Here is a 57671-nt window from a genome sequence, read left to right on the forward strand (position 1 = left end):
AGATCGGATCGGCGGCTGGAATAGGCCGGTTTGCACCCCTGGTATTCGAAGCGGCTGACGCAGGCTCGATTTACGCCGACAGGGTCATCGCCGCGGCCGGCGCCTCGCTTGCCGTGCTCGCCGCGCAATTGATCCAGCGCGGAGCACCGCGGGGCGATGTCGTAACCGGAGGCGGGGTCATTGTCCGGCAGCCGCGGCTGTTTGCAGCGTTCAAATCCGCCCTGAACGACCGCCTGCCGGATCTGACGCTTACACTTCTCAACGAGCCACCCGTAACGGGCGCGATGGCGTTGGCCCGCAAACTCAGGCTTGGCGACCTGCCGGCGACGTTGCCCCTGCCGCACATCGACGGCGAATTGAGAACTGCCGGTGATTGGAGAGCCGCATGACGTCCCAGAAGATCATTCCCGCGCAAAACTGGGGGCAGCGTGTGGTCGCGGTCCTGCTGATCGCGGTCGTCGTGCTGCTTGCATTCATGGTCGGCACAAGCCGTCATATCGCCTGGTCGGCCGTGCCGCAGTATATTCTCGACGACACGATCTTGGACGGGATCAGGCTGACGATTCTGTTCACCGTTCTGTCGATGATTATCAGCGTCGTCGCCGGTGCGATCCTTGCCACGATGCGGCTCGCGTCCAATCCGGTACTGTCAGGCTTTGCAAGTCTCTATATCTGGTTCTTTCGCGGCACGCCGCTGCTGGTCCAGATCATCTTCTGGTTCAATATCCAGCTCTTCATTCCGAGCATCGATATCGGATCCATCCATATCGATACCAATTCGATCGTTACGGCGTTCGTCGCGGCTCTCCTCGCCCTCAGCCTCAATGAAGCGGCCTACATGGCGGAGATCATCCGCGGCGGACTGCTCGCCGTCGATAGCGGCCAGCACGAGGCTGCCAAGGCGCTCGGTTACACGCCAGCCCAGTCGATGCTGCGCATTGTCTTTCCCCAGGCGCTTCGCGTCATCATCCCGCCGATCGGCAATCAGACGATCTCGATGCTGAAGACCACGTCGCTCGTCTCCGTCGTGGCGGCGCAGGATCTTCTGACGCGAGCGCAGAACATCTACGCCCGGAACTTCCTGATCATCGAGCTGCTGATCGTCGCCAGCATCTGGTATCTCGTCATGACCACGGTCGCCTCCGCCATCCAGCTCGTCATCGAACGCCGGCTTGGAAAGTCAACAAACCAGGCGCCCGGCCTTCTGCAAAGCGCATTGCGCCTCATGCGCGCCGAAGGGAGAAACGGATGAGCGCCCCTATGACATCCTCCGCGGCAAAGCCCATCGTCGAGGCGGTCGACGTCCAGAAATCGTTTGGTCCGCTCGAAGTGCTGAAGGGTATCAATCTCTCCGTCGGCAAGGGCGAGGTCGTATGCCTGCTCGGCCCGTCGGGGAGCGGAAAATCCACCTTCCTTCGATGTATCAACCATCTGGAGCGTATGACGAGAGGCCGAATTCTCGTCGATGGCCAGTTGATCGGCTATCACGAGCGCGGCGACGCGTTGCATGAGATGAGCGGCAAGGAACTTGCCGTCCAACGTCGCGACATCGGAATGGTGTTCCAGCGCTTCAACCTTTTTGCCCATCAGGACGTGCTGACGAATATTTCGCAGCCTCCGATTCTCAATCGCGGAAAATCGCGCGAGGAGGCCGTCGCCCGGGCGAGGGAACTGCTGAAGATGGTGGATCTCGAGGGCCGGGGCAGCGCCTATCCCTATCAGCTTTCCGGCGGCCAGCAGCAGCGCGTGGCGATCGCCCGAGCGCTGGCGATGAACCCGAAACTGATGCTCTTCGACGAGCCGACGTCCGCACTCGATCCCGAGCTTGTCGGTGAGGTCCTGAGCGTGATGCGCAAGCTCGCCGCGGACGGGATGACGATGATCGTGGTGACCCATGAGCTCTCCTTCGCCCGCGATGTTGCCGACCGGATCGTGTTCATGGATCAGGGCGTCGTCGTGGAGGAGGGGCCGGCGCGCGATGTGCTCGACAATCCAAGGCAGGAAAGAACCCAGGCGTTTTTGAGACGGATGCACTGACCGGCAGGCTCCGCAATGAGGCCGCACGTCCTTTACGTGCACCAGGAAAAAAGGGGAATACCAATGACAGGGAAGACCAGACTGACAATCATGTTCGCCGCGGTGACGATGCTGGCAAGTTCCACGGCATGGGCCGCCGGCGTCGACCAGAAACTGCACGATCTGCTGCCCGAAAAGATCATATCGGCCGGCGAGATCAAGGTCGGCACGGAGCCGCAGACCCCGCCCTATGATTTTTATGGGGAAGACAACAAGACGATCATAGGCCTAGAGCGCGAGCTTCGCGATGAGATGGGTGTTCGTCTCGGGGTGAAGTTTACCGATGTGCCGGCGCAATTTGCCAGCATCATTCCGGGCATTCAGGCCGGTCGCTTCGATATGGGCATGTCCGCCTTCGGCGATTTTGCCGAGCGCGAAAAGATCGTCGATGTCGTCAACTACATGCTTGAGGGCACCAGCATCATCGTGCTGGATGGCAATCCGAAGGGTGTTCACAAGCTGAAGGATGCGTGCGGGCTCAATGCGGGCGCGGTCCAGGGCTCGATCCCGCTGCAGCTTCTCGACAAGCAGAAGACGCTGTGCCCGGCCGACAAGCCGCTCAACGTCATGCAGTTTCCGTCGAACGATCAGATCAAGATCGCGTTGCAGAGCGGTCGCGTCGATCTTTCCATGGATACGACGGGTGTCGCCGCCTATAGCCTCCAGCATCAGCCAGAAGGCAACAAGAAGCTCGAGCTTGTCACCGGGACACAGTATGCGGTCGGCTACCAGGCGATGCTCGTCAGCAAGGAAGATCCGAAACTGCGCGATGCGCTTGCGGCGACCATGCAGTCGATGATTGCCGATGGCTCCTACGCCAAGATTTTCGAAAAATGGGGCCTTGGCGAAAACAAGCTCGACAAGGTCACCATCAACGATGCCGCGCGCTTTGCCGACTACATGAAGCTGGACTGAGATCCGGCAAATCCCTCGGCGGCCGCGATCCAGGCGGCCGCCGATTTCTTTCAAACATATGGGAATGAACATGACAGACAGAGTGCCCTACCGCGAAGCGATCGCATTGCAGCCCGCTGCCCTCAACACATGCTTCCATTCCGTCTCCAAGCGGCTGGAATCGCTCGACCTCGAACCCGTGACGCGTGGACCCACGGTTCTTGTCGGTATCGGCGCCAGCCTCTATGCGGCGGTGGTCGCTGCGGCGCAGATGCGCGCCCAGGGCCTGCGGGCCTTCGCCTTGCCGGGCACCGATCTCTACGATCCGTCGATCGATCTGGGAGAGGCCTATATTGCCTTCTCCGCCTCCGGACGCAGCGAGGAGCCCGCGCGCGCCATGGAGCTTCGTCCCAATGCTCATTCCTACGGCATCGCCAAGGCAGACGGCACGCCGATTTCCCGCGTGGTCAAGCATATGATCGCGACCGAGAGCGGCGCGGACAGCGGCCCGAATACGACAAGCTACCTTGGATCGCTGCTGAGCGCAGCCCTGCTTGCCGATAAGGCCGGTCGCTCGTCTGGAGCGAACTGGAGTGAAATTTCGGGTCGCGCGGAGGCTGTCCTGAAGCAGACGCGCGCTCAGGCCGACAAGGCCGCCAGGCTGCTGGCCGGCAAGAAGTCCATCGATTGCGTTGGTGCGGGCACGGCTCTGGGCACCGCCGGTTACGCGGCGCTCCTCGTGCGCGAGGCGGCGCGCGTCGCGGCCCAGGACTGGGATACGCTGAACTTTCTCCACGGACCGATGGAGCCGAACGATAAGGACAGCGGCGTGCTGCTGTTCGGCAATGGCCGTGAAACCAAGCTTGCGAAGGATCTCGCCGGCTTCGGCATTCCTTCGGTTCTCGTGACCGCACGGACCGATGTCGCCGATGCAGACAATCTCGTCGTCATCCATGTGCCCGCCTTCTCCGAGGGGATTGGCGATGCCATCCTGCAGGCTATCCCTGCACAGTTGCTGATTGCGACCCTCTCCGAGGACGCAGGCCTGCCGGTGTGCGAATTCCGCTACCGCCAGACGGACACCAAGCGCGATCTCTGAGTTCCGCTCAGATGCTGATCTGGTCCGCCGTCAGCGCACTGGGATAGAGGAAGGCCGTCTTTCCTTCCTCTCCCAGCAGCCTTGCCATTGCGAAGTCGATGGCGAGGCGTACCGCGCCGAGAACCGTTGCCTGATTTGACAACTGGCCATTGACCACTTCGACCGGCCAGCACAGTTCCTTCACGACATCCCTGACCCCAGCCAGCAGCTGCGGATTTTGCCCGACGCCGCCGCCAAGCACGATCAGTTGCGGATCGAGCACGCTGACGCAGGCAGCAGCCAGGTTTCCGACATCACGGGCATGTTGCTCGACGATGGCGCGCGCAGTGGGAGACTGCTCCACGCGGGCAAAGAGTTCGCTGGTGCTTTTGGGCGGCGTGCCTTCATCGTCCGGCCATCTTGCGGCGGCACGTTCGAGAAGTGCCGCGGACCCCATGTAGGTTTCCACCTGTTGCCATCTCGGCTGCTCACGCTCGGACCAGGGGAAGGGCAGGTGGCCAATCTCGCCCGCGCCCCCCTTGAAGCCGCGAAAGAGGCGCCCCTCCAGCACGATGCCCATGCCGGTTTTCACGCCGATCTGCATATAGATCGCAAAGGAATAGTGCTTTGCCGATCCCTCGTGATACTCTGCAAGTGCCGCGCAGTTGACGTTGTTCTCAAGCAGCACCGGCGCACCATAGGCGGATTGCAGCCGCTCGAGAACGGGGATCAGGGTCTCGCGCCCGAACATTCTTTCCAGCGACGCCGAGATGATATTCGGCAGGGCAATTGCGATTGCGCGCAACGGCGTCGATCGCGCTTCGAACTGCGAAAACAACCGCGCGACAACCTCCTCGATCAAGAGGAAACGTTCATCGGCGGACTTGTCGGTGAACGGCATTTCCACGGCGCCGAGCGTTGCTCCGTCGAGGCCGCGCGCGATGGCATTGATATGGGTCGTCCCGCAATCGATGCCCATGACAAAGCCCGCCTTCGGGCCGAGGCCGTAGGTGACTGACGTTCGCCCGACCGAGCCGCGATTGATGCCGGCCGGCGCAAGCAGATCGTAGCGTTCAAGCTCGCTGACGGCCGCTGACATGGTCGGCTTGGAAAACATGAGCGCCGCGCTCAATTGCGGTCTTGTGGCGGGACCGCTGCTCGCAATCGTCCGCAGCACCGCCCGCGCGCTTTCCGTCAGCGGCGGCGCGTCAATTTCGGTCTGTTGCCAAGCTGTACTCAAAGGACACCCGGGGCGGTGAAGTCATTCGTAAAGCTCCCTTACCATCGGCTTGGCGGAATTGACAGCCGGATCCCATTGAAAAATATCGATCCGATCGGAAGAGCCCGCGCCTCATCCGATCAGATGGCGGTAAAGCCGTTATCGACGAAGAGATGGACGCCGTTGACGAAGTTGGACTCGTCCGAGGCAAGATAGAGGGCGGCCCGCGCCACGTCCTCGGGCTCGCCGATTCGCCCTTGCTGCGCGGCGATGGCGGCATCCGAGACGTCGACGCCGAGGGCCTGCAACTCCGCCACCTCGCGCAGTCCGTGCGGCGTGCGGATGAAGCCGGGGCAGACGGCGTTGCAACGAATATTGCGGTCGCGGAATTCGACGGCGATGGCGCGGGCGAACATATGCACCGCCCCCTTCGTCGTATCGTAGAGCACCTCCATCGGCGTTGCCGCAACCGCGGAGATCGACGAGGTGCAGACGATGGAGCCGCCGCCGGCGGCGATCATCCCCGGCAGCACGGCCCTGGTCATCAGGAACATCGAGCGCACGTTGACGCCGTGCAGCCATTCCCATTCCTCGAGAGTCGTTTCGAGAAACGGTTTGATGACGATGGTGCCGGCGTGATTGAAGAGGACGGTCACGGCGCCAAAACGGTCTTCGATGCCTTTGACCGCCGAATTGACGGCCGCTTCGTCCGAAACATCGGCAACCCAGTGGTCGGCGATGCCATCGGCATCGCGGATCGCGCGTACGGTCGCCGCCGCCGCATCGCCGTTGCGATCGATGATCGCGACCTTCGCGCCTTCCGCCGCGAACAGGCGCGACGCTGCACCACCCATTCCAGTGGCGCCGCCTGAGATGATGGCAATCTTGCCCTTGAGCCTATCCGTCACGCATTCCCCCCATCTGCCATTGTCCATCGGCGAAACTATCGCGAAAAATGCGCTTGGTTTTTCCGCGAAGCAAGAACAATCAATGGCATGACGTCAACTTCAAGCCGGCCCGGATTTTCGTGCGTCTGCCGGAATATTCGCCCGGCCGACGGCCGATCAGTTCGGATCGATCCGTTTGCCGTCTGGCGCAAACAGATGCAGTTTGTCGGGATCGGCCTGAACATGGCACTCACGGTCGAGAGCGAAATTCGAGCGGCCGGCAACACGGAAGATGATGGTCTGGCCGTCAGTCAGCGCCCCATAGACATAGCTCTCGGCCCCCACCAGCTCGACAGCCTGCACCCGGACCTTCGCGCCAAAGGAGCCGGCTTGCTCCGCATCGGCGAGATGAAGGTCCTCCGGCCGGATTCCGATCGTCATCGAGCCGGCGGCGGCGCTGATATTCGACGGCATCGTAATGCCGGATTCCGCATTGACCTTGATCAGGTTCATCGAGGGCGAGCCGATGAACGAGGCCACGAAGGTCGTTGCCGGCTTTTCATAGAGGTCGATCGGGCTGCCCATCTGTTCGATCCGGCCGCCGTTGAGAACAACCAGCTTGTCGGCAAGCGTCATGGCTTCCATCTGATCATGCGTGACATAGACGCTGGTCGTTGCCAGCGAGCGCTGCAGGCGCTTGATTTCCACCCGCATCTGCACCCGCAACTTCGCATCGAGGTTGGAAAGAGGTTCGTCGAACAGGAAGGCAGCCGGCTCGCGAACGATGGCGCGGCCCATGGCGACGCGCTGGCGCTGCCCGCCGGAGAGCTGGCGCGGCTTGCGATCGAGAAAGGGTTCGATCTCGAGCGATCGCGCCGCGGATTGGATGCGCTGGTCTATCTCGGCCTTGGGAACATTCCGGTTCTTCAGGCCGTAGGCGAGATTCTGCCGCACAGACATATGCGGATAAAGCGCGTAGTTCTGGAAGACCATGGCGATGTCGCGGTCGGAGGGCTCCAGGCGATTGACGACGCGGTCGCCGATGGCGATTTCGCCGGACGTGATGGCTTCGAGGCCGGCGATCATGCGCAGGAGCGTGGACTTGCCGCAGCCGGATGGGCCGACGAGCACCACGAGTTCGCCGTCATCGATGTCCAGCGAGACGCCCTTGATGACCTCGATGTCGCCGCCATAGGTCTTGCGCACGTCTTTCAAGCTGATCTTGCTCATTACTTCTCCGTCTCCACAAGGCCTTTGACGAACCAGCGCTGCATCAGCACCACGACGACAATGGGGGGAATGATTGCGAGGATTGCCGTCACCATGACGAAGTTCCACGGGGTTGCCGCATCCGCGAAATCCACCATCTTCCTCAATCCGATGATGATGGTCGTCATGCGGGCATCGTTGGTGACGAGCAGGGGCCACAGATATTGCGTCCAGCCATAGATGAAGAGAATGACGAAGAGGGCGGCTATGTTGGTGCGCGACAATGGCAGCAGGATATCCCGCATGAAGCGGAACGGACCGGCATTGTCGATGCGTGCCGCCTCCACCAGCTCCCCCGGGATCGTCAGGAAGAATTGCCGGAAGAGGAAGGTTGCCGTTGCCGACGCCATCAGCGGAAGCGTCAGCCCGGCATAGGTATCGATCATGCCGAGATCGACGACCACCTTGTAGGTCGGAAGAATGCGCACTTCGACCGGCAGCATCAAGGTGACGAAGATCATCCAGAAGAAGACCATGCGCAGCGGAAAGCGAAAGAAGACGATGGCAAATGCGGAGAGGAAGGAAATGGCGATCTTGCCGACGGCGATGACGACGGCGACAACGAATGTATTCCAGAGCATCCGCTCGAGGCTGACGCCGACGACACGCTCGACTCCGCCGAAAAGAGCATCCCCATAGTTTGAGAGGAATTGGTTGCCCGGCAGAAGCGAGATCGGCGGTCGCAGGATATCGGCTGTCGTCAAGGTGGAGGCGACGAAGGTGTAGTAGATCGGAAACGCGACGACGATGATGCCGACAATAAGCATCAGGTGGCCAAGGAGGTTGGCGATGGGACGCTGTTCTATCATTGACCGGCCTCACGCATAATGGACTCGCCGCTCGATGAAGCGGAACTGGAAGGCAGTCAGCGCGATGACGATGACCATCAGGATGACGGATTGGGCCGCCGAGGAGCCGAGGTTGAGATTGACGAAGCCGTCATTGTAGACCTTGTAGACGAGGGTCTCGGTCGCCTTGGCGGGGCCGCCGCCGGTCACGGCATGAATGATGCCGAACGTATCGAAGAAGGCGTAGACGGTGTTGACGACGAGCAGGAAGAAGGTCGTCGGCGCAAGCAGCGGAAAGACGATCGTCCAGAAGCGCCGGTTGCCGCGGGCGCCATCGATCGCGGCGGCTTCGATCAGCGACTTCGGGATGGCCTGCAGGCCTGCGACGAAGAAGAGGAAATTGTAGCTGATCTGCTTCCAGGCCGCCGCCACCACGACCAATGCCATAGCCTGGTTGCCGTTCAGGAGCGGATCCCAGGGGATGCCGTTGCGTCGCAGCAGGTAGGCAAAGGTTCCCATCGCGGGATTGAACATGAACAGGAACAGCATGCCTGCGACGGCCGGCGCGATGGCATAGGGCCAGATGAGAAGCGTCCGATAGAAGCCCTGGCCGCGCACGACCTTGTCGGATGCCGTGGCGAGCCCAAGCGCGACGATCATCGACAATGCCGCCGTCAAAAGGCTGAAAATTACCGTCACTTGCAAGGAGTGGAGATAGGTCTCCTCCGACAGGATGGCCTTGAAGTTCGAAAGGCCGACGAAGCCGCTCTTCAGGCCGAACGGGTCCTCGCGCTGGGTCGATTGATAGAGCGCCTGGCTTGCCGGCCAGAAGAAGAACACGATCGTCAGAGCGATCTGCGGGGCAAGCAGGATGTAGGGAAGGATCTTGTTGGGAAAGACGACACGTTGCAAGACGGCCTCCATTGACCATGCAGGAGGCGCCCGCAGCCGTGCCGCGGGCGCTCCGCCGGTTCAGTTGCCGATGGCCTGCTGGATCGCGGCGTTGCCGCGTTCGACGGCCTTGTCGAGTGCCGTCTTGGCGTCCTGCTTGCCGGCGAGCATCGCCTCGAACTCCTCGTTCATGATGTCGCGCACCTGCGGCAGGTTGACGAGCCGGACACCTTTGGAGTTTTCCGTCGGCGCCTTGCCCATCATCTGCAGGATCGGCGTTTCCCGGCCGGGGTTCTTGTCGTAGAAGCCGGATTTCTTGGTGTCCTCATAGGCGGCCATCGTCACCGGCATGTAGCCGGAAACCTGATGCAGGCGAGCCTGGATCTTGGTCTGCGAGAGGAAGTGGAAGAATTGGGCCACGCCCTTGTATTCCGCATCGGTCTTGCCGGCGAAAACCCAGAGGCTTGCGCCACCGGGTATCGTGTTCTGCGGCCCGTGTCCCTCATAATAAGGAAGCTGGCCGATGCCGTAGTTGATGCCGGCCTTGACGATGTCGCCGAGACCGCCGGACGATTCCGTCAGGATCGCGCATTCGCCCGACGTGAAAAGCTGCTTGGCTTCCGACGTGCGGCCGCCGTAGCGGAAGGTGCCGTCCTTGGCGAGATCGGCAATTGCCTGGAAGTGCTGGACGAAGAGGGGGGAGTTGAATTCGAGCTTGACGTCCGTGCCGCCAAGGCCGTTTTCGTTCGTGCCGTAGGCGACGTTGTTCCAGGCCGCAAGGTTTTCGGTCTGGATCCACGTCAGCCAGGTCGAGGTGAAGCCGCAGGGCGCAGCACCGCTCGCCTTGATCTTCTTGGCGGCGTCGAAGACTTCGGGCCAGGTCTTCGGCGGGTTTTCCGGATCGAGGCCGGCCCTCTTGAAGCTGTCCTTGTTGTAGAAGAGAATCGGGGAGGACGAGTTGTAGGGAAAGGACAGCATCGTGCCGTCCGGCTTGGAATAGTAGGAAACGATACCGGGCAGATATTCCGATTTGTCGAAGGTGTAGCCACCCTTCTGCAGCACGTCCGCCGCCGGCATGATCGCACCTTCCGCTCCCATCATCACGCCGCTGCCGGCATCGAACACCTGCAGGATCGCCGGTGCCTGTTTCGCACGGAAGGCGGCGATGCCGGCGTTCAGGGCTTCCGGATAGGAACCCTTGAAGACGGGCACGATCTTGTAGTCGTTTTGGCTCTCGTTGAATTCCTTCGCAAGCTGCTCGACGACCTCGTTATTGGCGCCGGCCATGGCATGCCACCATTGCAGCTCGGTTGCTGCAAGCGCGTGCGTCGCGCCTGCGATCGACATGGTCGCCGCCGCCAGGTGGATTGCAAAAGCTCGAATGGACATATATCCTCCCTCATTGAATTTATTGGCGTAAATGCAGTCTCGCTTCGTTTCCGCCGATCCCGAACCCTCCTCCGGTCCGCAATTGGCATTGTCTGGAATGTCACACCGTCATGGCGCCCGCTTTGCAAGCGCGTTCAATGTACTCTAGCGCCTGCTGCCCATCTGTCCAGACGTTGACAAGGATTTTATAAGCCAGCTACTCTTCCGGCCTGTCGATCGTGCCGGATGCGCAAGCCGCAGAAAGCGGCGAAGCCTTGGGGATCGCGGCCATCCGAGGTCGCTCGATGCGATGGAGATCTTCCGGCATATAAATGCATGAAGCGACCGGAGTTCGGTCGCTTCAATCGGGTCGGGCGTATGGGCAAGGCTTTGGCTAGGTCGTTCGGCGCGAACGAAGCCGGCATTTTGCACGCTGGCGCCTCGAACGGGAGTTATCGGGAACCGCAGCGGTGTCTATCCATCGGAAGCGGAATGGACGCCGCGCATTCAGGATGCGCGTGCTGACGGCATCGCCCCGATCGGAAATGCCCGGTCGTATGCGATGTTGAAGAAGAACGCGTAGACCAGGTAAAAGGCGACGATCGCGATGTCCATCGCCAGCGCGGTCACCAGGCTGATCCCGAGATACCAGGCGATAAACGGAATGAGCATGACGATCAGGCCGGCTTCGAACAGGGCGGTGTGGGCGAGACGGATGGGTATGGTCTTCCGCACGCTACCCTTGAGGCGCAGCATGGCCTTGTCGAATCCGACATTGAAAATGAAATTCCACACCGTCGCCGTCGTGGCGGAGATGATGCCGACAATACCCATGTGTTCAACGGGCTGATCGAACAGCAACGCAGCGCCCGGCGTGAAGACCGCCAAACCGATGAGTTCGAACATGACCGCATGTCGGATGCGGTCTTTGAAGGTACGCATTTCGATGTCCTCTGTTGTTGTTGTCGATCGCGGTTCTATCTGATATTCACCATAGGTAAAGTTAGATAGTATCTGGAATTCGGATAGATGACGGTTTCGCTCGAACAATTGGAGGCTTTCACCACCGCCGCCGAAGCAGGCTCCTTTTCGGCGGCTGCACGGCATTTGCGCAAAGCGCAGTCGGCGGTCAGCCTGCTTGTCTCGACGCTGGAGGACGATCTCGGCGTCAAGCTTTTCAGCAGGGCGACCAGGAATCCGATATTGACCGACGCTGGCAGGCGGCTGTTGCCGGAGGCCAGGTTGCTTCTCGACCGCCGTGAACATCTGATCGGTGTTGCGAGAAGCTTCGAGGAGCATGTCGAGACCCGGCTTGCCGTCGCCATCGATGAGCTTTACCCCGAACCATCGACCGGGGCGCTGTTTGCAGCCTTTGCCGAACGCTTCCCGCATGTCGAGCTTGAATTGCTGTTTCCGCCGACCAGGGATGTTGTCGGGCTGGTTCTCGGCGGCAAGGCCGATCTCGGCGTGATGTGGCGGCAGGAAGACCTGCCGCCGACGCTGGGTTTCCATACAATCGGCTGGGTGCCTCTCATTCTGGTGTGTGGTCGCGACCATCCCCTGGCGCAGTCTCCCGTGACATGGGAGGAGCTTAAGCGCCATCGTCAGATCATGGTGACAAAGCGCAGCGACGGCATGGAGACGCATCGCCTGCGTGTGGCCGCCGAGGTGTGGTGGGTCGAAAGCCATTGGGTCATCCTGCAGATCCTGCAGCAAGGCATAGGCTGGGCGCTGATCCCCGCGCATATTCTGGAAAACTCGCCGCTGGCTCCGAACCTGGCAACGCCGCAGCTTCAATTCGACGAGGGTGCCCATCCCGTCGCGCTGGAACTCGTGTGGCACAAACAACGCCCGGCAGGCCCCGCGGGCAAATGGCTTCGCGAGCAGTTCGCGGCAAGCGGAATAGACTATCGAAAGCCCGACGAAGGCTAGGGTCGCAATGGTGGCAACGGCTGGCTCCGACGCTACATGCTCACTGTCTTCGCTGTCGAATTCACATGATCGCCGGCGCCCATCATTTCCATCTATTTGCTATTGCAGATAGGACGCGTCGAAGTCGGCCAGATGCTCCAGCTTGTCGAAATCGAGAAGCTCTACCCAGCCATCGTGAAATGTCATGGCATTCAGCTCGCGCAGATGCCTGAGAACACGATTGAAATGAACGGCTGTCAAACCCAGGGCGTCGGCAATCAGCGACTGGGTTAAAGGGCATTCATATGCCGTCTTCATGTCGGGATGTGCAATGCTCAATCTCGAGCCGAGTTCGAGAAAGAAGTGAGCCGCCCTGTTGACAGGTCGCCGCCGACCGACGTCAACCAGATGCTGGCTGACGATAGCCTCATCTCGAAACGCCAGCCAAAGAATCGCCATGGCGAGGCAGTTATTGGAGCGAAGAGCGGCAAGCAGGCTTTCGATATCTATCTCACCGACTTCGATGCGTGTTACAGCGCAAAGATTGCCATCGACATCGGGGATCAAAAGCCGTCGAATACCTATGAGATCGCCTGGCACATGAAAATTGATGATCTGCCGTGTCCCATTGCGCAACAGTGCATAGGAACATGACCATCCCGATTGGAGCAGATACGCATTCTGGCCCTGTTGATCTTCATGGATAAGATCGCTCCCTTTCGTGAAGACGCGCTTTCGCATCACAAGCGCATCGAGAACTCCCATGGTCTTGGTCAGACAATCCATATGCAGAGCAGGACGGCCCATGCTCTTGTTCGTAGACAGCGAACAATGGTTGAATTGATGTGCAGGTGAAAATGGATCATGTGGCATGAGAGGTGCCTTCAAGGTTCGATGCCGAGACACTACCCCCTTGCAGGAAATATTATACCTGGCCGCATTATTCTAAAACTAAACTCGGGTTAATGATTGCAAGCAGGTAAGATGGGTGCTCAATCATCATCTCATGTCTTCTTTAATATTTACAAGGTGTTAGGATGAAGATCATCGATATCCGGCAGTTGGCATCACGAGCGCGCACTTCTTGATGAAGCAATTGTGATAATATTTTTCAAAGTATTGATACTCTCTATTGCAGCACAATACACAGAAAGTCGATGGCACATAAGAACGGCCATCAGCCCATGCCGACCCGGCGATATCCGTGGGCGAAATTCCCTATCGAGAACAAAAGCTAAGCGGCAATAGTCGTTGCCGCCGATGACGACATGAGACGGCGATATCATGACCTCTACGACCGGCGATGATGTGCCCCATGGTCGGCAGGTACATCAACGATGAGCATCTTCCTGGCGCCCGGTACGGCCCGAAGGCGCGGATGCATTGATTAGGATTATATCGACGCATCACGAAGCGGCTCAGATTGAGGCATGCGGGTGCTTGTACAAGCAGCCGCACTTCGGAAACTCAAGATCATGCCTGTTCGGAAGAACCGGCAATCGCTCCTGATGGAGATTGAAATGTTCAAGACACCCAAGTCAACGATCGTGTTCGCCGTTCTGGGAACGACCTTTGCCGCTCTCGCGGCCTCGTCCGTTCCGAGCTTTGCCGCATCGACCTGCGCGGGAGATCTGCGGCTCACCAGAACGGAGTTGCGCGATACGCCGAACGGTCAGCAAAAAAGCGAAGCCATGGGACTTTATTCTGCTGCGATGAACGCGCACGACAATGGCCAGGAAGGCCGATGCCTGGGAGATATCAATCGCGCCGACGCGGTACTGACCGCTGCCTCCGACCCTTCCCCGTCCATGTATCCCTTCGACCCCGGCAATGTTGGCGTGGACCCTCCCTCCACTCCCGCACATCATCATGGTGACCATGGAGACCATGGCCACGGGCACGATCACGGGCGGCACTAGACTTTCGTCCTGCCGGATAGATGCAAGTGAATTGCGCTCCACCCGCGATGGGAGTCGCGGGTGGTGGTTTCGCATGGCCCAGCTCTGTTCATGGGCTCGATAGGTCTGGGCTCCCATACCAAAAGACGAATGCGGATATCGCGTCATCCAGCCATGCTCGGTCGACCGCGGACGGGCGGCCATTCGCCCCGGACATGTCAAATCAATGGCTGCCGGCGGCGCGAATTGTTGCCAATCGGCAACATAATGTAACAAAACATGATTTTTATTTTCATGTTTTATCCGGCCGCAAACCAAGTCGCTAAGAGCAAAAACAATAGGTTACGCTGCCATTTCCGCGCGGCGAGATCACGCTTCGCCCGTTCCATAGAATGAATCCAATCTATAGCGATTGCGGAGGCAACCCGGTCTTTGTAATGGCTGATCGGACGCATGGCGGAAGATCGCGGGGTATGTCGGGTTTGCGATGACGAGTTGGGGCAGCAAGATCGGGCGGCTTTTTGTCGAGCATCACCGGCGGTTGGAAGCCCTGGTGCGTAGAAGCGTTCGCAATCGCGAGACGGCGGCCGATATCGTACAGGATGTTTTCGTCCGCGCTCTCGCGGCGGGGCCAAGGGCAACTGCCGAGGACGATCGCAATGTGCTCTATGCGGCAGCCAGGAATGCGGCCATCGAACATCACCGGCGCGAACATAGAAGGGCCGAGATAATCTCCGGCGTCCTGCCGGAGCAGATGCACGCCTCCACCTCATCGACGGAAGCAGGCCTCGAGGCGCGGCAAGCGCTTTCCGCGCTCGACGAGGCGCTGGCCGCGCTGTCGCCGAAGTGCAGGGATATTTTTCTGATGCGCCGCGTGGACGGGCTATCGAACAAGGAAATCGCTCGCCTGCAGGGAATTTCCATCAACAGCGTCGAAAAGCATATCGCGCGAGCCCTGCGCCATTGCCAGGCGAGCCTTGCCGATCACATCCGGGAAGAGAACTGAAATCCTGTCATTGTGAGACACGGCATTTCACCCGTCGCCCGTTCTCCTTTATAGAGATGGCGCGTGCTTTTCGGTGCGCCATGACTGCGCGTTGTACGAGGAGAGATGACGAGCGACGAACCGACGGAAGAGCAGCGCGACCAGGCGGCTCTATGGCTGGCAAAGCGGACGGGGGGCTCCTTCGGAGCAAGCGACGCCCGAAAGCTGGATGACTGGCTCAATGCCGATCGCCGTCACCGGCGAGCGTTCGATGATTTGCGCGTTCTCTATGCCCAGTTGGAACTGCCGGCCCAGCGTCTTGCGGCAAGGACCATGTTTCGTCGCAAACTCGCCCTGGGTTTGCGTCCCCGTCTGGGCTGGCTCATTCCGCCGGCCGCTGCGATCGCCGTATTCCTCGGTTTCTGTTGGCTCAATCCATCCCTGGTCGAGAACTGGCAGGCCGATATCGTCACGCATCAGGAAATTGTCTCGGATATTACGCTGCCCGACGGCTCGCTTGCCCGCCTTGGTGCGGATACGGCTGTCGGATTGGATTTCAGGGACGGCCGGCGGCGTGTCCGGTTGTTGCGCGGCGAAGCCTATTTCGAGGTGCGGCATGGGGTGCCGGGAACCTTCACAGTCATCACCAGAGGCGATGAGGTGCGCGATATCGGCACCAAATTCAACGTCGACATGGGCATTGCGGAAACCGACGTGGTCGTCTCGGAGGGCGCCGTTGCCGTCATCGGCAGCAATGACAGCGTGCCGGTCATCTTGCGCGAGGGCAATGAGACCACGCTTGCCGGCGGTCGCGTGGGTAAGATCGCACCCACCGATACCAGCCTCGCCCTTTCCTGGATGAGCGGGCGTCTGGTCGTTCAAGGGGCGCGCGTGGCCGATGTCGTGCGCGCGCTGGAGCGGCATTCGCCCAGGCCGATCGTGGTTCGCGGCCGGCTGGCCGATCGCAGGATATCCGGCACCTTCCCGCTGACCGATGTCGATGCATCGCTGGAGACCATCGCGCAGGCGGTCAACGCCACTCTTACGCGCGTACCTTCGCTGCTGACTGTTCTCTACTGAGACAAAAATAGCCGGCGCCGGCATTTTTCTTGGTTGGACAGACACGGCAGGTGCTCCGTCACCCGTTTCACCAATGAGGGGCCGCTCGATGGCCGCGTTGGCAAGGGTTGATCAAGGAGTAGATAATGGCAGGGCGCGCAGGCGGAGCTAAGGGACGCAATCTTGGCAGGCTGATGGCCACAACGGCGTTGCTGATGGCAGGAGTGATTCCGGTTGCCGCACAGCAGGATGCAAAAGCCAGCCGCCCCGGCGTTTCGGCATCGGCCTATCGCTTCGATATTCCCGCAAAGCCGCTCGCGGCTGCCATCGCAGATGTCGGGGCCGTCAGCGGCTGGCGCATCGCCTATGGCTTCAGCCTGCCGGCGGGCAGCCGTTCCGCTCCCCTGAGCGGCACGATGTCCGCGCCGGAGGCGATCGGCAGATTGCTTGCCGGAACGGGTATCAGCTACCGGGTCGCCGGCAACCAGTCCATCGTGCTCAGCGATCCGAAGCAACCGGCTACCGCTGCGGGCGCCGATGGCGCAACCGCATTGGCGCCGATCGTGGTGCAGGGCCAGCAAACTGGCGCGACGACCGAGGGAAGCGGTTCCTATCGCGCCGAATCCGTAACCATCGCCGGCAAGATACCGGTTCCGATTCGGGAGATTCCGAATTCCGTCTCCGTCATTACCCGCCAGCGGATTGCCGATCAGAATCTGAACACCGTCGAGGATACGCTGCGGCAGACCACCGGCGTCACGGCCACGCCCTACGGCGACGGCACGTCCTATTTCAACGCCCGTGGCTACAATCTCGATGCGCAATATGATGGCATGCCCGTGCCGGGAGGCGTCCAGTATCTGGCGCAGTTCGACATGTCGATCTACGATCGCGTCGAGATTCTTCGCGGCCCCGCCGGATTGCTGCAGGGATCGGGAAGCCCGGCGGGTGCGGCAAACTTCGTGCGCCGCATGCCGCTCGATCATTTTGCGGTCTCCACCGACACGCAGATCGGGTCCTGGAATTTCAAGCGCCAGACGGTCGACGTGACCGGGCCATTCAACAGCGACGGCACTGCCCGCGGCCGCTTGATCGTCACCGGCCAGGATCGCGATTTCTTCTATGACGACGCAGGCGAATGGCACGGCACGGCCTATGGCGCGCTGCAATTCGATCTTACGGACAAGACGACCTTGAGCCTGTCCGGCGCCTATCAAAAGCAGAGATTTTCACCATTCGACTACGGTCAATCACGCTACACCGACGGTTCGTACCTGAATGCGCCCAGATCGGCGTTCTTTGGCGCCGACTGGAGCTATAACAATTTCGAGACCAGCGAACTCTATGCGAACCTCAAGCATGAGTTCGACAATGGCTGGACGTCCAACACGACGCTGATGTATCGCGACATGCGCAACGACAGCACCTATGCCTACATGTACGACGGCGTCGATCCTGCCACCAACGAGGCCGCATATGCCGTGCAGGGAGGGCCGATCCATAAACAGTGGTTCGGCATCGACACCAATGTCTCCGGATCTTTCGACTTCCTGGGGCATGAGAGCCAGCTGCTGCTCGGCGCGAACTATGCCTATCGCACCTCGCGTTCGGAGGGCGGCTTTGTCGACGCCGGCGTCTTCAACATCTACTCCGCGCCCTCGACCGTGCCGGAGCTGGACGTTCCCTATGCCTTCGGAGATCAGTCCCGATCCAACGAATCCGGCGTTTATGGCCAGACGAGGCTGAAGTTGCTCGATCCGCTGACCGTCGTGCTCGGCGGCCGGTTCAGCTTCTACAGCAACGAAAATCGCTCGCTGGTGCCGACAACGACCGACTGGGCATCGGATCCCAGCGTCAACGGCAAATTCACCCCCTATGCCGGCGTCGTCTACGACCTGACCGACAACTATTCCGTCTATGCCAGCTACTCCGATATTTTCCAGCCGCAAACGGAGACGACGGTAGCCGGAGGCGGGCTCCAGCCGCGCGTCGGCGAGCAGTATGAAGTCGGCGTCAAGGGCGTCTTCCTCGATGGCGGTCTGACGGCGACATTGGCCGCCTTCAACATCAACGACAACCACCGCGCCGTCGCCGATCCTTCGAACCCGCTCTATTCCGTCTCTGCCGGAAAGGCGCGCAGCCGCGGCATCGAGGCGGAAGTAACTGGCGAAGTTTTCACCGGCCTCAACCTGACCGCCGGCTACACCTACCTGCAGACAAAGTTTCTTTCGGATCCGGATTATCAGGGCCTGGTGCTGGATCCCGAAGAGCCGCGGCACACATTCAAGCTCTGGAGCAAATATACTTTCCAGGATGACAGCTCGCTCGACGGCGTGAGCCTTGGGGCAGGCATGCGCGCCTACAGCAGTTCGGACCGTGGCGCCGGCACCGGCATCGATGTCGGGCATCAAGGCGGCTATGCCGTCTTCGACGCGCAGGTCGGCTACAAGATCAACGACCATGCCGAGGCCAGCCTCATGGTCAAGAATATCTTCGACCGGACCTACTTCGACCGCATACCGACCCGGTATTTCGGCATATATGGCGAGCCGCGCAGCTTCATGGTCAGCCTGAAAACCCATTGGTAGGCAGATGCGGGCCGATTGCGATCCGCTTGGCCAGAAACTGACCCGGCGGCGCCTGCTGGCGCTGCTGGGCGGATCGCTTATTGTCTCCGGATCGGCGGGGAGAGGACTGGCCGGGGCGGGAGGTGCGTCTTCCAGAATGGCAGTTCTGGATTGGGCGCTGGCGGCAACGGCGTTGGCATTGGGTGGCAACGTCATCGGCGTGCCTGCCATCGATTACTATAGCCGGTCCGTCGTCGAGCCGCCGATGCCGGATGATGTCGTCGATGTCGGTCTGCTGTTCACGCCGAATTTCGAGCTGCTCGATCAGCTTTCTCCCGATCTCATCGTCATTCCGCCGGCGCTACGCATCGGCGAGCCGTTCCTGCAAAGGATCGCCGCGACGCGAGTGGTCGACCTTGCTCGCGACGGCGACGCAACCATCGCGGCCGCGATAGAGGGAACGGGGCATCTGGCGGAAGTCATCGACCGCCAATCGGAATGGGTTAAACAGCGGTCCGACATGGAGCGTCAATTGCAGGATGCGGCAGCGCAGCTGGCGCGATGGCGCGACCGTCCGCTCTGGATTGCAACATCGGCGGACGACAGACACCTGACGGTCTTCGGGCCGGGCAGTCTCTTTGCCGATATCCTGAACAGGCTTGGTCTCGTCAACGCCCAGAAGGAGAGCGGCTTCTGGCGCGGGCAGGCGACCGTCGGCCTCGAGCGCATCGCCGCCGTTCCCGAGGCGGCTCTTGTCCTGATCGATGCCGATGGCAGCAATTCTGTATCGCTGCCGGGAAGCGACAGCGTGTTCTGGCAAGCGCTCCCGGTTGTGCGCGAAGGCCGCGTTTTTCGCCTGCCGCCCGTCATGGAGAATGGCGGCGTCCCGGCGGTGATGCGCTTTTCCCGGCTGCTTGCCGCCGGCTTGAATGGCGGAGGCGGCTGACATGACCCACGTCCGCCATCCGCTCCGGCTCGTTTCGATAGGCCTTCTGCTCGCGTCCCTCTCCCTTGCGTTCAGCCTCTACGGCGCATCGCAGACCCTGGATCCGCATTTGTGGTGGCAGGCGGCGCGTGCGCCGGATCTTCATTCCATCCCGCAACTGACGTTGCACTACAGTTTTTTGCCGAGGATTGCCGCCGCCGTTCTCGTCGGTGCCGGACTGGCGCTTGCCGGCGTCCTCATGCAGCTGATCCTGCGCAATCCCGCCGCCGAACCGGCGACGCTCGGCGTGGCGGCAGGTGCCTTTCTTGCGTTGAGCCTGGCGACGCTTTGGGCGCCGTCTGTCATCCATGCCGGCAGAACCGGCCTCGCATTTGCCGGCGGCGCACTGGCCGGCCTTCTGGTGTTCGGACTGGCCTGGCGGAGCCGGTTCGCAGCGCAGGTCCTGCTTCTTGCCGGCCTGATGACGAGCCTTTATGCCGGCGCCATAAACACGCTGCTGATCATGCTGAACGGCGGCCTCATCAAGCTTTTCATCTGGGGCAGCGGCTCGCTGGCGATGCAGGATTGGAGCATCGTCCTCTATCTGTTGCCGCGCCTGCTGCCGGCCTGTCTTCTGAGCCTGCTGCTCATACGGCCGATCGCGGTGCTCACCATTTCCGACGAGGCCGCCGCCAGTCTCGGCGTCTCCCCATGGATGATCCGTCTGGCCGGACTTTCCCTTGCGGTCTGGATCGCGTCGGTCTGCGTGGCGGGCGTCGGCGTCATCGGTTTCGTCGGTCTTGCCGCGCCGGAAATCGTCCGCCGATGCGGCTATCAGCGTGTTCATGAACAGCTTTTGGCGGCCCCGATCTTCGGCGCGCTGTTGCTTTGGCTGACGGATCAGGTCTTCCAGCTGCTGCCGACCGCTTCGGAAATCCCGGCGGGTGCGGCCACGGCCTTTCTGGGCGCGCCCCTGCTGCTCTGGCTGGTTGCGCGCCGCAAGCAGATAAGGCCGATCATCGCAACGCAGATAGCCGCCTCGTCGGATCGCGTTCGTGCTCAAGGCCCGATGCTGGCCGTCATCCTCGCAGTGGCAGTGGCCGCAGTCTGCCTGTCGTTCCTGATCGGCCGCGGGCTGCACGGCTGGACATTCACCGGCCTCTCTTCGCCCGAGGCCACCTTGTTCTGGCGCGGTCCCCGCATGGCGGCTGCCGCCGCCGCCGCGGTTCTGATGGCCATTGCCGGCTGTATCGTCCAGCGCCTGACATCAAATCCCTTGGCAAGCCCGGAGCTTCTCGGCGTGAGCTCGGGTTCCGCGCTCGGCGTGATCGTGGCGCTCCTCATTCCCGGAACGGGCGCCGCCATGTCTGTCTCGCTCAGCATGGCGGGCGGCGGCGCAATCCTTTTCCTGCTTTTGCTGTTCGGTCATCGCAAGGCCTTTGCGCCGCATGATCTCTTCATGTTCGGCATTGCGCTCACGACCTGGGTGAGTGCCTTCGTATCGCTTCTGCTCGCCAGCGGCGATCCGCGCATGTTCGACCTGTTGCGGTGGTTGAACGGCTCGACCTTTCTTGCAACGCCGATCGACGCCATCGTCCTCTGTGGCTGTGCCGTCCTGGCACTCGCCTTGCTGCCATTCTTTTCCCGCTGGTTGACGCTGCTTCCGCTGGGGTCGAGCACGCCGGCGGCGCTCGGCATGCCGCTCACCCGCGGCAGAGGCCTGCTCCTTGCCTTTTCATGCATTCTGGTGGGCTTGTCCGTGCTGATGATCGGACCGCTCAGCTTCGTCGGGCTGATGGCACCGCACACTGCCAGGATGCTGGGCTTCCGGCGACCCATGATGGAAATGGCCGCCGCCTCGGCAATCGGCGCCGTCGTCATGATTCTTGCGGACTGGCTCGGCCGCATTCTGCTGTTTCCGAACCAGATCCCCGCCGGATTGATCGCGACACTGATCGCGGCGCCCTATCTCTTCGTGCTGATGACAAGGCGCTCCTGACCTGCGGATATCGCTGATTGCCGCACCCGCGGTCGATGGCGCCGGTTTCGAGGCGTCCGCCGCCGACGGCCGACCGAACCTCGGACTTCGACACGCGCTTTGCACCGTCGGGATCGAATTGGATCCTTCATACGTAAGGTGAGCCCGCTATCGCGGCTTTCAGGCCGGTCGTTCCCTTTTCGACAATGGCGAGAAAGGCGGCCTTCGCTTCCTCCGTATCGCGATTCCGTCGAAAGGTTCCGTGAGCCTGAATGAAGGCTACGGTCCATGCTGCCAGGAGCAGATTGGCCGCCAGATGGGCATCGGGATCCGTCGCATCCCGCCCTGCGCTTTCGCATAGCGCCATCGCTATGACCTGCGCCAGTTCGTCCCGTATCGCCCTGGCTCGCGCCTTCAGACTCTGGCTGGCCTCGATCGTTTCCACGAAGCCTTGGCTTCGGGCGGAGAATTCCACGTAAGGGCTCTGAGCGGCGACCAGCCGGTGAGCGAGCAGGCGTAGCGCCTCGACCGGAGCAATGCGGGGATCGCGCTTCAGCAGCGCTTCGCGCAGGATTTCGCGACCCTCTTCGTCGCGGTCGAAGAACATGTCCTCCTTGCGGGGAAAGTGATTGAAGACCGTCATCCGCCCGACGTCGGCTGCCGCGGCGATCTCATCCACGGTCACATGATCGAAACCCCGCTCCAGGAACAGGCGCGTGGCGGCGTTGGAGATGTTTTGCCGCGTGGCAAGTCGCTTACGGGATTGGCGGTCTGATGACATTGACTTTCGGCTCCTGATGGCGCATGTATAAATATACTTAGTACATATTTATATCAAGTATATGGAAAAACCAATGGAAAATCAAGTCGATGTTGTCGTCGTCGGTGCCGGCCCGGTCGGGTTGCTGACCGCGATCGAGCTGACCCTGGGCGGAGCGCGCGTCCTTGTGCTTGAACGTCTGGCAGCTCCCAGCATGGCCATGAAGGCTCTGGGGATGGGGCCTGTTGGAATAGAGGTATTGCAGCGTCGCGGGATGTCCGCAGCCATCGCCGCCGCGGAGGCACGCGGTTTCGAGGCGATGAAGCCGTTTATCGCGCAGAGCGGATCGGACGTGCGTGGGAGAGGGTCCAGGTTCAGCGGCCATTTCGCAGGCTTGTCTCTTATCCGCAAAGACGCGCAGAAAGAGCCGGAGCGACGCGCCCGCCCGGTGGATCAGCATGGCGTCGAAGCCATGCTGGCCGAGCGCGTGCTGTCTCTTGGGATAGAACTGCGCCGGGAATGCAGCGTGATCGGTTTCGCCCAGCATGCAGAAGGCGTCGACGTGGAATGGGCCTCTCCGGCAGGGAAGGGACATATTCGCTGCTCCTACCTCATCGGCTGCGACGGGGGGCGTAGCCTCGTCCGCAAGCTGGGAGGCTTCGAATTCGCCGGTACGCCTCCGACATCGACATTCTACCAGGCCGTCGCCGAAGTCGACCATCCGGAGCGTCTGCTGCCAAGCGGCTGGCGCCGCACATCGGGTGGCGTATTTTCCTACGGGCCTTTCCCCGGGCGTCTGGTCATGCTGGACTTCAGTGGCCCGCCTGAAGATCGAGATGCTTCCATCTCACCTGAAGAGATTGAAGCCGCATTGCGACGGGTGAGCGGCGTGGACGTCCGCGTGAAGGCGCTCGAAAGCGCAAGCCGGTGGACCGACAACACGCGCCTCGCCGATACCTATCGCCGAGGTAGAGTGCTGCTTGCCGGCGATGCCGCACATGTCCACACGCCGTTCGGTGGCCAGGGCTTGAGCCTCGGGCTCGCGGATGCTGCAAATCTCGGCTGGAAGCTTGCGGCCGTCCTTCGTGGCGAAATGCCCGAAACGCTGCTCGACACCTACACCGACGAGCGGCGTCCGGTTGCCGAGGCCGTTCTGGCCAACACCCTCGCTCAAATGGCTATCATGCGACCGGATCCGCAGGCGGGTGCTATGCGGGAACTTGTGGCACGCCTCATGCAATTCGACGACGTCAACCGGTTTATCGGCGAGATGACAAGCGGCCTTGCCACCCGCTACGATCTCGGCTCGGAACTGGAGGACGTCGGCCGGCTGATTGGCGACAGGCCCTTAAGCGGCGGCGATACCGGCGTTTCGCTCTACGAGGTCATGCAGGATGGCATGGGTGTTTTGCTCGACGCTTCGGCGGATGGACGTGCTGCCGAACAGGTAGCGGCCACCACATCCAGGGTCCGTTGCGTGGCCGTCGACACCGGACCTTCCATGCTAATCCGACCCGATGCCTGTATCGCCTGGATCGGGGAAGGAAACAGCGTGGACGGATTGCAAGAAGCCCTTCGTCGCTGGTTCAAGGCGATACCGGACAACGCACCGTGATGCCACCCCGGGCCGCGATCTGCCGGCGGAAATTGTTCACACCGGCATTGTGCCGGGATCGGCAGGCACAGGGTCCCATGCCTGCCTGAGCGGCCCTTGGCTTCCTCAGCCGAGCTGCTCTCTTGCCAGGTGGTAGAAGTACATGGCGCCACGCTCGAGAATGTCGTCGTTGAAATTGTAGGTCGTGGTATGCAGGCCGGCGCTGTCGCCGTTGCCGATCAGGACATAGGCGCCGGGAACCCGTTCGAGCAGGAACGAGAAATCCTCGCTCCCCATCAGGGGAAGGTCGAGGTCGATGAAGGCGTCCTCGCCGAAGCGCTGAACGATCATCGACTTTGCCGCTTCCACGGCCTGCCTGTCGTTAATGGTCGCGGGATAGCCGACTTGCCAGTCGAACGAGATGTCGGCGCCATAGCTCCTGGCCTGGAGTGAGGCGATCTGTTCCACGCGCTCGCGGATCTCCTCGCGCACCTTCGGGTTCATCGCCCTCATGCTGATTTCCAGCACGGCGGTGTCGGGAATGATATTGGAGGCCGAGCCGGACAGGAAGGCGCCGACGGTCACGACCGCGGGCTGGTGAGGGGAGATGTTTCGCGACACCAGCGTCTGGAGTGCCATGACGATGCTGGAGCCGACGACCACCGGATCGACGGTCAATTCCGGCTGCGCGCCATGGCCGCCCTTGCCCTTCACGGTCACCGTCACCACGTCGATCGAAGCTGCGATCGGTCCGGCGCGGGTTGCAAAGGTGCCGGCGGGAATGCCGGGCCAGTTATGTAGCGCGAAAACCTGGTCGCACGGGAAGCGCTCGAACAGGCCGTCCTCGATCATCAGCTTGCCGCCGCCGAAATTCTCCTCGGCCGGCTGGAAGATGAAATGCACCGTGCCGGAGAAGCTCTTGTCCTGCGACAGCGCCCAGGCTGCGCCAAGCAGCATGCTGGTGTGGCCGTCATGGCCGCAGGCGTGCATGGCGCCCGGATGCTGGCTGGCGTAGGGAAGATTGGTTTCCTCCTGCATCGGCAGGGCGTCGAAATCGGCGCGAAAGCCAATGGCGCGATTGCTGTTGCCCGCGCGAAGGGTTGCGACGATACCGGTCGTCGCGAGACCGCGGCTGATCTCGAAACCCCATTGCTCAAGCTGCTTGGCAATGAAGTCCGAAGTCTTGAATTCGGAAAGGCCGATCTCGGGCATCCGGTGCAGCTGGTGCCGGATATCGATAAGCTCCGGCAGGAAACTCTGGAAATCGATGTCGCTCATTGCGGTCCTCATGCCATGCGGAGAAATTGACGAAGCCGATCGGATTGCGGGTTCTTCATGACGGTGTCGGGAGCGCCACGCTCTTCGACCAGCCCTTTGTGAAGGAAGATCACTTCGCTCGAAATGTCGCGGGCAAGCGCCATCTCGTGGGTGACCATCACCATGGTGCGGCCCTCTTCGGCGAGCTTCTTGATGACCTGAAGCACTTCGTTCACGAGTTCGGGATCGAGCGCCGATGTCGGCTCGTCGAAGAGCATTACCTCCGGCTTCATGGCAAGCGCGCGGGCGATTGCCGCGCGTTGCTGCTGCCCGCCGGACAGCTGCGCTGGATACTGGTCGCGTTTCGGGGTGATGCCGACCTTCTCCATCAGGACTTCCGCCTCGGCGATCGCGTCCTTTCGCGACGTGCCAAGGACATGGATCGGTCCTTCGATGATGTTTTCGAGGATCGTTCGGTGAGACCAGAGATTGAAGCTCTGGAACACCATGCCGAGCCGGCTGCGAATATGTTCCAGCTGCCGGGGATCCGCGGCATGCATCTTGCCGCCGCGCGACGGGGCCGTGCGGATGACTTCACCCGCAACCGAGATTTCTCCCATGTCCGGCGTCTCGAGATAGTTGATGCAGCGAAGCAGGGTGCTCTTGCCGGAGCCGCTGCTGCCGATCAGCGAGATCACATCCCCCTTGCGGGCTTCGAAGGAGATGCCCTTCAGGACTTCGACACTGCCGAAGCTCTTGTGGATGTCCTTTACCGAGAGCGCAGTTTCGACCATTTCAGTTCCTCCCGAGGCTTTCAAGCTCACGCCCGAGCGGCGCGATAGCGCGTCATGCGGAGCTCGACGACGTTCATGATCCGGGTCAAAATGAAGACCACGGCGAAATAGATGATCCCGGCGGCGATCAGCGGCTCGAAGATCAGCAGCGACTGGCGCTGCAGCATCCGCGCCGTCCCCATCACTTCGAGAATGGTGATCGTCGATGCGAGGGATGTCGTCTTCAGCAGGATGATGAGATCGCTCGTCAGAACCGGCATGCAATGGCGGAAGGCCTGGGGCAGGGTGACGCGGCGCAGGATCGTCCAGCGTCTCATGCCGACCGAAAGGGCCGCCTCGATCTGGCCGCGCGGGATCGCCTGGATCGCACCACGGATGACTTCGGCGTTATAGGACGCTTGGTTCAGGCTGAGCGCGGCGATGGCGTACCAAAGGCCGTCACGCAGATAGGGCCAGAGGAAGCTATGGCGAACCCAGGTTCCGGGCAGGACCTGGCCGAGGCCGTAGTAGATCAGGTAGATCTGCACCAGCAGCGGCGTGCCGCGAAAGGCGAAGGTGAAGGCGAAGGCGGGCCAGGCGAGCAACCTGTACTTCGACAGGCGGGCGAGCGCCGTCAGCGTGCCGATGACGAGGCCGAAGATGCCTGCCGTCACCGTCAGCAGCAGCGTGAGCGGCGTCGCCTTGATGAGGGCAGGGAGAAAGGAAATGACGTTGGTGACCGTTTCCATCAGCGGTGCCCCCGGTTCAAGTGCTTTTCGATGCGGCTGATCGCGAGAACGGAAACCAATGTGATGAGCAGGAAGAGCAGCGCCGTGAGACCGTAGAAGAGGATGTACTGCTTGGTGCTGGCGGCTGCGCGGTAGCCCGTATAGAGCAGCTCGCTGAACGAGCCGAGCACCGAGATGATGGCGCTTTCCTTGGTGATGGACAGCCAGAGATTACCCATTCCCGGGACGGCGTGGCGCATCATTTGCGGAAGGATGACGCGGGTCAGGATCTTGCGCCGCCGCATGCCGATCGACACGGCCGCTTCGATCTGGCCCGGCGGCACTGCGAGATAGGCGGACCGCAGAACCTCGGTCATGAAGGCGCCGGAGACGAAGGCAAGCGCAATGATTGCCGCCCAGAAGGGGCTGAACTGGAAATTGGCGTCGACGAGGCCGGCATATTTCAGGAAGCGCTCGGCGCCGCTCGCGACGGAAAAATAGAGCAGCAGGATGACCAGCAGTTCCGGCAGCGAGCGGACGACGGTCGTGTAAAGTCCGGCAATCAGGCGAAGCGACCGACGGTGCGAAAGCTTGCCGGCGGCCCCCAGGAAGCCGAAGATCACGGCGACGACGTAGGAGACGATCGATACCTGGAGGGTCATCAGAAAACCCCAGGCAAAATTCGCGCCCCAGCCTTCCGGCCCCCAGCCAAGCAAGTGCCAATATGTGTCCATGCGTTCTACCTGCTCGATCCGGCCTCGCCCATGGCGTCAGCCGGATGGCCCTTGGTGTTGCCGATATGCGGGATCATGCGCTGTCTGGTCTGCCCGGTTGCGATGAAGCCGTGGAGCGATTTCGCGACAGAAGCCGTCGGGCAAGCTGGTACGGCGCCCGGGCGCAGCCGAAGCCGCGCCCGGGAAGCAAGCGATTACTTCTTGCCGAAGATCCACTTGTCGACCAGCTTCTGCGTCGTGCCGTCCTTGTTGAGTTCGGCAAGGGCGCCGTCGATCTTGCCGAGCGTGTCGGCATCACCCTTGCGGATGGCATAGGCGACACCTTCGCCAAGCGTGGTGTTCTTCGGTACGGTGAGCTTGACCTCGTAATCGGCGCCGGCGTCCGACTTCAGGAACGTCTGGATGTAGAGGTCCGGGATCAGGACATAATCGACGCGGCCGGCAACGAGATCGGCAACGGAATTGTCGGCGGTGTCGTAGCTCTTGGCTTCGGCGCCCTTCAGGTATTTCGCGACATAGGCGGCCTGGACGCTGGAGGTCTGAACGCCGATGATCTTGCCCGAAACGATAGCCGGATCGATGATCTTGCCCGAGCCGTCCGGCGCGTCGATCGTGGTGATCTTGGTGCTGTCGGACTTGGCGCCGACGAAGGACGTGCCCTCGGTATAATAGGGCGTGCTGAAATCCACGACCTTGCGGCGGTCATCGGTGATCGAGAAGGCGCCGATGATGAAATCGACCTTCTTTTCGTTCAGCGACGGGATCAGGCCGTCCCAGGCCATCTGCTTGATTTCGCACTTCACCGGCAGCTTTGCGCAGACCGCGCGGGACAGATCGGCTTCCAGACCTTCCCATTCGCCGGCTGCGTTGACCTGCGTAAACGGCATATAGGGTTCGGGCGTCATGCCGAGGCGAATGGTGTCCTCGGCATGAGCGAGGCCGGCGGACAATAGAATTGCGACACCGGCGATGATTTTGGATTTGAAGCTGTGCATGCTGTTCTCCCGATTTATTCTTGAGGTTGTTTATCGGCCGTTGCGGTACCAGCGCAGCGACATGCAGGACAGGCCTGCGTCAATCTTTCCGATCTGGGTCGTCTTCAACGGCACGACCTTGTAGCCGAGCTTGTCGAGCATCTCGATCGTGCGCGGGAAATCCGAGCCGACCATGACGACATCGTTGACGCGCAGGGCGTTGGCGGCAGGCTCTTCGCCTTCCGGAATGATGATCTGCTTGAAATCCTTGAAGACGCCGGAGCGGGCGAGGCGCGCGGTCGACAGCACGCTTTCGTCGTCGAGGAGCGAGCAATCGGTCTTGAAATGCAGCACGCCTTCGGGCGTCGCAACGATCTCAGCCTTGCGGCCGAGCTTGGCGATGCAGGCGGAAAGAGCTTCGGCTCCGACCTTGTCCGTGCGCGCGGAAAGGCCGATCATGACGCTCTTCGGCGTCGTCAGCACGTCACCGCCGTCGGCAAAGCCCGGGCTCGGCAGATCGAGAACGGTTTCGAACATGTCACGCAGGGTCGGCGTGATTTCCGCAGTCTCGCCGACACGGCTCAGCGCACCGGGACGAAGCAGGATTGCGCCTTCGGGGAAGACGAGCGCCGGGTCTTCGACGAAGATCGAGTCGGGGAAGGCTTCCAGTGCCGGAAGCACAGTCACTTCGACGCCGGCATCGCGCATCGCGGCGATGTAGGCATCATGCTCGGCCTTGACGCCCTCATAGGTCGGGTTGCCCCGATCATCGGCGCGCAGACCGTTCACGACCGAATGCGACGGCTCGCGGACGATGACGGAATTGAAGTGATAGACTGATCTTGCTTGCGACATTTCCAGGTACCTTTACGTTTGTACGGGCTTCTCTATCCGGCTCAACCGGCGGCGTAAAGCAATTGTGTGGCTGCCGGTTCGCGACGCGACAGGTGAATGCCGGCGAGCATGCAGCGGACCGATCCGCCCGCGAGCTCGATGGTCGAGACGTCGAAGGGAAGCAGTTTCGCAGACTGTTCGATCGCTTCGATCTGGGCGGCGTCCAGGGCGGTATGAGCCCTGGCCGAGAGCACGACCAATCGGCCGTCCCGGCCGTCCAGCTCAATGGCGTTGCCGGCGAAGTTCTCGATCTGCTCGATCGAAAGATCGATCACCTTGCGGCCTGTTTCTTCGAGGCGGGCGATGATTTCGCGTCTGCGGGCGACATCCGGGATCATCTGCGATCCGAGGAGCGCAAAATCGGTTCCGATGCACATCAGTACGTTCGTATGATAGATCGCCTTGCCGTTCCGATCGACGGCATCGAAGACCATCGGCTCGAAGTTGAAGTGCGTGCAGAAGCGTTCGAGTGCAACTTCATTGGTGCGATTGGAGCGGACGGCATAGGCAACGCGGCCGATATGGTCGAGCACCATGGCGCCGGTGCCTTCGAGATAGACGTGATCCTTTTCGAGGCCGGAGTAATCGATGACGTCCTGAACACGGTAATCCGTCTTCAGCATCTCGATCACGTCGCTGCGCCGCTCGGACTGGCGGCTGGCGGAATACATCGGGTAGATGGCGACGTGACCGCCCGAATGCGTCGAGAACCAGTTGTTCGGAAAGACGGAATCGGGTGTCGCGGCGGTCTTGTCTTCGAAAACATGCACGGTAACGCCGGCGGCTGCCAGGCCTTCGGCCATGCCTGTCACTTCGTCGAAGGCAGCACTTGCAATCGCCGCTGCTGCCCGCTTCTCGTCATTCGACTGGAACGAGTTGTCGTTCGCGGTCATCGGATTCGGAATAAAGTGATGCGGCCGGATCATAATGACGGACTTCGGCGCCTGTACGGAAAGCTTGCTCATCGCTCGGACGACGCTCCGCCGGAAAGCAGGGCTGCCTGGCCAAACAGGAATGCCTCGATGCCGATATCTCGAACCAACGCAACGACATTGCCGCCGCCTACATATTGAACCACGTTTTCAGCTCCCTCAGGAAGTTCGATGAGGCAGCGTAGGTAGGCATAGCGTCAGTTGAAATTCGAGAACTGCAGAAATTTTTACAGAAAACCGAACAGATTGCGCAATCGCTTTGTGCAGATTGTCCTGTCTGTCGCCGGGGATCTCGATTGCCGTCTCATTTCAGATCTGACAGAGGGACAAGGAGCCTCCGCTTCGAAGAGAGAAGGCGGCCATGCCGCGCGAACCGCCGTCAGACCTCCATCACGTCCTCAAAGGATTCCGGAAAGTTTTCCCGCGCCAGCTTTTCGTTGATGACCAGCATCGCCTCATAGGAGGTCGGATCGAAATCCTTGCCGGCTGCAACCACTTCGCGTCCGAAGAAGAGGTTCAGCCGGGCGGCGTCCAGATTGCCGCGCTCGAAAGGCTCCGCTCCGAAGTAGTGCCAGAGCGCGTGCAGGAAGGCTGCATCGACCCGGTGTTCGGCCGAACCCGGCCGGGCGCGGCGGGGCAAAGCCTTGATCGGCGTGACACCCTTGGGATTGGCGCGACGGATGGTGAACTGGATGCCTGTCCCCGGCATACCGGATGGAAACCCGCGGTATTTCGTCATGTCGGGAAGCTTGCCCATGGTCACTGCTCCTGGCTTGTATGTGTCTATCCGATACCGGACGGGCCGGCAGACCGGGTTACAACCTTTCGTCACTCTCCCGTCAACCTATCACAGGAATTTACCCAGGCCATCGCACGATTGCCTTTGAAGGCGAGGCGCGATTGTCGGTGGCGGGCTTGCCGTTTCGATGGGGGAAGATCGTCGCGGGACGGATTCTCCACCGCCAATTCAAGGGATGATCTCGGCTGCAGGGAGCCAAAAATATCTGCTGTGGACGAATCACGACCATCCCTTGTCGAAAGGCCGCTCGGCTCTAGTTTGCGAATCTCTAATGATTTGTGGGGGTTAGTGATTGTGACTTATGACTGGAGCGGTGTCAGGACACGGCGCATCAAGGCGATCAAGATGGCCGTTTCGGTGGCGATTGCAGTGGCGATACTCGCCACTCCGACAATGCTTTGGCTGAACGGCTCGTTTTAATCTGTCCGGCCGCCGGACCTGCCGGAATGGCAACGCTGAGGCGTTTATGGCTTGACGGTTCGGCTCACGGGTCGAGGGCCGCTTCGGTTGCCACTGGCACAGCGGTCAATGTTTTCCTGGCAGCTTGCAGCACGAACGGACCGCTTTATTTTCCGCCTCCGGGCGGTTTGCGGCTGGCCGCAAGGCCTGTCGCTCCTTCGTCGAATTGAAGGTTCTTCGACACATACTCCACGAAACGCGCCAATAAGGGGCTCGTATGCCTCCGGTGCCAGCAGATTCCGACGGGCCAGCTTGATTCCGGCCCGGAAAGAGCCTGCTTGTGGGTGGATCCGGCCAAGGCATGCACCCCGCGCCAGGGCAGGAAGGCGGCGCCCAGACCGGCGGAGACGATGGAATGCACCGTCAGGATATCATCCGCATATTGAACGATACGAGGCTCGAAGCCGGCCAGCGAGCGCCAGCGCCGGATCTGCTCATCCAGCCCGGGCCCGCGCGAGGGCGACAGCGCGACAAAGCCGAATTGGTTCAGTTCCGTCAGCCGATCCCGGGCGGGCATCCTCATTCCGCTAGGGAGCACCAATGCCAGCCGCTCTTCGATGACCGGCATGAAAGACAATTCGTCGCCTTCCCCCGGCGCCCGGCAAAAGCCGACATCGAGCCGACCGTCGCGCAACCGCTGATGCTGTTCCTGCGACGGCAGATCGTTGAGCGTGATCCGGCAATCCGGCGTCGCCGAACGAAAACCGGCGATCAGCTCCGGCGCGGCGACGAGGGTCGATATGCCAAATCCGATGTCGAGGTATCCCGTGAGACCGGCAATGGCGCGATGCATCTTCCGGTCGATATCATCGTTCAGCCGCAGAAGCGGGCGCGCTTCGCGCTGCAGGAGCTCTCCCAGCGGCGTCAGCTTCGCGCCGTGGCGGCCGCGTTCGAACAATGGGCCGCCCACCGCCGACTCCAGGGCCTGTATTTGCTTCGACAGGGTCGACTGGGTAACGAACAGCTTTGTCGACGCCTTGCCGTAATGGCCGGTATCGATCAACTGGATGAAGGAGCGGAGGAGTTTTATTTCCATTCTTAAATCGAATAATTTCAATCGAGAAAGTCATTTTACGAAAGAAAGCCCGCGTGGTCAAATTGCTGCGAGACAAAGGAGCAATGGAAATGACACTCAAGATTTCGTCCGTGCAGTTTCAACATCGGGCCAATGACAAGGCCTACAATCTCTCCCGCATCGTGCATTTCACGCAGGAAGCCGTTGAAGCGGGCAACCAGCTCGTCGTATTTCCCGAGATGTGCATCTGCGGATACTGGCATGTTCCCAAGCTCGATGGCCCCGCTCTGCAGGCGCTGGCGGAGCCTCTTTCAGGTCCATCAGTCACCCGTGTCGCCCACTTGGCGCGCGAGAAGGGCATAGCGATCGGCGTCGGCTTTCTGGAATTGGGAGAGGATGGAAAGCTCTACAACAGCTACGCGGTCTGCATGCCGGACGGGTGCGTCCATTGCCATCGCAAGCTGCATGCGTGGGAGCATCGCCTCATTTCCAGCGGCGATACGTTCACGGTATTCGATACGCCCTGGGGAATTCGCGCCGGCATCCTGATCTGCTGGGATAACAATCTGATCGAGAATGCACGCGCAACCGCGCTTCTGGGCGCCGAATTGTTGATCGCGCCGCACCAGGCGGGTGGCGGTCATTCCGTGAGCCCGCATGGGCTGAAGCGGATTCCCGTCGAAAAATGGATCAACCGTCATGAAAATCCCGAGGCGATCGAAGCCGAGTTTCGAGGGCCGAATGGCCGCGAGTGGTTCATGCGCTGGCTGCCGTCACGCGCCCACGACAACGGAATGTTCCTCGTCTTCAGCAACGGCGTTGGCCAGGACGAAGACGAAGTGCGCACCGGCAACGCCATGATTCTCGATCCCTACGGACGGATTCTGGCCGAGACCTGGGCGGCGGCCGACGCAAGGGTGAGCGCTGAACTCGATCTGGCGTTGCTCGACAAGTGCACCGGCCAGCGCTGGATACGAGGCCGCCGCCCGGAACTCTACGGCGTTTTGACCCAGCCCAATGCCAATGGCCTCTCGCCCATGGACGCACGCTACTCGGAAGCGCCAACCCGCACGAGCTAACGGGCAGGACCGATCCCATGCCGGCCTCCTGACGGCGGGGTCGGTCTACCTTCGCCGCCGTTTCATTCGTTCCGTGCTGATCCTTCAACGTGGGTCTGCGCGGAGCCCGGCCATTTCGCCAAAGCCATCAAGGCGTGGCGGTCTCGTCGAGGTCGCCATAGACCAGATAGCGCAGCGGCCCCGATGTCACGGCATCGAAGGGAAAGCAGGTCGCGAGCACGAGATGGACGCCTGGCGCATTGGTGTCGATCTCGGCCTCGTCCCAGCGCGCGACGGCCATGTGGGTTACGCGAAAGGTAAAGATCCGGCCATCGCGGCGCGTGATGCGGATATGGTCATTCTCCCTGATGTCTTTCAGGAAGGTAAAATGGGTGTCGCGGTGGGCCGCATAGACAGCCGTACCCTCTTCGCCCGCCTGTGGCGTGTTGTCGAGGTGGCCGGGGCCGAAGGCGAGGGCCTGGCCGCTTGCGCCCTTCAGCGCTATGGCCGAAGCGCCGAGACGTGGCACCTCTATGCGCGCCACCGGCCAGGTGTCGGCCCAGCTCCACGGCTTGACCGGAACGCCGGACGTCATGCTCTGGGCAAAGGCGCGGTCCAGCAGGACCTGCGCCAGAGCGGCTTTGGCGTATATCCATCCGCCTTGGGCGGCGAGGAAGAGACCGGCCGCTATCAAGATGGCGGCGAAAAGCGTCAGAAGGGAGCGCGCTGGCGCGCTCCCGATGGTTTGGATCTGAGCGGCGGCGATCATGCCCTGCTCCTTCTCGAGGCGAAGGCCAGCAGCGAGGCACCAAGCAGCAGTGCAAGCAATCCCTCGAGAATGAGGAGCGTCGCCGGGGTTGCCGTTTGCGGCAGCGGTACGCTTGCAGGAGGTGCCGCGGAGATCGGTTCAAGCTCAGCGGCTTCGTCGGTGCCCTGCGAGTTGCCGGACGTCTGGCGATGCTTGGCGTCCGTCTTCGCATCCCGTGCCGCCCCGATGCCGGGGAGCTTGTTGTAGTCCCAGCCGGCCGGCAGCTGCAACGGAATGTCGGCCTCGGTCAGCGGCGTGTTCGCCGGGCGCAGACGCCTGGTATCGACTGCGACAAGGCTGGTCAGGCGCGTAACCAGATGATGGTCCAGCGCCAGTTGAAGAATACGCTTGTCGGCTTCCGTCTGCGTGATCTTGCCGAGGGTGAGATTGACCTCGGCATCGTCGATCTGGCGACGCGCCCAGATCTTGGAGATGCCCTTGGCGTTGCTGGCCTGATCGAGCGGCAGCGAAATCGTCCATGGGCGATCTCCGACCATGCCGCTGACCGTCAGGGTGCCGGCGGCCTTCCCCATTCGGGCAGCCAATACGAGCGGCTCGCCATGATAGATGTCGGGCAGGAGGTTCGGCGAGAGGCTGGCGTTCTTTTCCGAAAAGACCGCCGCGACATTGGTGACGGCAGGGTTTTCCAGCTTGTCGAAGAGGGCGTGCATGCGTTCGTTCACTTCCGCGACCGAGCCGATATGGGTGAAGCTGCCGCGGCCGAGCTCGGCGGCACGGCTCATCAGGTAGGTGTTCGGCGCCGAGCCGATGCCGACCATGAAGATGCGCGAGCGTCCACGCAATTGAGCGATCGCATCGAGAAGCTGCTGCTCGTTGTTGACTTCGCCGTCGGTCAGGAACACGACCTGACGCAATCCATCGGCCTGATGGCTGTCGTCGAGCGCGGCCTGGAGCGGCGGCAGCATTTCGGTTCCGCCGGCAGCCTCCAGGTTGGTGACGAAGCGGCGGGCCTCGGCAATGTTGTCAGCCGTCGCCATGACCGAATCCGGGAAGAACTTGGTCATCGTGTCGTCGAAGCGGATGACGTTGAAGCGGTCGTTCGGCCCCAGCCGGGACAGGGCATAGTCGAGGCTCGCCCTTGCCTGCTCGATCGACGTGCCGCCCATGGAGCCGGAATTGTCGATGACGAAGACGACTTCGCGGCCGGCCTTTTGCGGCGTCGTCACCGCCGGCGGAGTTACGTAGGCAAGCACATAATCATCTTTGCCGACATGTTCGCGGAAAAGGCCGACGCTCGGCACATTGCTTGCGACGGCATTCCATTCGAGCACGAAGTCGCGATCCGCCGTGGCATCGCCGTCCAGAACGACCCGGCGTGCGTTGTCGCTCAGCCTATCGATCTTAACCGCCTGATAGAGGCTTTTGACATCGTCGACCGGGAAGCCGGCATTGAGATTGATTTTGAGCGTGACGGGATTGGTATGATTGCTATCGGGGGCGATCAGCGGCGCGGCGACGGGCTTGTCGCCGGTGTTGCGCGATGGGCTATCCTCCGTGCGGCCCCAGCCGGCCTTCAGCTCCGCATTCTGCGTAATGGGCGAGGCATCCTGCGGGGTGTAGCGTGGGGCGACGACCAGCGGAACCCGCAGGGAAAAGCGGCCATCCGCCAGGTGTACGGCCTGCTGATACTCGATCTGCACGACGATCTTTTCATGCGGGCCTATGTTTGCGACCGCGTTGGTGAAGACGTTCGGTCGCTGCTGCTCCACGAGGGAGGCCTTCTTGCCTTCCCGGCGTGCCTTCTCATAGATGGCGCGGGCGGCTTGCTTCTCCTTGATGTCGGCGACGACAACCCGATTGCCGACGATCATCTTCAGGGAATAGACGGCGCTGTCCTCGGGAAGAGGGAAGACATAAAGGGCCTCGACCCATTTGTCGGTCGAGTTTTCGAAAGCCTGTGTGAGGACGGCCTTGGCCGTCGGTCCATTGACGTCGATATCGACATCGGTCGCAAGTCGTGGCGCCTCGATATACTTGCCGTCCTGCGTCGTCTGCAAAAGAAGGCTGCCAGCACCCATTTCGTTCGGGGTGACGAAGGCCGCCGGTTGAGCGTGCGACTCCAAGGGGTGCAGCAGTGCGAAGATGACGGCAAGCGCCGGCAGCAGGATGGCATTGCTGAACCATAATAGCAGGCCGAATCCCATGAGGACGGTTCGCCGATTTCGGCGGCGGGATATGCTTGGCAAGGCTGACATGACAGGCTCCTTGTTCGTTGAGGAATGACTGAAGCCATTGTCAACAAAGGCTATTTTCCCGCCAGCGTAAGCTTTGCCCTGTTTCGTCCGCATCTTGCCGCAAACGGTCTTGTCGCTGGCGGGTATGTGTGGAATTGTGAAGAGAAGTACGCAAACAGGAAACGAGCGAATGGTCCAGGGCGACCCCTACCTATCCGATCATCAGAACAGCGCAGTGGCGGAGCGGGTTCGCGAGGAGATCGCCCGGCGACGCATTTCCAGGCAGCGTCTTGCCAACGATGCGCGCATCAGCCTTTCGACACTGGAGAAGGCTCTTTCCGGACACCGCCCCTTCACGCTTGCGACCATCATCCGCCTGGAGCAGGCGATGGGCGTTGTGCTGCGCGAAGCGGGCGGAACGCAGTCGCCTCCAGTCAACGACAAACACGGTCATGCTCCCGAAGAGCTTGGCGCCTATTCGCGCGCCTCGGTCTCATGGCTGGAGGGCACTTACCTGACGCTGCGCCCGTCCTTCGGCGATCCGAATGCGATCTTCGCCTATTGCACGGAAATCGCCTGGGATGGAGACCGCACCTGTCTGGGCTTCCGGGAGCGCGAGCGCAGCGACGCCTCGTTTTCGCAGCAGGGCTCGGTGTCCGTCCCGCATCTGTCGGGGCACATCTATCTCGTGACGAATTCGTCCGGGCAGTATCGCATGGCGATATTGTCCAGGCCCAGCATCACCGGCGAGATGTTTGGCCTCCTGACGACATTGCGCGCCGGGCAGGGCTCACACCTGACCCCCGTCTCGACGCCGATTGCCTTGCTGCCGATCTCGGCCTTTACGCAACCGTCCTTGGGACGGATCCTGGCGGCGGATCATCATCACGAGGCCTATTCCGCCATCATGCGCCGCATTACCGGCGAGAGCTACGCCGGATTCGTCGGCTGAGACCCGCCGCCGGGGTAGCCGTTATCGGGCATCGTGGAAGATGATCCCGACCGTGTGGCGCTTGCCCGAACGGACCCGGCTGACGCCATGCCTGAGATTGACTCTGTAGTTCCCCTTCGTTCCGCGAACGGGGCGGTTATGGACCGCGAAAGCGACGGCATCGCCCTGCCGCAGCGGCACCACCTCCGCACGGCTTTGCATGCGCGGCCGCTGTTCGGTCAAAACGAACTCGCCGCCGGTAAAGTCGCGTCCCGGCTCGGAAAGCAGGATTGCGACCTGGATGGGAAAGGCAAGCTCGCCGTAGAGATCCTGGTGCAGGCAATTGAAGTCGCCGGGCACATATTGCAGCAATAGCGGCGTCGGCCGCGTCTGGCCGGCCTCATGGCATTGCTTCAGGAACGAGGCATGGTCCTCAGGGTAGCGTTCCTCGGTGCCCATGCGTTCGTTCCAGCCATTTGCGATGCCGGACAGGTGAGGATAGAGCGCAGTGCGCAGACCGCCTAGAATTTCGGGTAGCGGATAGTGGAAGTAGCGATATTCCCCTTTCCCGAAGCCGTGGCGCGCCATGATTACATGGCTTCGGAAATGGCGCTCCTGCGAATACAGTCCGGAGATCGCTCTGCATTCCTCGGGTGTCAGAAGCCGCGGGAGAACAGCGCAACCGAAGCCGTCGAGCTCCGCCGCTGCAGTCTGCCAATCATAGGCGCCGACCCGGGCCGCGGCTGGGATTTCCAAGGGAGCCGGCGCGAAAGTCGATATCGGTGTGTTCATGTCGTGTCCTCGGCCTGGGCGGCTTTCGGTGGCGTTCGATACGCCCCAGGTGCCGCGAGAACTCGAATCCTAGTGTCAGGACTGGCCAAGCAGCCACCCGATTTCCGATTGCCAGGGATGAGAATGAGAACTGGTGTCGTCCGCGTCTGACGTTCTTGCTCGACCCAAGACATGGCCGGCGTATTTTCAAACGCTCGGAAGACGAGGCGGTCGTCAGGGCATCATTGGCGGGAGGGCGGTTATATCGGCCTCAATATCGCGCCCGCAGGAGCAATCGGAAGAGATGCGCGCGGTTCTCGGCGCCGAAGCTACCGTTATAGTCCAGCGCGAGCGAGATCTGCTCGCTGAGCGCGATATCGAAGCCTGCGTCGACGACCAGGGAGTCCCGATCGACGACTGTTCCGCTTTCGGTGAAGATATCTCCGCCGGCAAAGGCCATGCGTGAGGTCATATCCAGATCGCCGAATGCATGCCGCCATCCCAGCGAACCATAAAGCTTCGCCGGCATGTCTCCCAAGGCAACGTCCCGCTCCGCACGAGCGCCAAAGGTGGCGAACGTCACGGCCGCCTGATCGGCGCTTCCGCTCAGAGCGGCCGCACTGCCGCGCTCCGAAAATGAACTGGTCCGCACGTCTGTAAACGTCACGTTCGCAAAAGGCTCGAGCCGCGCATCGCCCATGGAGATCTCATAGGCCAGCTCGCCGAAGACCTGTGCCGTATAGGCATGATAGTCTGCCCGCAGCGAATCCGCATAGCCGGAGAAATCGATGCCGCGGAGGGTCGAAACCGATTGCAGGCTGTAGGTGCCGCCGAGCCGCAGCGCCAGCACCCCCCATTCCTTGCCGGCATAAAGCCCGAGATTGTAGTTGTCCGTATCGGCATGGGCCGAGACGTCGGATTGGCTGAACCGGCTGCGGCCATATCCCGCAAGCGCGCCGATGCGCCAATCGGAGCTGTCGAGAGTGGTATCAAAGCCGAACAGGACGCCGCCCGTGTTGCTGCTGCCGTCATCCGAAGACGTCCATCCTCCGTAAGGCGCGCTCCAGAACGCCGCAAGACCATTGGCTGGATCGGAAAGAATGCCGTTGATGGCTTTTTCTGGCGGCGTCCGGCGCTGGTCGTCGTTCGCGTAAGCAAGGCCGGTGTCAGCCTGTATCCGCGCCTGCTTGCTGGCGCCAACGCCACCTTGCATGCTGCGCAGGCGATCGATCGCGACATCGCGCACGAAGCGGCCATTGTCGAAAGCCGTTCCTGCCAGCGAAAGATGGATTTCACCGGCGAGCTGCTTCAAGGCTCCGGACGCTTCATCCATGCTCAACACCGCAACGGCGTCGTAGAGTGTGTTCGAAGCGCCGAGACTTTCGATGCCGCGCGCCGTCGAACGCTGGTTTGCGCTCGTGCCGGCGGCGGCAAAGGACGTGCTGTTGCGCGCGAGCGTGAGATCGATCGTGCCGCTGGAGTAATCGAGAACCGGCGTGACGAACGCGTAGTTCGACCGGATTGTGTCGAAGCTGCCCGAAACTCCGCCGCTGGCGGAGAGAATTGTATAGTCGGTGAAGGGTTTCAGGCCACTGCCCGCCAGGGAGAGGGACCCGCCGTTCAGGCTGACCGTCCCGGTAACATCGATGCGATCGGTGCCGGCGTCATTGCTTTCGACAAGAATTGTCGAGCCGCCTTGGGTTGTCAGATTGCCATCGATCGTCAACGTGCCGATGCCGTTGTTGCCCGGAGACAGGGTCGCGCCGGCCCCCACGACCGTAGAGCCGACCGTGCCCGTTCCGCCGAGCAGGCCGTAGCCGCTGAGATTGATCGACCCGCCAAGCGTGCCGTCGACGATCAGGCTGCCGCCGGAGACCGAGGTCACGCCGCTGAAGGCGCTGGAATTGCCGGTCAGGGTCACGTCGCCGGATGCGACATAGAGCGAGCCATTGCCGTCGATCGCCGTTTTCACGGTTTGGGGCGTGCCGCCAAAATTGAAGACGAGCGAACCATTGCCGCTGCCGAAGTGAATGGCATCGACATCGAGCGTCGCCGCGCCCGTCGCAGTCTGGCCGAGCGCCGAGCCGATATTGACCGAGGCGGTGGAACCGGCCTGGGCCGCAATCGTGATGCTTGGGGCAGAGAGCGTCGAGCCGCCGCTCACTGTGAGGCTGGCGTCGCCGGCATTGCCGACCGTCAATCCGTTATCGACCGCAAGCGTCGATCCGGTTCCGGTAACCGTGACTGCGCCGCTGCTGCCCGCCGCATCGCCGATCGTCGCGCTTGCCGTATGGACCGAACCGCCCTGGATGACGTCGAGCGTGCCGTTTCCGGCATCGCCGATGGTCATGTTGCCCTGGTTGTTCCAGGTCGAGCCGTTGCCGATGACGGTTGCCGCGCCGCTGGAACCGGAGGACGTGCCGATGCTGGCGCTCTGGCTTGTCAGCGTACCCTCCGATGACACCGCAAGGCTTCCCGTACCGCCGCTCGCGCTGCCGACATCGAGGTCGCCATCGATCGACCAGTGGCTGCCCGCGCCGCTGACAAGCGCCTGACCGTTGCCGCCGGCGCCGGTGCCCAGCGATGCATTGCCGGTCGAGAGGGCGCCGCCTGCCAGGACCTTCAGCGAACCGCTACCGGCCGCGCCGTCCTGCAATTCGCCGCTCATGTCGAAATGGCTGCCGTTGCCGACGACGACGAGCGTGCCGCTGGACGAGGCTTCCTTGCCGAGCGTCGCTGTTGCCGCATTGGCGCTTGCCGATCCCGATACGGTCACGGAGCCGGATCCTTCGTTGCCGACGGTGAGATCGGCATTGATATCCCAGTGCGAACCGGTGCCGTCGACCGTCACCGCGCCGATCGAATTCTTGCCGTCGGCAACGACGGCCGAGCTGCTGTCGACTTCGCCGCCAGTGCTGATGTCAAGCCTGCCGTTGGCGCCTGTGCTGTCCGCATCGGTGTGATCGCCCCCGACGAGTAACGCGCCGGTGTCCCACAGCGAGCCGGAGCCGCCGACCGTGGCCGAGCCGCTGGCGAAGCGACCGATGACGGCCGAACCACTCGAGACCGTTGCGCCGGAGTAGACGAAGAGGTCGCCGGCGCCGCTGGAGCCGACCGTCAGACGTCCGCTGGTGTTCCATTGCGAGCCCAGGCCGGAAACGGTCGCGGAACTGGTGCCGCTGCCGGTTCCAAGCCCGATCGTCGCGTCGTCGTTCGAAACGATCGCACCCGTTGATATGGCGATCGTCCCGGTGCCGTCGCGACCGACGAGCAGATCTCCATCGATCAGCCAGCTTGTTCCCGCGCCGGACACCGACACGCCGCCCGAACTTCCCGCGCCGTATCCAAGTGTCGCATCGCCGGTGCTCGCCACGGCACCGTCGGTCAGATCGAACGAGCCCTGTCCGTTGTAGCCGACGAATAGCGGTTGGCTGCCGGAAAGCGTGAACGAGGATTGGCCGCTGACCGTGATGCTGCCGCTGCTCCCGGCGGCGGAGCCGATATAGACAGGGCCGCCGCCCTCATATTGACCGCCGGCGCTGATCGTGAACGTCGCGGCTCCCTGGTCGCCGACCAGAAGCGTTCCACTGTTCTGCCAGTCCGCGGCGGCACCCGTCAGATCGAAAATGCCGCTGGCACCCGCGTGTGAGGCGATCGAGGCGGAAGAGCTTTGCAGCGAGCCGAGAACGGTCAACGCCCCGTCGCCATCGAGGCCGACGGTGAGATTGCCTGCCGAGGCGGAGGTGCCGGCGATGATTTCGGGAGCGGGTGAGCCGCCGTCGACTATGACGGAGTCTGCTGAGCTGGGGACCGATGCAGTCGACCAGTTGCCCGCGTTGTTCCAGTTGCTGTCCACCCCGCCGGTCCACGACAAAGATGCCGCGACGGCCGCTGCCGAGGTGAGGCAGGCCGAAATCGGGATGAGAAAGGTCGATATGCGCAGGGCGGCGCGCGCAGCAGCCAGCATTGAAAAGTGTCCTACAACGTGATGTTGCACACCCTGTAGAAACGATATTTATGGTTAACGTTCCGTAAACCCGGCCCCAAATAGCTCTTCAAGAGCGGTTAAGTGCTTCGACTTTTACTCTCCGGGCCATGCCGGGCAAACCGTCGGTTTGCGAAGGGGAAGGCTCGGTCGCCATCCCGTCAAAGCCGCCGGCCTGTCGCTCCATCGAAAAGATGCAGCTTTCCGATATCGGGTTTCAGGGAAATGATGTCGCCGGCGCGGGATCCGATGCGCTCGCGCAGCGCCAATACCAGATTGTCCGGCCCGATGCTCGAGACGATGAGCGTTTCAGCGCCTGTCGGCTCGACCACGACGACTTCGGCATCGATGCCGCCTTCGCCAATCGCGATGTTTTCCGGTCGAATGCCATAGACCACCTCGGCCCCGCGCGTGATTTCAAAACCTTCGGGCAGCGGCAGGCGGGCGCCGCCATCGGCGATGAACTCGACAGGGCCGTCGGCGCTGACTTTGCCACGGATGAGATTCATGCCTGGGGAACCGATGAAGCCGGCGACGAAGAGGTTGGCCGGCCGATCGTAAAGCTCGAGAGGCGAGCCGATCTGCTCGACGTAACCGTCGCGCATGACCACGATCCGGTCCGCCATCGTCATCGCCTCGATCTGGTCGTGCGTCACATAGATGGTCGTGGTGCGCAGGCGCTGGTGCAGCTGCTTGATCTCGGAGCGCATCTGCACGCGCAGCTTCGCATCCAGATTCGACAAGGGTTCGTCGAAAAGGAACACCTGCGGCTGGCGCACGATGGCACGGCCCATGGCGACGCGCTGGCGCTGGCCGCCGGACAGGTTGCGCGGATAGCGATCGAGCAGGTTTTCCAGGCCCAGGATCTGGGCGGCTTCGCGCACACGCCGCTGGATCTGTTCCTTCGGCGCCTTTGCGAGCCGGAGCGAAAAGCCCATGTTCGCTTCGACCGTCATATGCGGATAGAGCGCGTAGGATTGAAACACCATGGCGATGTCGCGGCTTTTCGGTTCGATATCGTTGACCACCCGGCCGCCGATGGCGACATCGCCGCCGCTGATCTCCTCAAGCCCCGCGATCATGCGAAGAAGGGTCGACTTGCCGCAGCCCGAAGGACCGACGAGAATGACGAATTCGCCGTCTGCAATATCGATATCAACCCCATGCAGAACTTCGAAATGACCGTAGCTCTTGCGGACATTCGTCACGCTTACCGATGCCATAATGATCTCCAATTAGAAAAGCGTTGTTTGATCGTCCAGGCTCTGCCGGTCTCGTTGGCGGCCCGGCAGAGCCCCGGTCGGACCTATGCAATCGTCGCGGTGGAATAGGGCGCCAGGGCTGCATCGATCGCGGCAAGGCACAGGTCGCGCGGACGAGGCAGAACCGTCCCGGCGATCACGGCGGGATAGACGCGGCCGAGATACTGGCTGACGAGCGTTTCGGGAATATTGCCGTCGAAGCGTGTGAACAGGGCCTGAACCGCCGCCGCCGCCCGCTCGTCCGGCCAATAGTAGCGGATCCGGTCGCTATAGCTGAAATGCCGCTGCAGCCGCTGTTCCCGAGCCGATCCGCCGTAGTGGGAACTCCAGTGGCCCGGATTCTCCAGCATGATGGCTTCCATGGTGGCGTAAATCGAATCCGGGAGGATCTCGCCGCCAAGGACCGTGGCAATGGCATCGAGGCCATAAAGCGCTTCGCGCAAGGCAAAGGTCAGACCGGGGCCGACCTTGAGGATCGCAAACCCACCATTCACCAGAGCTTCCAGCGCTTCGGTCGGCTGGTAATCGGTGGAATGAGCCTCAAAGAGCAGGCCGGGCATGTGATCCAGCGCACCGGTCAGCGCGCGCGCCCGATCCGGTCTGTAAATGGCGACATTGGCGTTGCCGAATTCGACGCCGGGCTGAACGACGATGCCGATCACCCGTTCCAGAGCGGTCTCGATACCGGCCTTGGCAAAGGCTGCCCGATGCACCGCCAGCGTGTTCGCCGCCGCTTCGGGTCGCGTGATTTCAAGCTCGTCAAGCGCATGGGTAGCCCCGCCCGGCGGCGGAACTTCGGTGCCAATGATGTAGGCGGGCAACCGGCGGCCGTGGCGACGAGCGGTCTCTTCCGCCACCTTCGCCAGCCGTGCGGCGCGCTCGGCGGTCAGCTCGTCCGCCAAGGCCGCCGGCTCGCCTGCGCAGCCCATCGACGTATCGAGATGAATTTTTTCGAATCCCGCCTCGATATAGGCCGCGATCATGGCTTCAGCCCGGATCATCGCCTCTTCCGCCGGCAGCTTCTTCCACGGATTCGGCCCCAGATGATCGCCACCGAAGATGATGCGATCGATGGGAAAGCCGACAACTCCGGCGATGCCTTCGACGAAGCGGCGAAAGTCGCGTGGCGTCATCCCGGTATAGCCGCCCTCCTGATTGACCTGGTTGCAGGTCGCTTCGATCAGGACGGCCGAATCTTCCAAGGTCGCGCGCCTCAGCGCAGCCTCGATGACAAGCGGATGCGCGGAGCAGACCGATGTGATCCCGCGCGGCAACGTCGTGACGCGGCTCCCCAGAAGCTGGGCCAATGCAGCGCGGCGATTGTGTTCTATCGACGCGTTCATCCGAGCATCACGACCTTGGTCAGGTGACGGGGGGCTACCGTATCGACACCCTTCGACTGCGCCGCGCGCTCGCCGAGGACCTGCAGGGCGGGGAGCACGCAGAGACCGGCAAGCTCCGGATCGCAATCGACGGTCAGTTCCAGGTCGCCCGGGCCGCCGAAGCCGATGACGATTGCTCCCTTTTCCCGCAATTCCTCGACCAGCAGCGCTTCCGCGGCCTTCTGGTCGGCGCTGTAGAGCATGACGATAGCGGTCTTTTCATCGACGAGGCTGATCGGTCCGTGCCGGTATTCCAGCGGATGGAAGCCCTGCGTGACGATCTGGCTCATTTCCATCAGCTTCAACGCGCCTTCAAGAGCGATACCGTAAAGCGAGCCGCTGCCGAGGAAAACGAAATGCGAGCGCCCCTCGATGATGCCGGGCAAGGCTTTGTCGAGCTGATCGGCCAGATGGCGCGCCGACGAGAAGATCGACGGCGGGATCTGCATGCCCGCCATCTGCATGCCCAGAAGCAGCATCAGGCTTGCCGAAACCGTCATGACGATACCTTCGTCGCCATGGGTCGCGGCTTCGATCAGCCGGTCGCAGTTCTTGGCAAGAGAGCTTTCCGGCTCAACCGTGATGGCGGTGACGAAGACACCTGCCTTGCGGCTTGCCTTGGCGGCGGCCACGGTTTCCGTCGTTTCTCCGCTGCGCGAAAGAGCAACCAGATGGGTCTTCTGCCAGTGCGGCCAGAATGCGCTCGGCCTGTTCAGCCATTCGGCGCCCGGCACGGCAATCGCCGGGTAGCCGGCGCGATTGGCATGTGTCGCAAGCGACAGCGCAAGATTGTAGGATGTGCCGCAGCCCAGAAAAACCGTCAATTCGGCGTGGTGCGGGGCGGAGACCGATCCGATCGCCTTTTCCCAATAGGGAAACTGCTCGAAGATCACCTTTTCCGTCGTATTCATGCTAGCTCCGATTTACTTGACCGATCCGGCCAGCAGACCGCTGACGAGGTATCGATTGAGAAAGATGACGACCAGGGCGGGGATGATGATGGCAATCGATCCGCTTGCCGTGATCAGCCCATAGTCGATGAAGTTCTTGGTGACGAATTCTGGGATCAGCACCGTCAAGGGCTTCGTCGCCTGCGGCGAGAAGATGAGCGGAACGAGATACTGTCCCCATGCGCCAAGAAAGGTCAGGATTGCCGCCGCCGTCAGGCCAGGGCCGGCAAGCGGCAGGACGATGTTGAAGAATATGTAGAGCCTGCCTGCGCCATCGAGCTGTGCTGCTTCCTCGAGCGCGATCGGCAGCGCCTCGAAAACGCTCCGTAACAGCCACAAGGACAGAGGCAGGTAGGCCGACACATAGATCAGCGCCACGCCGACATAGGTGTCGACCAGGTGAAGGCTGATCATAATGCGGTAAAGCGGGATGAGCACCGCATAGCCGGGAATTGCAAGCGTCGCGACAACGGCCGCAAACAGGAAGCCCCGCCCGGGAAACTTGATCCGCGTGAAGGCATAGGCGCCGAGAGCCGAGATTGCGACGCAAAGCAGCGTGGCGGCAACCGACGTCACGATGCTGTTGACCAGCGCGGCACGGAACTGCGACCAGACCTGAACGCCGCCGATCCGGGCAATATCGATGCCGAACAGGCGCGAGAAGTGATCGAGCGTAAAATGCTGCGGAAAGAAATGGATGGGTCGGGTCGAGAAGTCCTCGGTCGGCGTGACCGAGCTTGCGAGCGTCCAGTAGATCGGCCCGAGCGACCAGATCAGGAGAACCGCGACACCGGCCCAGATCAGCAAACGATAGGAAAGGCTCTGTTTCATCAGTCAAACCGGGTGTTGCGATAGACGCGCAGGACATAGACGAGCGAAACCAGCAGCGAGACCAGCGTGATCACGAGCGACAGCGCCATGCCGTAGGAGAACCGCAGGTTCTGGAACGTCTCGAGATAGATCTGGACGAGAACGGGCCGTGTTTCGAGGCTGGAGCCCGCCAGCACCCAGGCCTCGTCGAAGAGGTTGAAGGCGTTGACGGTGGCATTGGTCATGGCAACGGCGATGGCGCTGCGCACCAGGGGAAGCGTCACCAGGGCGAACATCTGCGTGCGGGTGGCGCCATCGATGCGTGCCGCCTCGTAGAGGTGGGCGGGAATGCTCTGCATGGCCGCAAGGACGATGACGACGGTCAGGGGCATCATGCGCCAGACGTGGACGACGGTCACCGCGATGATGGCGCTGGTGCGATCGTTGAACCAGACGTGGTTCTCGAAAGGCAGGCCCACGGCCGACAGAATGCCGTTCAGCAATCCCGCGCCGGGTTGGTAGATCCAGAGCCAGATAACCGCATTGACGACACCGGGCAGCGCCCAGGGCAGGACGACGGCGGCAAGAAGCCATTGCCGGCCGACCTTGACCTGATTGATGAGGGCAGCGGCAAGTACGCCGAAGACCGTTTCCGCCACGACTGCGAGGACCACGTATAGAAGCGTGTTGATCCAGGTCGTGCCCAACGGCGCGTCGGAGAACATGCGGGTGTAGTTCTCCAACCCGACAAAGGGAGTGCCCGCCTGCATCGGGTTGACCCTGTGCAGGCTATCCCAGACGGTTCTTCCTATCGGGAAGAAGACGAGGGCCGCCATCGTGATCAGGATCGGCGAGACCAGCAGGATCCCCAGCGTGGTGTCGGCTTTGACGCCGGCACCTCGCTTGCTCCTGCCACCGGCAGAAATTGCGATTGTCATTGCGCCGATGCCTGCTTTGCCGCATCGGCGATGCTCTGCATGGCCTGATCGACGGTGACCTGGCCTTTCGCAGCGCTATTGATCGCCGTGTTTACCGCACTCGAAAATTCCGGATACCAGGGCGGCGTACCCTGTTGGAAAAGCGGCTCGACGGTCTTCGACTGCGCCACGAGGGCATCGCCGCTCTGCAATTGACCCGACGCGTTCAGTTCGGCAAGCGCAGAGGTGCGGGTCGGCAGGGCGCCGTTCGCCGCGTTCTTCTTCTGGAACTCCTTGCTGGTGAACCACTTGACGAAGGCGATGGCGGCTTCCTTGTTTTGCGAAACGCGCGGAATGGCGAGCGCTTCCGGCAAGCCGAAGCTGCGGGTTTCGCCGCTTGCCGTGGGCACCAGGATGGCCTCGACCTGGCCTGCGACCTTCGACTGCTTGGGATCGTTCATCTGGCCGATACGGCCGGGTTCGCCCGAGATCATGATGCTGGTCACACCCTGGGCAAACATGCTCTCATTGATCTGGCTGTCCTTGAGGCCGGTGGAGGCGGGATCGACCAGCCCTTCCTTCAACAGCATCAATTCGAAGGCAAGCGCCTTGTAGCCGGCGGAATCCTTGGAGACGAAGAGCGGCTTGAAATCCTTGTCGAACAGCTCGCCGCCGAACGCCTTCGTCAGCAGATACCAGCTTGTCGATGCGCCTTCGGTCGCCGAGAGCGGCAGGCCGATCGGATAGGTCGCGATCTTCTTTTCCTTGATCTGCTTGGCCGCGGCGACAAGCTCGTCAAGCGTCTTCGGCATGCTGGTGATGCCCGCATCGGCGAAATGCTTCTTGTTGACGAGCATGACGCGGAAGTCGTTCGTATAGGGCACGCCCAGGAGATTGCCGTTGACGGTGAAGATCTTGGAGACGCCGATGTCCTTGACCGTATCGGCATCGATCACGTCGTTGAGCGGCAGATACCAGTCGGCAGCGCTGAATTGGCCGGTCCATGACCAGTCGAATTCGGTGACATCCGCCGGCGCCGTGCCGGCAATGAGCGAGGTTACGAGCTTCGGGCGGATATCGTCCCACGACAGCGTCTGCATGTTGACGTGGATGCCGGTCTCGGCTTCGAAGTCGCCGGGGATGTTCGGTGCCTGGGGCGAAGGCATCAGCACCGTGATCGTTTGGCCGGCGAGCGGTTTCGCATCCTGTGCGAGAGCCGGGACGGCGGCAACGAGCGCCGCGAGAGCGACGAAAGGCAGAGTAAATTTACGCATGTTCCCTTCTTTCCTTGTTATTGAGGTCTGCTTCACCTGAATGCACCGCCGCAGTCTTTGCCGTGGCGGCGATTTGCGTGATCCAGCCGTCATCCACCGGCCAGTCGAGGAGTCGGGCGGCTGCGAGAAGTGCGCCGCCTATGGGAGGAAGTCTCGGTGTTGCGGCCGGCCGGCCAATGCGGCGTTCGAGCGCGGCAAGCAAAGCGCGGCTTGCAAATGTTCCGCCCGCATAGGTCCACTCGGCGGCGGCATCGCAATGCGGCGCAATGGCTTCGACATGTTTTGCAAGCTCGAACGCGGCCTGTTCGATCAGCTGCTTGGCTGCGCCGTCTCCGGCGCGGGCGACGCGATCGACCAGAAGAGAAAGCGCGGCGATATCGGCGCGGGGATTGGCAAGCTCGCTCACCCATCCGCCCAGCGCATTGATCGGATCGGAACCGTCGAGCCGCAGGAATTCGAACATGGCCTTCGCCAGCGCGGTCGGCGGCGCGCGCCCGTCGAGGCTCTGGCTGACGAGGCCAAGTGCCGCGCGTCCGATCCAGTAGCTGCTACCCTCGTCGCCGATGACATCGCCCCATCCGCCGACACGCGCAGACATGCCGGCACCGTTGCGCGCCCAGGCCATCGAGCCCGTGCCGGACAGGATGAGAATGCCGGGCTGTCCGGCAAAAGCGCCCAGATGGGCGGCGTCGACATCGTTGAGGATATACTGCCGCGCCTTGGGAAAGCCGGTCTCGATCGCCTCGCGCTGCTGTTCCGACAGCCGGGCTACTTCGCCATAGGCAGGCAGAGCCGCAGCAACGGCCGCCAGCCGCTCTTCTTCCAGGAAGGGGCGCAGGGAAAGATCCAGTTCGCGCCGCCAGTTCGGATTGTCCATCGGATTGACGCCGCCGCTGCGCGACATCCGTAGAACCGTGCCGGCCCGGTCTGCAAGTGCGACCAGCACCTTGCTGCCACCGCCATCGATGCCGAGGATCAGGTCGCCGCTCATTCCTGCGCTCCCAGGTCGGCAATCGTCGCCTCGACGCCGAGATTGATAAGCTCGCTGCGCCAATGCGTGGAAAGACCCGCGTCGGTGATCGCCTTCGCCACGCTCAACGGAGCGACCTTATAGGTCGCCGTCGTGCCGAACTTCGAGGAATCGGCGAGGAGGAAGCGCTGTGCCGAGCGGGTGAGCATGCATTTGTTGAGGCTCGCCTCGGCGCTATCGACGCTGTAGATCGCACCATCCGGGCTGATGGCGCTGGCGCCGAGAAAGAGCTGGTCGAACCAGATCGTCTCCAGCATCGCTTCGGCCTGCGGCCCGACCAGCGAGGCGTTCTCGCTGCGCAGCTGCCCGCCGATGAGCACGACCTCCAGATTGGGAATGTTGAGGAATTCCTGCGCGACCGTCAGCCCGTTGGTGAAGATGCGCAGCGGCATCGGGTTGAGGCGGATGAGACGTGCAAGCTGGAGGACGGTGGTGCCGGCATCGAGAAAGATCGCCGTGCGCGGGGTAAGCAGATCATAGGCCGCCGTCGCAATGGCGCGCTTGGCGGACAAGTGCCGCTTGGCCCGCTCCTGAAAGGCAAGTTCGACCGACGAGCCCTCGGCGATCCGGGCGCCGCCATGCACGCGGTCTATCGCGCCTTCCCGTTCGAGGACCTGCAAGTCTCTGCGCACCGTTGCCAGCGAGGCGCCGATGGCATCGGCAAGCGCCTGAATGGTCGAAAACCCGTTCGCATAGAGATGGCTGCGAATAGCGTCGAGACGATCGACTTTCACTCCCCCGGCTTGGCTCAACGAAGGTTCCTTTTTCGTAATCATTTCCATTTCGCTCAGACTTCCACCCAATAAGATCAATGTCAATCAGGATTCTGATGTTTTTTGATCTAGTCTTGCTTTGAAGGGATCCCGCAAATAGGAAAGCGCAGCCTCCTGTCTCGAGGAGACTGCGCTTGCGAATGGTGCTCGGCTTGGCGTGCGGGATTAATGGTAGGCGGGCAAAAGATTGCCGTGTTGCTCGATCATGTCGTCCACAAGCGTCCAGATCTGATCGGGGGAAAGCTCCGCCGATGTATGAGGGTCAAGCAGGGCCGCCTGATAGATGCGATCCCGTTTCTTCGTCAGCGCCGCCTCGACCGTCAATTCCTGCACCGAAACACTCAAGCGCATCACGGCCGCGAGCTGGGAGGGGATGCGTCCGATGCGGACCGGCTGAATGCCGTTGTGATCCACATGGCATGGTACTTCGACGATGCACTCGTCAGGCAGATTCCGGATCAAGCCGTTGTTCGGGACATTTCCGTAGATCAGCGCCGGTTGACCCGTCACAGCCGCATGGATGATACCGGCCGCATATTCGTTGCTGCGGCAGACGTCGATCGGTTTTCCGCCTTCGAGATCGCGGCGCAATTCGTGCCAGTCGGCGATCTGAACCTCGCAGCGGCGGATATATTCGTCCAGGGGGATGTTGAGCCGTTCGATCAGATCGCCGCGCCCCTCCTTGATGTACCAGGACGTATATTCCGAAAAATGCTCGCTCGATTCCGTGACGAAGTGGCCGAGCCGCTTCAGGGCATCGAAACGGACCCGATCGTCGGAAGGGACACGCCCCTCGTCCGCCAGGGCGCGCAGGCGCGGATAGAGATCCTCGCGGCTGCCATCGGCATGCAGCTTTTCATATTTGAGGAAGAAGGCGACATGGTTGATGCCGGCCGAGAGATAGTTGATGTCGGCGACGTTCTCGCCCAGGCACTGGGCAAGGTGCGCGGCGGTGTGCTGCACGCTATGGCAAAGACCCACGGTGCGAATGCTCGGCGCAATCTCCTTGATCGCCCAGCAATTGATCGCCATCGGATTGACGTACTGCATCAGCAAGGCGTTGGGACATACGTCCATCATGTCGCGGCAGATCGCCTCGAGAACCGGAATGGTGCGCAGCCCGCGGAAGATGCCGCCGACCCCGAGCGTGTCTGCGATGGTCTGCCGTAGCCCATGGCTTTTCGGGATTTCGAAATCGGTCACGGTGGCCGGCTTGTAGCCGCCGACCTGCATCATCAGAATGACGAAATCCGCACCTTGTAGCGCCTGGCGGCGATCAAGCGTCGCCTCGACCCGGACCTTGCAGAGATGAAGCGCCTCGCAGATGCGCCGCGCAACGATTTCGGATGTTTTCAGGCGTTCGGGATCGATGTCGAAGAGGCTGATGACATAGTCGCCACCACTCTGGCTGGAAAGGACGTCACCCAGAATATTCTGGGCAAAAACGGTGCTGCCGGCACCAATCAGGCAGATCTTTGGCATAAGGAGGCCTCGCAAGAGATGGATGCGGACCTAGATGCGCCTTTCAAATCGGGATTTCTTCCTGTTAATAGAGAAATTATTCCCGGATCCGCGCCAAAGGGCGAGTGACCATGTCAAAACTTCGCATGTCCGCCGAGCGCGGTGCCTCGCTGGCGTCGGAAGGCGATTTTCTCATCGAGCGTCATATCGCCGATGCCATGAACGCGGCGCATTGGCACGATCACGTCGAGCTGAACTATCTGCTCGACGGCCAGATGACCTACATCTTCAACGGACGGCAGGAGCAGGTGGAGGCAGGGCGGCTGGTGCTCTTCTGGGCCGCCATTCCCCACAGAACGATCGCGGTCACGCCCAATGCGCCGCTCGTCTGCATCTATCTTCCGCTCGTCGATTTCCTCGGCCTGCCGATCGATCGCGGTGTCCGGCAGTCGATCATGCAGGGACGGTTTTCCGCGGATGCTCGCGGCCATGCCGCGGATGCGATCCTCCTGCCGCAATGGGTAGAAGACTGGCAATTCGGTGACGCGGCCCGGCGCCAGCTGGTGCTTGATGAAATCAAGCTTAGAATACGACGCTTCGTCCTGGATGTTCCCGTCGGCGATCATTCCGCCGCCCGTCCATCTGCGGCATCGGGTGCCAGTGCCGCGGTGCGTCGGGCCGAAACGCTGACCGACCTCATTCATGCCCGCTATTCCGAGCCGATCAGCCTGCCGATGTTGGCCAAGCTTGCCGGAATGCATCCGAGCACGGCCAACAAGATCTTTCGCGGCATCCTTGGCATTCCCGTCAACGAATATCTGATGCGCTATCGTCTGGCGCGGGCGATGCAGCAGCTTGCGGAAACGGACGCGCCGATCCTCCAGATCGCCTATGATTGCGGCTTCGGCTCCAGTAGCCGGTTTTACGATATCTTCAAGCGACGGACGGGAACGACGCCAAGGCTGTTCCGCTCGTCTCTCGGGCGTGAGGGGAGGGCCGACTAGCGGCCGCGCGCCGACGCATGTTTCTTTGCCTCAGCGGCTGCCGGTCGCTTACCGCGAAGCTACACTTCGATACAATATGGCTGCGTCCTGAAATTTGGCCGATACATCCCGCGGCGATCCTCCCGGCAGATCATCGGTCAGGCAGGAGTCAAAAATGAAGCTCGCTCTCCTTGGCGCATTCGCCGTTTCAGGCCTTGCTGTCGGCGTCGCCGCTTCCCAGTCTCCCGGCACGGCAACGCCGCCGGAAAATGCTTCCCCGATCTATGGCGTAACCATTCCGGAAGGCTATAGGGACTGGAAATTCGTCGCGCCGGCGCAGGAAGCTCCGCCACTCGACGAGCTTCGCGCAGTGCTCGGCAATGATATCGCCGTCGACGCCTACAAGAAGGGTATCCTGCCTTTCCCGGATGGTTCGATCCTCGTCAAACTTGCCTACAAACGCAAACAGTCGGCGGAATTCGCACCGGCAACGGTGCCGGGAGCGCCGACGACGGTGCAGGTGATGGTAAAGGATTCCAAGAAATATCCCGACAGCCACGGCTGGGGCTTCGGCCGGTTCATCAACGGCAAGCCGGTCGACATTGCGCAGCACGAGACCTGTCTCAGCTGTCATGTCGGCAACGTGAAGGACCACGACTACGTCTTCACGCGGTATGCGCCATAAGTCCCTTCAACAGCGCTGAATTGAAATTGCCGGCCCGATCGCGCCGCATCGGGGCCGGCCGGCTATCCACGGTCTCCTCCTCCCGCCGGGATAGCCGCCCCTTTTTCCGAGACCGGACAGCGACGGCTATCGGTTCGTTCATTGACCGTATCGGGGCCGCCATAGGCTCCAGGCTTCTGCCCTCGCGGATGATGGTTGCCGCAAGTCCGCTCGGCTCCGTCGGTCCCGACTTCCATGTCCCAACCATTCCAATCTCTCCACTGTCGAAATCCGGTATTCAGCGCCGCGTTTGAAGGGCCGAAGCGTGCATGTTCACGTTCTCCGGCGGAGCACGAAAGGGCGTTGCGCGTAATCGATTGTAGCTTTGGCGGGATCGGATACTGGCCGATACAATTCGATGTGGTTGAAGACACAACCGGGATACACGGAGACAGCAGAAATTCGCGGCAACCCACAAACCTCCCAAACAGATGGAGATTCTGATGTCGCCTTTCTCGTACCCATTGAATCGACGTGCCTTCGTGACTGCGGCCGCTGTCGCCGGTGCAGTCGCGATGCTCAAGCCCGCAATGTCCCATGCCGGATCGGAAGCCCTGCCGGATGGCGTCAAGCCATTCAAGGTTCACGTCCCTGACAGCGCAATCGCCGATCTGAAGCAGCGACTTGCGATGGCACGCTGGCCGCTCAGGGAAAATGTCGCCGACGACTCGCAGGGCGTGCAGCTCGAGCGTCTGCGCGATCTCGTCGGATACTGGGCCGACGGTTATGATTGGCGGAAGGTGGAGCAGAAGCTCAATTCCCTTCCGATGTTCATCACGGAAATCGACGGGCTGGATATTCACTTCATTCATGTGCGCTCGCAACACGACAATGCCATGCCGCTGATCATGACCCATGGCTGGCCGGGCTCGATCCTGGAAATGCTCAAGGTCATCGATCCCCTGACCAACCCGACGGCTCATGGCGGCAAGGCCGAGGATGCGTTCCATCTGGTGGTGCCGTCGATCCCCGGCTTCGGCTTCTCCGGCAAGCCGACGACGAAAGGCTGGGGTTCGGACCATATCGGCAGGGCATGGGGCACGCTCATGCATCGCCTTGGTTATGAGCGTTTCGTCTCGCAGGGCGGAGATTGCGGCTCGGTCATCTCCCAGCGCATGGCGCTCCAGAATGTGCCGGGATTGCTCGGCATCCATGTCAACATGCCCGGCATCGTTCCCAAGGAGATCGCCCATATCCTCGCAGCGGGCGATCCGGCTCCGGCAGATCTGACCGCAAAGGAGCGCGCCTGCTTCGACAAGCTCGCGGAATTCTATCGGGACAGCTCGGGCTATGCCAATATGATGGTGACCCGCCCGCAAACCATCGGCTACTCGCTCGTGGATTCGCCGGTCGGCCTTGCGGCCTGGATCTACGACAAGTTCGCCACCTGGACTTACAGCGGCAAGCACCCGGAAAAGGTTCTGAGCCGTGACGAGATGCTGGACGACATCTCCCTCTACTGGTTCACGGAAACCGGAACCTCGGCGGCCCAGATCTACTGGGAAGATCATTCCAACAACTTCAATGCTATCCGGATTCCAACGCTGCCCGTAGCCGTCAGCGTGTTTCCCGGCGAAATCTACCAGGCACCGAAGAGCTGGACCGAACGTTGCTATGGCAACCTGATCTATTTCAACGAAACCGACAATGGCGGGCACTTCGCGGCTTGGGAGCAACCGGCGATTTTCACCAACGAGGTCAGAGCTGCATTCCGCTCGCTGCGGTAGAGCAACTCCAGGAAAAGTGCATAGCGATTTTCCGTCCGGAATTACGCAAAAACAACAGGATAGAGCGTTTTCGCCATTCGAAGAAAAGCGGAAAGGCTCCAGGCGGAGAGCAGCCTTCTACCTGGTGAAAATCTCGCAGGCGGGCAATGCTCCAAGCCCGCCTGCGGGAGAGGATCCGCCTCCGCTGGCCGAATTTGTCAAGCCCGATGGCAAGGGTCTTGACCAATTCGCCCCAAGCGGACCGCCGGAGATCACGAGGCTCTTATGCAAACGCGCTGCGGCGCGTCGAAAGCGATCCGATGCCCATCAACGCCGCCAGGATGACCGGGATGCACACGAGATATGCCATGCGGATACCCGCGTGTTCGGCGACAAATCCGAGCAGTGGCGGCGCCAGGAAGAAGATGACGAAGGCCATCTGTCCGAGGGCTGCGACATTGACATGGGCCGGGCGATCGGTGCGCTGGGCGGCGGCTGAAACCGCCAGCGGGTAAACGGCGCTGCAGCCGGCGCCCATGAAGGCAAAGCCCAGGAGCGCGACATGCGGATGGGGCGCAAGCCAGACGGCGCAAAGGCCTGCGGTCGAAAGGAGCAGCAGAAAGAGCGCGACGGAGCGGGAGCCGAAACGATCGACGAAGCGGTCCGCGAACAGTCTCGCCAGTGCCATGAAGAAGGTGAACAGCGTCAGCCCCAGGCCGCCAATGAACGGTTCGACGTGAAAGACGTCCCGCATGTAGATCGCCGACCAGTCGATGCCGGCGCCCTCGACGAGGAATGCCGCAATGCCGATCACGCACAGAGGCAGCAGGCCGAATGTCGGAAGCGCGATATGGCCGGTTTCGATGTGGTCGGCTGTCGGGCGAGCCGGCGCATTGCGGATGCCGGCTATGGTCAGCGAACCCACGATGAGGACAAAGGCGAATGTCAGGGCAAGGTGCAATTGCATCGGAACGCCGGCCTGCCGGACCGCCGAGGATACCAGCGCGGTGACGAAAAAGCCGAGGCTCCAGAAGCCGTGCGCGCGGTTCATCACACCACGGCCGAGCTGCGCCTCGATGCGATCGATCTCGACATTGAGGTTGATTTCGAGAGCGCCGGCCAGTAGCCCCTCGCAAAACAATACGGCGAAGACCAGCGGAGCCGCGCCCATCCAGGGTACCAGCGCCAGGGATGCGGAGGTTCCGAGCACGGTGATGAACGCCGTCTTGCGGGCGCCGAGGCGGCCCACGATCGGGGAGGCGAAGGTGAGCGATATCAAGGCGCCGATCGCTGCGCCGATCAGCGTCAGGCCGAGTTCGGATTTGTCGATCGCCAAAGCGTCCTGAAGGTCGGGAAGGCGCGACAGCAATGCGCCCATCGACACCGCAAAGAGAAAGAAGCAGACGTAAATTCGCTGCTGCGGTTCAAGGCGCATTTGAAACTCCGGAGAATCTGAACACGGGAGAGATAGACAGGGTCTATCCGAAAGCAACCAGCGCTGGCAATACGACGGATCGTAAATGATAGGATGAGCCGGACGCCTTTCCGTCATTTCGTGCAGGAGATTGCAACAGCAGGCGCGCGAGCCTGTTCCGGGCGCTCGGTTCATCCGCTGGGAAAACATTCTCCAGACGATGCGAAGGCTGGGCTATGAGGCTCTGCCTCGTTGGCATGAGGCAGAGCCGGGAGCCTTGTTGGGGCGCCTGTGCGATACTTCGATGGGGGGCGCAAGTATTCGCACAATGCGTGCTGTACCCGCCAAGGCTGAAATGTAGCTGAAGGACAGCCGAGTACCGGCCGTATAGCACAGGCAGCCCGGACAGTTCGCCGTGACCGCGTTTTCGTTCCTCGTCATCTTCGCCGGAACAAAAGGGGCATGCCGGGAATTGATTGGCACCCAGGCCGGTGTGAAAACGTCAGCCGAATTATTCGGAGGCAG

Annotated in this window: 50 protein-coding genes (1 of these 50 only partly in view); 18 read left to right on the top strand and 32 right to left on the bottom strand. The window is 61.6% G+C overall.

What is annotated here, in order from left to right; translation table 11 throughout:
• The 5 genes from GR212_RS19010 to GR212_RS19030 form a co-directional block, all read left to right on the top strand.
• A protein-coding gene (locus GR212_RS19010; RefSeq protein ID WP_163988262.1) for an N-acetylglucosamine kinase crosses the window boundary here: on the top strand, nt 1-389 show its end. Its footprint begins 565 nt before the window's first position; only the last 389 of its 954 coding nucleotides appear in the window; the start codon falls outside the window, past its left edge; the stop codon is at nt 387-389.
• Complete coding sequence (locus GR212_RS19015; protein ID WP_163988265.1) at nt 386-1252, top strand: amino acid ABC transporter permease; 867 nt, start codon at nt 386-388, stop codon at nt 1250-1252. Before GR212_RS19010 ends, GR212_RS19015 begins: the two co-directional genes overlap by 4 nt.
• Nucleotides 1249-2037 carry an ATP-binding cassette domain-containing protein gene (locus tag GR212_RS19020; protein WP_163988266.1) on the top strand — a complete coding sequence of 263 codons (789 nt, stop codon included), beginning with the start codon at nt 1249-1251 and terminating at the stop codon, nt 2035-2037. The genes GR212_RS19015 and GR212_RS19020 overlap by 4 nt, the downstream gene beginning before the upstream one ends.
• A 63-nt stretch (nt 2038-2100) precedes the next feature.
• Nucleotides 2101-2991: an ABC transporter substrate-binding protein gene (locus tag GR212_RS19025; RefSeq protein WP_163988268.1), complete on the top strand. Its 891-nt coding sequence runs from the start codon at nt 2101-2103 to the stop codon at nt 2989-2991.
• A gap of 70 nt (nt 2992-3061) precedes the next feature.
• Nucleotides 3062-4069 (top strand): SIS domain-containing protein, encoded by a 1008-nt coding sequence (locus GR212_RS19030; protein WP_163988270.1) that lies wholly within the window; start codon nt 3062-3064, stop codon nt 4067-4069.
• A 7-nt stretch (nt 4070-4076) separates the two neighbouring features.
• Here GR212_RS19030 and GR212_RS19035 read toward each other — a convergent pair whose 3' ends face one another.
• From GR212_RS19035 to GR212_RS19065, 7 genes are all read right to left on the bottom strand, one after another.
• Nucleotides 4077-5288 carry an ROK family transcriptional regulator gene (locus GR212_RS19035; protein WP_163988272.1) on the bottom strand — a complete coding sequence of 404 codons (1212 nt, stop codon included), beginning with the start codon at nt 5286-5288 and terminating at the stop codon, nt 4077-4079.
• 119 nt (nt 5289-5407) lie between these two features.
• Nucleotides 5408-6175, bottom strand: coding sequence for an SDR family oxidoreductase (locus tag GR212_RS19040; protein ID WP_163988274.1), 768 nt, complete (start codon nt 6173-6175; stop codon nt 5408-5410).
• Nucleotides 6176-6331: 156 nt separating this feature from the next.
• The gene (locus GR212_RS19045) at nt 6332-7384 is read right to left on the bottom strand and encodes a sn-glycerol-3-phosphate import ATP-binding protein UgpC (RefSeq protein ID WP_163988276.1); all 1053 of its coding nucleotides are present in this window, start codon (nt 7382-7384) and stop codon (nt 6332-6334) included.
• Nucleotides 7384-8232 (bottom strand): sn-glycerol-3-phosphate ABC transporter permease UgpE, encoded by an 849-nt coding sequence (gene ugpE, locus GR212_RS19050; protein ID WP_163988278.1) that lies wholly within the window; start codon nt 8230-8232, stop codon nt 7384-7386. The genes GR212_RS19045 and ugpE overlap by 1 nt, the downstream gene beginning before the upstream one ends.
• 9 nt (nt 8233-8241) lie before the next feature.
• A complete protein-coding gene (gene ugpA / locus GR212_RS19055) occupies nt 8242-9123 on the bottom strand; it encodes a sn-glycerol-3-phosphate ABC transporter permease UgpA (RefSeq protein ID WP_163988280.1) in 882 nt (293 codons plus the stop codon).
• A gap of 60 nt (nt 9124-9183) precedes the next feature.
• Nucleotides 9184-10491 carry a sn-glycerol-3-phosphate ABC transporter substrate-binding protein UgpB gene (gene ugpB, locus GR212_RS19060; protein ID WP_163988282.1) on the bottom strand — a complete coding sequence of 436 codons (1308 nt, stop codon included), beginning with the start codon at nt 10489-10491 and terminating at the stop codon, nt 9184-9186.
• A 486-nt stretch (nt 10492-10977) separates the two neighbouring features.
• Nucleotides 10978-11412 carry a PACE efflux transporter gene (locus tag GR212_RS19065; protein ID WP_163988285.1) on the bottom strand — a complete coding sequence of 145 codons (435 nt, stop codon included), beginning with the start codon at nt 11410-11412 and terminating at the stop codon, nt 10978-10980.
• 87 nt (nt 11413-11499) lie between these two features.
• Between GR212_RS19065 and GR212_RS19070 the strand changes: the two genes are divergently transcribed.
• Nucleotides 11500-12402: a LysR family transcriptional regulator gene (locus GR212_RS19070; protein ID WP_163988287.1), complete on the top strand. Its 903-nt coding sequence runs from the start codon at nt 11500-11502 to the stop codon at nt 12400-12402.
• Between the two features lie 99 nt (nt 12403-12501).
• Here the strand turns inward: GR212_RS19070 and GR212_RS19075 are convergent, their stop codons facing one another.
• Nucleotides 12502-13254 carry a Crp/Fnr family transcriptional regulator gene (locus GR212_RS19075; RefSeq protein WP_163988288.1) on the bottom strand — a complete coding sequence of 251 codons (753 nt, stop codon included), beginning with the start codon at nt 13252-13254 and terminating at the stop codon, nt 12502-12504.
• A 647-nt stretch (nt 13255-13901) separates the two neighbouring features.
• On the opposite strand from GR212_RS19075, the gene GR212_RS19080 reads away from it, so the two are divergent.
• The 6 genes from GR212_RS19080 to fhuB all read left to right on the top strand — a co-directional run bounded on the left by GR212_RS19080 (nt 13902) and on the right by fhuB (nt 21814).
• Nucleotides 13902-14300, top strand: a complete 399-nt coding sequence (locus tag GR212_RS19080; RefSeq protein WP_163988290.1) for a hypothetical protein — start codon at nt 13902-13904, stop codon at nt 14298-14300.
• A gap of 466 nt (nt 14301-14766) precedes the next feature.
• On the top strand, nt 14767-15285 hold the full coding sequence (locus tag GR212_RS19085) for an RNA polymerase sigma factor (RefSeq protein ID WP_163988292.1): 519 nt from the start codon (nt 14767-14769) through the stop codon (nt 15283-15285).
• Nucleotides 15286-15390: 105 nt separating this feature from the next.
• Nucleotides 15391-16344: a FecR family protein gene (locus GR212_RS19090; protein ID WP_163988294.1), complete on the top strand. Its 954-nt coding sequence runs from the start codon at nt 15391-15393 to the stop codon at nt 16342-16344.
• A gap of 125 nt (nt 16345-16469) precedes the next feature.
• A complete protein-coding gene (locus tag GR212_RS19095; RefSeq protein ID WP_163988296.1) occupies nt 16470-18911 on the top strand; it encodes a TonB-dependent siderophore receptor in 2442 nt (813 codons plus the stop codon).
• Between the two features lie 136 nt (nt 18912-19047).
• On the top strand, nt 19048-19836 hold the full coding sequence (locus tag GR212_RS19100; protein ID WP_163988298.1) for an ABC transporter substrate-binding protein: 789 nt from the start codon (nt 19048-19050) through the stop codon (nt 19834-19836).
• Nucleotide 19837: 1 nt separating this feature from the next.
• Nucleotides 19838-21814 carry a Fe(3+)-hydroxamate ABC transporter permease FhuB gene (gene fhuB / locus GR212_RS19105; RefSeq protein WP_163988300.1) on the top strand — a complete coding sequence of 659 codons (1977 nt, stop codon included), beginning with the start codon at nt 19838-19840 and terminating at the stop codon, nt 21812-21814.
• 127 nt (nt 21815-21941) lie between these two features.
• On the opposite strand, the gene GR212_RS19110 is transcribed toward fhuB, so the two are convergent.
• Nucleotides 21942-22574: a TetR/AcrR family transcriptional regulator gene (locus tag GR212_RS19110; protein ID WP_163988301.1), complete on the bottom strand. Its 633-nt coding sequence runs from the start codon at nt 22572-22574 to the stop codon at nt 21942-21944.
• Nucleotides 22575-22647: 73 nt separating this feature from the next.
• On the opposite strand from GR212_RS19110, the gene GR212_RS19115 reads away from it, so the two are divergent.
• Nucleotides 22648-24168 carry an FAD-dependent monooxygenase gene (locus GR212_RS19115; RefSeq protein WP_163988303.1) on the top strand — a complete coding sequence of 507 codons (1521 nt, stop codon included), beginning with the start codon at nt 22648-22650 and terminating at the stop codon, nt 24166-24168.
• Nucleotides 24169-24273: 105 nt separating this feature from the next.
• Here GR212_RS19115 and GR212_RS19120 read toward each other — a convergent pair whose 3' ends face one another.
• The 9 genes from GR212_RS19120 to GR212_RS19160 all read right to left on the bottom strand — a co-directional run bounded on the left by GR212_RS19120 (nt 24274) and on the right by GR212_RS19160 (nt 32733).
• Nucleotides 24274-25425 (bottom strand): M20 aminoacylase family protein, encoded by a 1152-nt coding sequence (locus tag GR212_RS19120; protein WP_163988305.1) that lies wholly within the window; start codon nt 25423-25425, stop codon nt 24274-24276.
• An 8-nt stretch (nt 25426-25433) separates the two neighbouring features.
• Nucleotides 25434-26198, bottom strand: a complete 765-nt coding sequence (locus tag GR212_RS19125; protein WP_163988307.1) for an ABC transporter ATP-binding protein — start codon at nt 26196-26198, stop codon at nt 25434-25436.
• A 26-nt stretch (nt 26199-26224) separates the two neighbouring features.
• Nucleotides 26225-26926, bottom strand: a complete 702-nt coding sequence (locus GR212_RS19130; RefSeq protein WP_163988309.1) for an ABC transporter permease — start codon at nt 26924-26926, stop codon at nt 26225-26227.
• Nucleotides 26926-27639: an ABC transporter permease gene (locus GR212_RS19135; RefSeq protein ID WP_163988311.1), complete on the bottom strand. Its 714-nt coding sequence runs from the start codon at nt 27637-27639 to the stop codon at nt 26926-26928. Before GR212_RS19135 ends, GR212_RS19130 begins: the two co-directional genes overlap by 1 nt.
• A 194-nt stretch (nt 27640-27833) precedes the next feature.
• A complete protein-coding gene (locus GR212_RS19140) occupies nt 27834-28634 on the bottom strand; it encodes a transporter substrate-binding domain-containing protein (protein WP_163988313.1) in 801 nt (266 codons plus the stop codon).
• A 30-nt stretch (nt 28635-28664) separates the two neighbouring features.
• The gene (locus GR212_RS19145) at nt 28665-29468 is read right to left on the bottom strand and encodes a dimethylarginine dimethylaminohydrolase family protein (protein WP_163988315.1); all 804 of its coding nucleotides are present in this window, start codon (nt 29466-29468) and stop codon (nt 28665-28667) included.
• Between the two features lie 41 nt (nt 29469-29509).
• Nucleotides 29510-30472, bottom strand: a complete 963-nt coding sequence (gene ctlX, locus GR212_RS19150; RefSeq protein WP_163988317.1) for a citrulline utilization hydrolase CtlX — start codon at nt 30470-30472, stop codon at nt 29510-29512.
• A gap of 346 nt (nt 30473-30818) precedes the next feature.
• Nucleotides 30819-31196 (bottom strand): hypothetical protein, encoded by a 378-nt coding sequence (locus GR212_RS19155; RefSeq protein ID WP_163988319.1) that lies wholly within the window; start codon nt 31194-31196, stop codon nt 30819-30821.
• A gap of 607 nt (nt 31197-31803) precedes the next feature.
• Nucleotides 31804-32733 carry a LysR family transcriptional regulator gene (locus tag GR212_RS19160; protein ID WP_163988321.1) on the bottom strand — a complete coding sequence of 310 codons (930 nt, stop codon included), beginning with the start codon at nt 32731-32733 and terminating at the stop codon, nt 31804-31806.
• A gap of 89 nt (nt 32734-32822) precedes the next feature.
• On the opposite strand from GR212_RS19160, the gene GR212_RS19165 reads away from it, so the two are divergent.
• Complete coding sequence (locus GR212_RS19165; protein ID WP_163988323.1) at nt 32823-33791, top strand: nitrilase family protein; 969 nt, start codon at nt 32823-32825, stop codon at nt 33789-33791.
• A gap of 127 nt (nt 33792-33918) precedes the next feature.
• Here the strand turns inward: GR212_RS19165 and GR212_RS19170 are convergent, their stop codons facing one another.
• On the bottom strand, nt 33919-34539 hold the full coding sequence (locus tag GR212_RS19170; RefSeq protein ID WP_163988325.1) for a class GN sortase: 621 nt from the start codon (nt 34537-34539) through the stop codon (nt 33919-33921).
• A complete protein-coding gene (locus GR212_RS19175; RefSeq protein ID WP_163988326.1) occupies nt 34536-36794 on the bottom strand; it encodes a marine proteobacterial sortase target protein in 2259 nt (752 codons plus the stop codon). The genes GR212_RS19170 and GR212_RS19175 overlap by 4 nt, the downstream gene beginning before the upstream one ends.
• A gap of 169 nt (nt 36795-36963) precedes the next feature.
• Here GR212_RS19175 and GR212_RS19180 point away from each other — a divergent pair, with 169 nt between their 5' ends.
• Nucleotides 36964-37725, top strand: a complete 762-nt coding sequence (locus GR212_RS19180; RefSeq protein WP_163988328.1) for a helix-turn-helix domain-containing protein — start codon at nt 36964-36966, stop codon at nt 37723-37725.
• A 21-nt stretch (nt 37726-37746) separates the two neighbouring features.
• On the opposite strand, the gene GR212_RS19185 is transcribed toward GR212_RS19180, so the two are convergent.
• From GR212_RS19185 to GR212_RS19235, 11 genes are all read right to left on the bottom strand, one after another.
• Complete coding sequence (locus GR212_RS19185; protein ID WP_163988330.1) at nt 37747-38496, bottom strand: 2OG-Fe(II) oxygenase; 750 nt, start codon at nt 38494-38496, stop codon at nt 37747-37749.
• A 250-nt stretch (nt 38497-38746) separates the two neighbouring features.
• Nucleotides 38747-42442, bottom strand: a complete 3696-nt coding sequence (locus GR212_RS19190) for an autotransporter domain-containing protein (RefSeq protein ID WP_163988332.1) — start codon at nt 42440-42442, stop codon at nt 38747-38749.
• A 179-nt stretch (nt 42443-42621) separates the two neighbouring features.
• Complete coding sequence (locus tag GR212_RS19195; RefSeq protein ID WP_163988334.1) at nt 42622-43683, bottom strand: ABC transporter ATP-binding protein; 1062 nt, start codon at nt 43681-43683, stop codon at nt 42622-42624.
• 83 nt (nt 43684-43766) lie between these two features.
• A complete protein-coding gene (locus GR212_RS19200; protein ID WP_163988337.1) occupies nt 43767-45065 on the bottom strand; it encodes a D-tagatose-bisphosphate aldolase, class II, non-catalytic subunit in 1299 nt (432 codons plus the stop codon).
• Nucleotides 45062-46015, bottom strand: coding sequence for an SIS domain-containing protein (locus tag GR212_RS19205; protein ID WP_163988338.1), 954 nt, complete (start codon nt 46013-46015; stop codon nt 45062-45064). The genes GR212_RS19200 and GR212_RS19205 overlap by 4 nt, the downstream gene beginning before the upstream one ends.
• A gap of 12 nt (nt 46016-46027) precedes the next feature.
• A complete protein-coding gene (locus GR212_RS19210; protein WP_163988340.1) occupies nt 46028-46885 on the bottom strand; it encodes a carbohydrate ABC transporter permease in 858 nt (285 codons plus the stop codon).
• Nucleotides 46885-47802: a carbohydrate ABC transporter permease gene (locus GR212_RS19215; protein ID WP_163988342.1), complete on the bottom strand. Its 918-nt coding sequence runs from the start codon at nt 47800-47802 to the stop codon at nt 46885-46887. Before GR212_RS19215 ends, GR212_RS19210 begins: the two co-directional genes overlap by 1 nt.
• Entirely contained in the window at nt 47799-49055 is a 1257-nt protein-coding gene (locus GR212_RS19220; RefSeq protein ID WP_163988344.1) for an ABC transporter substrate-binding protein, read from the bottom strand. The genes GR212_RS19215 and GR212_RS19220 overlap by 4 nt, the downstream gene beginning before the upstream one ends.
• Nucleotides 49048-50046, bottom strand: coding sequence for an N-acetylglucosamine kinase (locus GR212_RS19225; RefSeq protein ID WP_163988346.1), 999 nt, complete (start codon nt 50044-50046; stop codon nt 49048-49050). Before GR212_RS19225 ends, GR212_RS19220 begins: the two co-directional genes overlap by 8 nt.
• Nucleotides 50043-50837 (bottom strand): DeoR/GlpR family DNA-binding transcription regulator, encoded by a 795-nt coding sequence (locus tag GR212_RS19230; protein ID WP_163988348.1) that lies wholly within the window; start codon nt 50835-50837, stop codon nt 50043-50045. Before GR212_RS19230 ends, GR212_RS19225 begins: the two co-directional genes overlap by 4 nt.
• Nucleotides 50838-51023: 186 nt before the next feature.
• Complete coding sequence (locus GR212_RS19235) at nt 51024-52340, bottom strand: alpha-glucosidase/alpha-galactosidase (protein ID WP_163988350.1); 1317 nt, start codon at nt 52338-52340, stop codon at nt 51024-51026.
• A 110-nt stretch (nt 52341-52450) separates the two neighbouring features.
• On the opposite strand from GR212_RS19235, the gene GR212_RS19240 reads away from it, so the two are divergent.
• From GR212_RS19240 to GR212_RS19250, 3 genes are all read left to right on the top strand, one after another.
• Nucleotides 52451-53323 (top strand): helix-turn-helix domain-containing protein, encoded by an 873-nt coding sequence (locus tag GR212_RS19240; protein ID WP_246725812.1) that lies wholly within the window; start codon nt 52451-52453, stop codon nt 53321-53323.
• Between the two features lie 154 nt (nt 53324-53477).
• Nucleotides 53478-53987 (top strand): cytochrome P460 family protein, encoded by a 510-nt coding sequence (locus GR212_RS19245; RefSeq protein WP_163988352.1) that lies wholly within the window; start codon nt 53478-53480, stop codon nt 53985-53987.
• 482 nt (nt 53988-54469) lie between these two features.
• The gene (locus GR212_RS19250) at nt 54470-55753 is read left to right on the top strand and encodes an epoxide hydrolase family protein (RefSeq protein ID WP_163988354.1); all 1284 of its coding nucleotides are present in this window, start codon (nt 54470-54472) and stop codon (nt 55751-55753) included.
• 262 nt (nt 55754-56015) lie between these two features.
• Here the strand turns inward: GR212_RS19250 and GR212_RS19255 are convergent, their stop codons facing one another.
• On the bottom strand, nt 56016-57167 hold the full coding sequence (locus GR212_RS19255; protein ID WP_163988356.1) for an MFS transporter: 1152 nt from the start codon (nt 57165-57167) through the stop codon (nt 56016-56018).
• Nucleotides 57168-57671: the final 504 nt, after the last annotated feature.

This window comes from Martinezella lusitana, assembly GCF_010668395.1.
Lineage (GTDB): Bacteria > Pseudomonadota > Alphaproteobacteria > Rhizobiales > Rhizobiaceae > Rhizobium > Rhizobium lusitanum_A.

Coding starts and splice junctions, on each gene's coding strand:
- GR212_RS19015 (WP_163988265.1), top strand. CDS start 386: ATGACGTCCCAGAAGATCATTCCCGCGCAAAACTGGGGGCAGCGTGTG.
- GR212_RS19020 (WP_163988266.1), top strand. CDS start 1,249: ATGAGCGCCCCTATGACATCCTCCGCGGCAAAGCCCATCGTCGAGGCG.
- GR212_RS19025 (WP_163988268.1), top strand. CDS start 2,101: ATGACAGGGAAGACCAGACTGACAATCATGTTCGCCGCGGTGACGATG.
- GR212_RS19030 (WP_163988270.1), top strand. CDS start 3,062: ATGACAGACAGAGTGCCCTACCGCGAAGCGATCGCATTGCAGCCCGCT.
- GR212_RS19045 (WP_163988276.1), bottom strand. CDS start 7,384: ATGAGCAAGATCAGCTTGAAAGACGTGCGCAAGACCTATGGCGGCGAC.
- ugpE (WP_163988278.1), bottom strand. CDS start 8,232: ATGATAGAACAGCGTCCCATCGCCAACCTCCTTGGCCACCTGATGCTT.
- ugpB (WP_163988282.1), bottom strand. CDS start 10,491: ATGTCCATTCGAGCTTTTGCAATCCACCTGGCGGCGGCGACCATGTCG.
- GR212_RS19065 (WP_163988285.1), bottom strand. CDS start 11,412: ATGCGTACCTTCAAAGACCGCATCCGACATGCGGTCATGTTCGAACTC.
- GR212_RS19070 (WP_163988287.1), top strand. CDS start 11,500: ATGACGGTTTCGCTCGAACAATTGGAGGCTTTCACCACCGCCGCCGAA.
- GR212_RS19075 (WP_163988288.1), bottom strand. CDS start 13,254: ATGCCACATGATCCATTTTCACCTGCACATCAATTCAACCATTGTTCG.
- GR212_RS19080 (WP_163988290.1), top strand. CDS start 13,902: ATGTTCAAGACACCCAAGTCAACGATCGTGTTCGCCGTTCTGGGAACG.
- GR212_RS19085 (WP_163988292.1), top strand. CDS start 14,767: ATGACGAGTTGGGGCAGCAAGATCGGGCGGCTTTTTGTCGAGCATCAC.
- GR212_RS19090 (WP_163988294.1), top strand. CDS start 15,391: ATGACGAGCGACGAACCGACGGAAGAGCAGCGCGACCAGGCGGCTCTA.
- GR212_RS19095 (WP_163988296.1), top strand. CDS start 16,470: ATGGCAGGGCGCGCAGGCGGAGCTAAGGGACGCAATCTTGGCAGGCTG.
- GR212_RS19100 (WP_163988298.1), top strand. CDS start 19,048: ATGGCAGTTCTGGATTGGGCGCTGGCGGCAACGGCGTTGGCATTGGGT.
- fhuB (WP_163988300.1), top strand. CDS start 19,838: ATGACCCACGTCCGCCATCCGCTCCGGCTCGTTTCGATAGGCCTTCTG.
- GR212_RS19110 (WP_163988301.1), bottom strand. CDS start 22,574: ATGTCATCAGACCGCCAATCCCGTAAGCGACTTGCCACGCGGCAAAAC.
- GR212_RS19115 (WP_163988303.1), top strand. CDS start 22,648: ATGGAAAATCAAGTCGATGTTGTCGTCGTCGGTGCCGGCCCGGTCGGG.
- GR212_RS19120 (WP_163988305.1), bottom strand. CDS start 25,425: ATGAGCGACATCGATTTCCAGAGTTTCCTGCCGGAGCTTATCGATATC.
- GR212_RS19125 (WP_163988307.1), bottom strand. CDS start 26,198: ATGGTCGAAACTGCGCTCTCGGTAAAGGACATCCACAAGAGCTTCGGC.
- GR212_RS19130 (WP_163988309.1), bottom strand. CDS start 26,926: ATGGAAACGGTCACCAACGTCATTTCCTTTCTCCCTGCCCTCATCAAG.
- GR212_RS19135 (WP_163988311.1), bottom strand. CDS start 27,639: ATGGACACATATTGGCACTTGCTTGGCTGGGGGCCGGAAGGCTGGGGC.
- GR212_RS19140 (WP_163988313.1), bottom strand. CDS start 28,634: ATGCACAGCTTCAAATCCAAAATCATCGCCGGTGTCGCAATTCTATTG.
- GR212_RS19145 (WP_163988315.1), bottom strand. CDS start 29,468: ATGTCGCAAGCAAGATCAGTCTATCACTTCAATTCCGTCATCGTCCGC.
- ctlX (WP_163988317.1), bottom strand. CDS start 30,472: ATGAGCAAGCTTTCCGTACAGGCGCCGAAGTCCGTCATTATGATCCGG.
- GR212_RS19155 (WP_163988319.1), bottom strand. CDS start 31,196: ATGGGCAAGCTTCCCGACATGACGAAATACCGCGGGTTTCCATCCGGT.
- GR212_RS19160 (WP_163988321.1), bottom strand. CDS start 32,733: ATGGAAATAAAACTCCTCCGCTCCTTCATCCAGTTGATCGATACCGGC.
- GR212_RS19165 (WP_163988323.1), top strand. CDS start 32,823: ATGACACTCAAGATTTCGTCCGTGCAGTTTCAACATCGGGCCAATGAC.
- GR212_RS19170 (WP_163988325.1), bottom strand. CDS start 34,539: ATGATCGCCGCCGCTCAGATCCAAACCATCGGGAGCGCGCCAGCGCGC.
- GR212_RS19175 (WP_163988326.1), bottom strand. CDS start 36,794: ATGTCAGCCTTGCCAAGCATATCCCGCCGCCGAAATCGGCGAACCGTC.
- GR212_RS19180 (WP_163988328.1), top strand. CDS start 36,964: ATGGTCCAGGGCGACCCCTACCTATCCGATCATCAGAACAGCGCAGTG.
- GR212_RS19185 (WP_163988330.1), bottom strand. CDS start 38,496: ATGAACACACCGATATCGACTTTCGCGCCGGCTCCCTTGGAAATCCCA.
- GR212_RS19190 (WP_163988332.1), bottom strand. CDS start 42,442: ATGCTGGCTGCTGCGCGCGCCGCCCTGCGCATATCGACCTTTCTCATC.
- GR212_RS19195 (WP_163988334.1), bottom strand. CDS start 43,683: ATGGCATCGGTAAGCGTGACGAATGTCCGCAAGAGCTACGGTCATTTC.
- GR212_RS19200 (WP_163988337.1), bottom strand. CDS start 45,065: ATGAACGCGTCGATAGAACACAATCGCCGCGCTGCATTGGCCCAGCTT.
- GR212_RS19205 (WP_163988338.1), bottom strand. CDS start 46,015: ATGAATACGACGGAAAAGGTGATCTTCGAGCAGTTTCCCTATTGGGAA.
- GR212_RS19210 (WP_163988340.1), bottom strand. CDS start 46,885: ATGAAACAGAGCCTTTCCTATCGTTTGCTGATCTGGGCCGGTGTCGCG.
- GR212_RS19215 (WP_163988342.1), bottom strand. CDS start 47,802: ATGACAATCGCAATTTCTGCCGGTGGCAGGAGCAAGCGAGGTGCCGGC.
- GR212_RS19220 (WP_163988344.1), bottom strand. CDS start 49,055: ATGCGTAAATTTACTCTGCCTTTCGTCGCTCTCGCGGCGCTCGTTGCC.
- GR212_RS19225 (WP_163988346.1), bottom strand. CDS start 50,046: ATGAGCGGCGACCTGATCCTCGGCATCGATGGCGGTGGCAGCAAGGTG.
- GR212_RS19235 (WP_163988350.1), bottom strand. CDS start 52,340: ATGCCAAAGATCTGCCTGATTGGTGCCGGCAGCACCGTTTTTGCCCAG.
- GR212_RS19240 (WP_246725812.1), top strand. CDS start 52,451: ATGTCAAAACTTCGCATGTCCGCCGAGCGCGGTGCCTCGCTGGCGTCG.
- GR212_RS19245 (WP_163988352.1), top strand. CDS start 53,478: ATGAAGCTCGCTCTCCTTGGCGCATTCGCCGTTTCAGGCCTTGCTGTC.
- GR212_RS19250 (WP_163988354.1), top strand. CDS start 54,470: ATGTCGCCTTTCTCGTACCCATTGAATCGACGTGCCTTCGTGACTGCG.
- GR212_RS19255 (WP_163988356.1), bottom strand. CDS start 57,167: ATGCGCCTTGAACCGCAGCAGCGAATTTACGTCTGCTTCTTTCTCTTT.